Source organism: Bacillus sp. Brlt_9 (assembly GCF_051948935.1).
Classification (GTDB): domain Bacteria; phylum Bacillota; class Bacilli; order Bacillales; family Bacillaceae_G; genus Bacillus_A.
Genome location: NZ_JAYJLO010000020.1, coordinates 1 through 42,121, shown reverse-complemented (window position 1 = coordinate 42,121; position 42,121 = coordinate 1). Strand labels below are relative to the sequence as shown.

Genomic DNA, 42,121 nt, shown 5'->3' with positions numbered 1-42,121 from the left:
TCCTTGTTCGTTGTAGATTGTAAATTCTGCGTTCGGTAATTTTGTATTCCCATCCGCTACATCTACTTTCGTTATTTCTAACTCACCTTCTACCTTCTTATCTTGAACGATATGTTTAATAATTTCTCCATTCTCTTTTATTTCAAATGCGAACGTCTCTTCATTTATTACATATCCATTCGGTGCTATTGTTTCTTTATACGTGTATTTTCCGTATGGTAGTTTAAATTTCGCTACACCTTTTTCATCCGTTTTCCCTTTTACTACTTCTTTTCCTTGTTCGTTGTAGATTGTAAATTCTGCGTTCGGCAGTTTCGTATTTCCATCCGCTACATCTACTTTCGTTATTTCTAATTCACCTTTTATATTTTCATTTTTCCACTCTAATAGAGCAGTTTCACCAGTTTTCACTTCAATTTTTTTAACACTTCCATCTAACACATATCCAGCTGGCGCTTGAATTTCTTTGACGCCATATATACCGATTGGAAGATTACCTAACTCCGCAATCCCCTTATCATTAGTCGTAACATTTTGTTTAAAGTTTTCATTAGAAACTTCAAACACCGCCCCTTTTAATAATTCCTTTTTTTCTCCTAATTTCATAATCTTTAAAGAGCCTACTGATTCCCAATTTACAACTAAATCTGTACTGATTTTCTCACTATTTCTTTGTAACAATACCGTTGTATTTTGAACTTTTTCTGATCCTTTAAAAGCTATTGCTTGTAAATTTGTTAAAGTAGACTTCACTTTCATTTTAAAATTACCACTACTCGTATCTTTCGGGATTAAGATTTTGAATTTTTCGCCAATTAATAACGTACTTTTCTCTTCTCCATTTTCATTTACAATTCGAAGTCCTTTAGGAGCATTTTCAGGAAGAATTGTATAAGAGCCAGAAACCGCATTTGTTTGCACTACATAAAATCCTGTTTCTAAATAATCACCTTTTTGTGTAGCAGTTTGTGAATCTACAGGATTAACTTTAAAGAATACATCTTGTGATCCAGTTTCTTTTTTTGAATCCTCTACTAAACGCTCCATAAGATTATGTACTCGTTCATTTTTTGCCACTAAATCTTCTACCGTTAATTCATTTGCTGCAATCCATACTGCTAATTGTGTAGCATAATGCGCTTCTTCCGTTGTCGCTACACCTAATTCAGATGGACTTTTTTGAGGGTATCCATTTAATAAAACACGATATACGGCATCAGATGTTTTCCCCATTTCAGGCAAATCATCTCCATTTGGAGAACGCAAATCAGGTGTTAAACAATACGCAATACTACCCGAAGCCGTTTTAATTATTTCTGTCTTTATTTCACGATGTTTCGAATTACTATAACTCCAATCCATTTTATATGTTTCTCTGTTCATTACTTCTGCCTTTACTTGTGGCATTGCAATTCCTAATAAAATAATAAGAGCACTTAAAAAACTAAACCATTTCCCTACCATCTTTCGTTTCATTCTCTCCACCACCATATATAAATTTCTACATGAAGCAATCTTACTGTTTCATTGTACTTATAGTGAAAAAAAGAGAATAGGTGGTTTTTTTGTAGTATCTTGTCGAATTATTGAGAAAGTTTCAAAGTAATAAGCAACATTACAATTGTTTGTTCTCCTGCTACTATTGACAAATGAATGTTACATATTTAAAATTTTTAAAAATAATAAAAAGGCACTTTATAAGTGCCTTTTTTACTTACCAGAAACAAATTTCAAACGAATACATGTTACTTATCTTTTTCTTTTATCTCCATCAACAGCTCAATAATTTTCTCATTTTGCTCCACTTGTTTCTCGGAATTTTGATAGATGACACGAATCCATCCTAATACAAAAACAACTGCAACTATCGGCAATAGTGCAAGTATTATACCGAATATCGAGAAATTAAACATCATTTACCCATCACCTCGCTACATACAAATTCTCCACCTTTCTACTAAAACCTGCAAAATTTTACAAACAAAAAAGAACCTATCAAACGATAGATTCTTCCTTTGCTAACTGAGCAGAACGTCCTCTCGTAATCGAGAAAATCGCACAAAGCAGTGCTAATATAATAAAGCCGCCACCTACCCAAGCATTATATATAACAGATGATTTCTCAATAACAACTCCGCCTATTGTTGAACCGAGCGCAATTCCTAAGTGAAGTGCAGAGTTATTTAAACTTTGCTGAATACCAGCTGATTCTGGTGCAATTTCAATTAAATAATTTTGTTGTGCTGGCGAAATAGCCCAGCTCAGCATACTCCAAAGTCCCATCATAATAATGAACAGTGGGAATGAGAATGTCATCATTGGCAACATAAAAATTGCACATGCAAATACAATAATGATGGAAATAATACTTTTCTTCGATCCCCATTTATCAGCAAGCAAGCCCCCAAGGCCTCCTCCAAGTACCGCTGCAATTCCGAAAATGAAGTAAAATACACTAATCCAATTCGCTTCTACGTGCATCACATCTTTTAAAAATGGTGTTAAATATGCATATAATGTTAAATGACCCGTTAAAAATAAGAATGATGTTAACTGTGCACTGACAATTTTTTTATCTTTTAACGTAGCAATTTGCTCTCTTATCGATAACACTGATGTCGGTGGTACTTTCGTTAAGAATAATGAAATACATGCGATTGCCATCACTGTTAAGATCGAAATAAGTACAAATGGTGCACGCCATCCATATGCATTTCCGAGTACAAGGCCGAGTGGTACTCCAAGTACAAGTGAGCCACTAATCCCCATAAAAATGATTCCAATTGCACGCGCACGAAAATGCGGTTCTACAACGCTAGAAGCAAGTGTTACTGAAAGTGCAATAATAAGCGAACCACTCGCCGCACAAACAACCCTTGAGAACATTAACATCCCGTAATTCACACTAAATGCCGAAATAATATTTCCGATTAAGAAAATTGATAATGCCCCAATATACAATTTCTTTCTTTCAAACTTCCCTGTTAACGCTAATAAAACCGGACCTGATAAAGCAAATACTACTGAAAATATTGTTATAAGCTGACCAGCTGCACTAATAGATACTCCTAAATCATTGGCAACTAAATCGAGCGTTCCTCCTATAATTAGCTCAACCGTTCCGACTACAAAAGCCGCGATAGCTAAAATATACACACGAAAATTCAAGTCTTTCCCCACGCTTTCTATTTTGGTTACTACGACTATAGTAACCAAAATAGAAGTTGAACACAAGTACAATTTTTTTACAGTAAAAAAGGTAGGCGTATTATACGCCTACCCTTCAATCATGACACTTCAGTTTTATTCTTCTTATTTAAATACCAATATACCGGCAGTCCAGTAAAGACAATTCCAATTGATAAGAAACAACTTACCGGATCATTGATAATTGCACTACCAATTACAAAGAGCGAACCTAAAATCGCAACGATTGGTACGATTGGGAATAACGGTACACTGTATGCACGCTCTTTATTCTTATTACGTTTTCTTAAAATGAAGACACCAATAAACGTCATTACGTAGAAAATATAAATAATGAATACGGAAATCTCAGATAGCTTATTCGGATCACTAATAATCATTAAAATAATTCCTAAAATGATTTCAACAGTAATCGCATTTGCTGGTGTTTTAAATCTTGGACTTTCCTTTGCAATAAACTTAGCAAATGGAAGTTGTCCACGCTCTGCCATCGACATCGGGATACGTGGGAACGTTAAAATCTTTCCATTTAAACAACCGAAAATAGAAACGATAATACCGATACTAATAATTTTCCCGCCATATTCTCCAAGTAACATGCCCGCAGCTGTCGCTGTGGCATTTTCTCCAAGTTCTACAATTTGCGTTGCTGGTAATACATTTAATAACGCTAAGTTAATTAGTACGTAAGCAGCTGTTACAATTAAAATCCCAACTGTCATGGCTTTCGGTAATAACTTTGTTGGATTCTTCATTTCTCCGCCAATCGAAGCAAGTAGAATCCAGCCGTCATAAGCAAATAACGTTGCTAAAATTGCCATCCCGATACTTTGATTTTCTGATATCGGCACAACTACGTTAAAGATATCGCTATTTCCTTTCCAAAAACCTAGCATGACGATTAATACGATCGGAATCATTTTCCCGATTGTCGTAACTGTTTGGACGATACCTCCGTATTTTGTTCCCATACTATTTACAACGCCAAGGAACACAACTGTTCCAATTGCAATTGGTAAATTCCATACTTTATCTAAATAGAAGAAGTTAATCATTAAAGAACTAAAGTACAATCCTAATGTTCCAATAATAGCTGGTCCATAAACAATCGTTTGCATCCAGCCTGATAAATATCCCCAAAAACTTCCGTAAATCTCCTCTAAATACGTATACAACCCACCATTTTTCGGGATTTGCGCTCCAATTTCAGCTACTGTTAAACCACTTGCTAGCGTCAACAGACCACCAATTACCCAAGCAAGAATGGCCATATTAGAACTCCCTGAGTAATCTAATACGCTCCCTGGTTTCATAAACACACCAGATCCAATAATCGTTCCTACTACGATAGAAAGTGCTACCGTTAAACCAATTTTGTTCTTCTCATCATGATGATGCATGCTGCGTATCCTGGTTTAAAATTCTTATAAAAATCTATAAATTGTTGGCGAACCAAGTCAAATGCCAACTACCGAAAAGGAATCTCACCTTTTTCCTGTCCGTAAGGGTTGTGACCTTTTCATCCACCTATTGTGAAAGAATGACGGCAGGTTCCTGTTAGGAACGATCTGTCCTTGCATACTACCATTCATCCAAGTCAGTAGTATGCAAGAGGTTATAAGAAATAAACCAGTACCCCCCTTCTCATTTAAATTTTAAATACGAATTGTTGATTGCTCATATAAACAGTTTTATGAAGAATGCTCCACAATTTCCAATTGTGATATTCTTTCCACGTTTGAATTGTTTGTAACCATTTTTTATATACTTTTTGCGTATTCTTTTTACTTTCTTCCATGGAAGCAACAAGAATACGCAGTTTTGTTGTAATTTGGTTTTTTAATAATAATATAATCTCTTGTGGTACTTGTTCTTGCAATTCTAATCCACGTCTTGCGATCGCAAATGCGGCTGCTTCATGAACGCTAATACCGAAATTTTTACTGTATTTTAATTTTCCAATCACACTTGTATAAGCGGGGTTTACTGTTTTAACAGAAAATCCGTTACGAAGAGACATACGAATTAAACTGTTCAACATCTTTTTATACGTAAATTGATGGAAATTACGATTACTGTATTTATCAGTATCATGAGATTGTTGAAACTTTAAATCTTCTAAAACAATTCCACCTACATTGTTTTCCAATAACCATGTTTTAATTTGTTGTACGATTTGTCCAATTATCGTTGCGCGTTTGTTTGTTGAAAACGTATTCAGATTGTGTAGATAAAAAATTTTTGAACCTTTAAAATTACCTTGTTTTGTACATAAACTAACTGCAATGCGGTCCGGATTTACATCAATTCCTGCAATTACATCTGATTGTGGTGTTTCCTTGAAATCTAGTACACGACCTATTTCTGTTTCATCAAACGTAATATTTACATAAAATTCATTTTGTTTACGAATGATTTCTACACTATATTTTTGATGCTCTATAATCGGTTTTCCTTTTGGATTTACACCGATTTGCTTTCCCATAACGACATTTGTGATTTGATGATAAAAATGATATGGAATGATAATCGGAACTTTGATTCGGGGGCTTTTTGTTTTTCCATTTGTTCGTCCTAATGGATTTGCAATTTCTAACCATCCTTGCCCGCAATCATCAACTGTAATGCGCATGTTCAAATTCCCTTTTTTACTTTTATCTCCGCGAGAATATAATTGTCGTGTCCTCAAATCTTTCCATTCTTGATTGGATATCTTATTTTTCATTCTTTCATAGAAATTTTTCCGCCCACCAAAAATAATAGGAGGTAATGTTTTATTTTTAATATGTTTTGCATACGTTTCAATTCTTTGTTCTAATTTTTGTTTTCGTTTTCTTAAACCAATTAAACAAGTTTCTAATGAAACTTGTTTAGGTCTTTTTTTGCCGCGTTCATAATCATCTATTTTTTGTAACGTCTTTTCTAACTTTTTTTGATTGTTTTCTAGGTAAACAGGAAGAAGTTCTTTTTGAGAGAAAAGGATCGTTTGCGCTTGTAAAATCGCATCTTCACAAAAACGTTTACTTAACAAATATTTAGGTTGTAGTTTTTTTATCAATTCTTTCTCGTTTTCGCCCTCAATCAAACGATTAAAACTATATCGTTTTGCACTTTCGAACGTACGGATCAAAGTAATTAAATCTTCCGTTTGTTCTTTTGTAATAGAATTGATTTTACAAGTACGTGTTGTTTTCATCCTTTTCCCCCCTTTTCATCACCTGAAAATATTATAGGTTGAATTCTGTAAAATATAAAACCTGTAATTGTAAATTTTTATAGTTTTTTATAGATTCTTATTTACTGTTATTACCTCCTTCCAATTCTAGTGTGATGCAAAAATGAAATAAAAAAACACTCCTCCCTAAAAAAGGGACGAGTGTTGTATTCGTGGTTCCACCCTTGTTTCAATTCGCAAAGTGACACACTTCACCAATTTCTCAAGTCTAAATAACGGTTTTTACCGGCAAGCAATTATTAGATGTTCGTTCACTGCTGCAGTTCAGAGGTGGTAATCCATTTTTCCGTATTAGGAAGCTCACAGCCAAAGGCCTCCCTCTCTGAGAATCGTAAAAAATTGATCGTGTCCTCATCATCACTTCTTGATGTCGAATTTTATAGTTATTGTTCATTATATTGAATTGTTAGAAAAAATCAATATATTTTTTTATATAACATACGAAATATTTCTCTTCTTATATTATAACAGAAGTTACGTCACTTCTCTAATTACCTAAAAATGGTATAATCCATACAGGAGGTGCATCAATAATGATTGCTGTTTTTTGTATCATCGCTACATTTCTTTCTGTTCTATTCGCTATCATGTTCAGGCACAAGTATCCTGGTTATAGCATTTTAGCGGTAGCTATTATACCGGCTGTTTCCTTCTATGTATTAGGTAAATATCAATATACAGAAGTATTTATCGGTTTTGCAATCTTCTACTGCGTCTTTGGATACATACTAACTATGAAAAAAATTTTATTAAATCATTAAAAGGGACCGATTTCTACTTATAGAAATCGGTCCTCGCACGTACCTTCCGGTTGCCCACACGAAAGATACATAATTCGATTATTTATCTTCTTTTTTCATAAAAAACTTGTGATGCGGAATATCGACATTCAATGCCTCTAATTGTTTCTTTTCATTGTCTAAAATCGCTTTTACTTTTGTTTTTGTTGCCTCATCTAATCCCGCAAAGATGTCTTCATGCTTCTCTTTCTCTGGAAGTTTCACACCTAGTTTTGTTAATTCTTCTTTTGCTTGCTCATGCGTTAATTCGCCAGACTTTTCTTGTTTAAAGATTGACTTCGCTTTTTCTTTCGCCTGTTCATCTAAGTTAGCAAGTATATCTTTACGCTTACCTTTCTCTGGCATTTTCACGCCTAACTTTGTTAATTCCTCTTGCGCTTGTTCTCGTGTTAATTTACCGGATTTCTCTTGCTCTAAAATTGATTTCGCTTTTTCCTTCGCCTGTTCATCTAAGTTAGCAAACATGTCTCCACGCTTACCCTTTTCCGGCAACTTCACTCCTAGTTTTGTTAATTCTTCTTTTGCTTGTTCTCGTGTTAATTTACCGGATTTCTCTTGCTCTAAAATTGATTTCGCTTTTTCTTTCGTTTGATCATCTAATCCCGCAAACATATCTTTACGTTTTTCTTTTTCTGGAAGCTTAACACCTAGTTCCTCTAACTGCTTCTTTGTATCATCCATAATTGTTTTTACTTTTTGTTTTGTAGCGTCATCTAAATCTTTTTTCGCCGTTTTTGTAGACTGCTCAGCTGCTGGAGTATTCGTTGCTGCGAATGCCGGAATACCGACTCCTCCAATGATTCCGAATGATAAAGCACCTGCAATCGCTAAATACCCAACTGTTTTCTTCTTCATAGGAAATTTCCTCCTTCATATTTCTAATGCATGTACACTTTCGTATACAATGCCTATCGTAATGTTGGTTTCTTAACATTTCCTTAACGACTTAACAAAAAAACACCGCTCATCTCGAGCGGTGTTTTTCTAAGCCTTTTGTAATTGTAACTCTTCACGTTCCATTATTTTTCTTAATACGATTGTTTGCATCATTGTAAATAAGTTACCTGTTATCCAGTACAACACTAGTCCTGATGGCGCCGCAAATCCCATAAATAGAATCATTGCCGGCATCATAATTTGCTGCATCTTTAGCATTTGTACTTGTTCTCCAGGCGTACTATTCGATTGGAAAACTTTCATCTGAATAAATGTCGTTAACGCTGCAATAATCGGTAATATATGATAAGGATCTGCATGTCCTAAGTTCACCCATAAAAACGAAGATGTGCGAATCTCTTCTGTTCGGCTAATCGCATAATACAAAGCAGAGAAAATCGGCATTTGTATTAATAGTGGCCAGCAACCAGCAAGTGGATTCCAACCGCCTGATTTCATTAGTTCTGACATTTCTTTTTGATACTGCTTTTGTTTTTCTAGATCTTTACTTACATCACCGTGTTTTTTCTTTAGCTTCTGTAATTCAGGTTGCATTTTTTTCATTTTCGCTTGGCTACGATATTGCGAAACAGCTAATGGAATCATCGCTGAGCGAATAACGAGCGTTATAATAATGATAGCAATCCCGAAGCTAGCTCCCGGTATATGATGAGCAACAAATTGAATCATAAACGAGATTGGATATACAAAATAATGATCCCAAATTCCCGTACTATGTGCATCAATTGGGGCTGCATTACTGCAACCAGATAAAACAAAAACAAGTAATAATGATAAACTAACGAGCACAGCTCGGTATGATTTTAACATGTTCATTCCTCCAATGTTTCGTAATTATTTAGCGAAACATTGGTGTATACGGACCGACCTCATCATTCTCTTCACTTGATTCTTGTCTGCGTACAGAACGAATCATTCCATATTTATAAAAAATTGAAAATAGCGGTACATTCCTCGCACTATCTTCACACGTATCAACTAACGCAAAAGCCCTTTGTCTACCGCTTGATGCTTGCTGACGCACAAAGCGAGAAATGTTAGCAAGGAAGAAAACTTCTAATAAACAAAGCGCTGTCGTTACAAACGATATATATAGAATTGCATCCTGCAATAAAAATTCCATCGCTTCACATCCTTAATAAGGTCATTTTAGCACATTCGGCAAACATTCTCTATTTCCTTTTATCGTCAAAAAAAGTATTTTGCATATTTTCTCAAGAAAACAATAATTAAGAAACATTGTATTCGCTTTCTTTAGTATATTCACACACATCAATGAATAGGCTTGATTTATTAGAAATTTATAAAATTTTTGCATTATAATAAAACTATTGCCAGTTTTTGAAAAAACCTTTATTCTCTTCTTGTAATCAAAAATGAATATGGAGATGAAACATACTATGGGTCAACTAGGAGACGCCGATTACGTTCCCGACACCGCCTTTTTATCCTTCCCAGCAGCTAAAACATTTCACTTAGAATTTATCATACAGTTGGTTGTTATTTTCGTAGCCTCTATTTTGTATGCAATTTCTATGAATATGTTCTTTATCCCGCATAACATGATTAGCGGTGGATTCGCTGGTGTAGGGATGATTATCGGTTATTTAATGCACTACAATATCGGTGCACTTATCTTTTTACTAAACATTCCTCTTCTTATTTTAAGTCACTTTTACTTAGGCAAGAAGACAACCTTTTTAACAGCGTACTTTGTAGCTGTATCATCGTTAGCGATGAACATTATCCCTGTCCACCAAGTTTCAGACGATATTTTACTATCTTCTGTATTCGGTGGTGTAATCTGCGGAGCAGCTTCCGGAATCATATTCCGATTTGCTTCTTCAACAGGTGGTTTTGATGTTGTTGGATTAATTGTAGCAAAACATCGAGATATTTCGATTGGAGCAATCATCTTTGGATTCAACTTGATCTTACTTGTTGCAGCAGGATTTATTTTCGGATGGGATATTACGCTTTATACGTTAATTAGCCGGTTTGTAGTCAGCAAAGTTATCGATGCTGTGCATACGAAACATATTAAATTAACGATAATGACCGTTACAGAAAAAGGCGAGGAAATAAAAAGCGCACTATTACATCACGGCATACGCGGGGTGACAATGGTAGATGCTGTCGGCGGCTATACAAACCATAAGAAAAAAATGATTTACACTGTCGTGACTCGCTATGAGTTAGGCGAAATGAAACGTATTATCCGTCAAGTGGATAACAAAGCATTCATGAACATTACTGAAACAGTTGAAATTGTCGGCCGTTTCAAACGCATATAAAGTGAAACTTTAATCAGTGGGGGTTTTCTTCATCCCCACTGATTATTAGTTGAACCAATCGGACTTTTACGGGCAGTAAGACCCCCACCTAACTTCTTTGCTTTCGCTGAATTTTGAGGTGGGGGTCTTACTGCCCATTAAAGCGGGATAAAAAAGGTTAATACATTAAAGGCATAACATATTATATGTTATGCCTTTTGTTATTCAACTAACGCACCCTTTAGCATAATAAAATCACGAAGTTTATTACTACAAATCGGAGGATAGCATTCCATATACAAAACTATCTGTCCATTCATTTTTATTCCAATAATCTTGTATGAAATGAGCTTCCTTTCTCATACCTATTCGTTCACACAATTTTTGTGAAGCTGTATTACGTGCATCAAGATTAGCTTGTATACGATGTACATTACATTCATTAAACAATTTAAATACCAAACTACTTACTGCTTCTGTTGCCAAACCTCTCCCAGCTACTTCATTTGAAAAACTATAACCAATCTCAACAGTCTCTTTCATATTTGTGTACCATACGGATAAATCACCAACTACTTTAGTCTTGTATATAACTGCCAAACTTAATATTGATTCTTTAGTAAGTACATTGTTTTCTAGCTTCTTATTAAATCTCTCCTGCATGTCTTCATGAGTCCACTTATTATGTAATAGAAACTTACATGTATCATCATTACTATAAATAGCAAATACATCCTGTAAATCAGTCCTCTTAAAAGGTCTAATTATTAATCTTTCTGTTGTGATCTCCAAGTTAGCTCTCCTCCCTTACATTCATGCTACAAAACATTTTTTATAGTATTTAAGCCTCCTTCTTAGATCTCACCTTAATTACATATTTCATCATAATAAATTAAAATCCTCCTTCCACCAAACTGCATTGTTAATGGTATTTCCTTGCGATTTTTATTTTTTACACTTATTACAAAATCAGATAATTCTATCATTGTGACTCTAAATGTGTTATAATGAAACCAGACTCACAAAAAAAGAGTATATAGACTTGGAAGTTTCTCTTATTTTACAAGCAAAAAGAAACGAGCAGTCGGGTATATTTCAGACACCATACACGTAACGGTTTAAAAAACCGATCATCTTAGTTATTCTTCACTGATCTTTTTATAAAAAGATACGTACAACTAAAATTCACTTCAATATACTATACCTACCTTTTTGACTTCCAAATCATCTTATTACATAGGGAGATGAACATATGAATCAACATATACGATATACAATAGCTGTCCTGTTTGCTATTATCGGCGGAACAATCTGCTTCTGGACAAACACTCAGCTTGGAGAGAATATCATTTTTAATGGAATCGAAACACTTGTAAGCGCTTCAATTTTAGGCGGATACATTTTCTTCCTCTTCAATCCAGAAGAAAATGCACAAAAAACAATGTTATTAACAATGATCGGAATCGTTGGCGGATGTATTTCCTACTCAATGACTAACTATACATTACCACTTCAATTAAGCTCAGCTTTCTTCCACGGTCTATGGACTTGGTTCATTGCATTCTGCCTAGCAGATGTATTCAACCTATTACAAGACAACGAAGAAGATAGCGGTCGCCAAATTGAAAGTAACTCGTAAGCTGGAAGATATTCTTCCAGCTTTTTTATGTTGTTTTTCATACTCCGTCACCACAATAAAAAGAAGCTACCCTCACGGCAACTTCTTTCCTACATACCTCCGCTCGGAATCCGAAACGAAACATGTGCCCCACCTCGCACCTCGCTATTTTCTATCTGTATTTTACCGCCGTGCTTCTCAACAATTGTCTTAGCAATATATAAACCGAGTCCAAAGTGCTCCTTGCTTCCTGAGCGTGACTGATCTCCTTGATAAAAACGTTGTAATACTTTTTTTAAATCTCCTTCTTGGAAACCAGGCCCTGAATCATATACATGAAACTCTATTGTGTCATGCCAAGTACACACTTTAACGAGCACCTTCCCTGACACCGAGGTAAACCGAACTGCATTCATTACGATATTATCCATTACTTGACTGATCCGCTCTTGGTCAAATATTAAGCTTTGTACATCCTTATTATTTTCAAAGGTGACGTCCCACTCAATTTCTTTTTTCCTGGCTATGCATTCATATTCCTCTAGTTTTTTTAGAAAAAATAGGTTTATATGCACTTTATTTAAACGTAATTGAAATGCAAAGCTTTCTAACTCATTTACTGTTTGGAACTCCTCAAGAAGTTTTGTCATTCTGTTTGTGTTTCGTTCAATCGTTTGTAAATAACGATGTAACAAATCTTCATTTTTCCATAAGCCACTTTGCAAACCTTCTGTATGACCTTGCACAATCGTTAATGGCGTCTTCAAATCATGAGAAATAGCTCTAATATATTCTCTTCTTTCTTCTTCTAACTCCCATTGTCGTGACAAACTAGTAGCTAATGCTGCGCGCATATTTTCAAACGAACCGACTAATTCACCAATCTCATTTTGCGCATTGTATTCTAAATGAAAGTTTAGATCCTGCTCTTGGATTCGTTTTGAAGCCTCTGATAGCTCAGCAAGTGGTTTCTTTATTCTTTTTCCCATTCGGTTTGAGACAATGTAGGATAAAATCGTAATGTATATAAAGGGTGAAACTAAAAATAAGATTACAAAAAAGGAATCGACTGCCGAAGCAGTAGATATTGCCAAATGATAATTAAACCCTATCGATCCTTGTAAATCTCCATTTTTATCTACTAAAGGTAGATATGTCGTAACTTCATTATCATCATCTTCTCCATAAATATTCGTATTAATAACACTCCAAATTGGTCTCTCATTTGTTATTAATTTCTTGTTATATGTGCCATAAGAAATATCTCCTTGCCTATTAACAATTTGATATTTAATCCCTTCTTTAGGGACAATTTTCTCTAGTTCATTCCTCTCTTTCTCATTTAACAATAATGCGCCTTTACCTTTTACGTATTCTTTTATCATAGGAATTTTCTGCTCATAATAATTTGCAGGAAATACTTTACCATTCTTAGTTAACCAATACCAACCAATACCAGCTGTTAACACCGTCAGTATTAAACTACTAATTAAAACTATTAAGAAGCCAATTACTAGCTGTTGTTTAATCCGTAACCTTTGCATCAATTTTGTACACTCCACTTATACCCAATTCCCCACACCGTTTGAATATATGTATACTCTCTATCATATACACTAAGCTTTGTTCTAATTTTCTTTATATGCTCAACTATAGTAGAGACATCACTTTCACTATCATATCCCCAAATCTTTTCAAACAGCTGCTCTTTCGTCAAAACTTGGCCGGCATGGAGTGCTAACATTTTCACTACTTCATACTCCTTTTTTGTAAAGTGAATTTTTTCTTTTCCAGCCATTATTTCATAGTTTTGTAAGTCTATTAATATACTTCCATAGCGTAGAAATTCCTTTTGATCCATCATGCTTAAATTTGTCGTACGACGCAAATTAGCAATAATTCTCGCTTTCAACTCTTTTAAACTAAACGGCTTACTAATATAATCGTCTCCACCAATCAATAAACCTTCTATACGAGAGCGTTCACTACCATCGGCACTTAAAAATAAGATGGGACATGCATAAGACTCTCTCATCTTCTCGCACACTTTAAATCCATTCATATCTGGCAACATAACATCTAAAATAATAAGGTCCACGCTACTATCTAATTTTTTCAAAGCCTCTTCACCATTTAGTGCACTTCTTACTTCATACCCCTCCATGACAAGACTATCTTCAATAAATGTAAGAATATCCGGTTCATCGTCTACAACTAATATTTTGTCCGCCACGGTAAGTCCCTCCTAATTAAATACATCTTTTTTACACCAACTAAACATCGCCGCTATTGCACATCCTCCTAGAATTGTACCATTTATTAGGTAAAACGTTACTTTCCCCTCACTTAATATTCTTAGAATTGATTCGCTTCCAATTACAAAATAACTTACTTCTTCATTCACATATAAACTTGCTACTAGTAAACCGACTATCACAAAATATGTAATAATAGAATTTTGAAACCAAAGGCTTACAAAGCTACTCAACATAATTAAAGCACTTGCGATAAACCATAATATTAAATAATATTTTACAGTATATAAAATAGAGGCACCCGTCCCATAAATGACTTGTTTATCCAAAAAGAATGTCTCCTCTGCGTGCCTAATAAAAAATGTTCCGTATATATTACTCTCTATAAATGCTACTAATAAAAATAAACTTACGATACTCATTTGAGTAGCCCATTTTGCCAATAATAATTCCCCTCTACTTACCGGGCGGATCATGACAAGACGATATGCGCCAGATGAAATTTCGCTATTAAAACTATCAATAAATAAGATTGGAAAAATTAATAAGAATAGCGTAAAATACCATTCTCTTGTAACTGCAACAGGAAAGTTCAAATTACTTAAGATTGCTTCTGTCCCTTTTGTATCGTAAATAGCAACTCCAAAAGTATGAACCCATACACTGTGCAAAATAAGTAACAGTCCAAAAATAACAATTAATACTTTCGTCTTCTTTCTATCAAACATCCGTTCAAATTCGCTTATAAGTATTTGTCTCATTCTTCACACCTCACACAAAATTATCTTTTTTTCCTATCCAATAAACTGTTACAACATTACAAACAGCAATGTATACAATTAAAATTACAGATCCAAAAAGAATCAGCCGTGAACTACCAGATAAAGCTATAGCAATTCCCTCATGTTGCAATTTAATTAAAGACGAATAATTAATATAAAGAAAAGTCGGTGATTTCCCTATCACTAACGCCATCGCTGGATATCCAAAAGAAAATATAATAAATCCCATACCAAGAAGTGTTGCACTTGTTATCGATTTACTTATAACCGAAAGCATAATTAATATGCTAGCCATCGCTATTAAAGTAAGATAAGCAATCCCATAATAAGAAATACAGTATAAGAAAACGCCAAGTGCATTCGTTTTTTCCGTATGATAAAACAAAAGAATATTCGGTTCATGCTCAAAGAAAATATAACCAATACAATAACTACAAATAAAATAGGCACCTATAAATAGCAAACTTACTGCTAATATCGTAATTATTTTCGCAATAAGAATTTCGGAATACATGTATGACCTTTGGATTACCATCCGAATTTGACCACTGTGATACTCTTGAGCAAACACAAGGACAATCAAAACGAGTAAAACAAGATTACATATACTCATAAGCATTTCTGATAATGCAAGCACTGGGAATGAATTTGCATATGTATAATCAACTGCTATCCTTTCTACTTCTTGATTATGTTTCAAATAGTACTTCGCAGCCCCAAGTAACATCACAGGTATCATCAAAAAACAAAGCCATGTTACTTTCTTAGCCCAAATCCGCTCCCATTCCGAGCGTACTAACATCATCATGAGCTCATCATCTCCACGAAAATATCTTCTAATTCTTTATTTCTTCCTTGTAACTCTTCCATCGTCCCCCGCCATATTAGTGATCCTTCACGAATCATGACCCATGAATCACACATAAGTTCCAATTCACGAATTAAATGACTAGAAATGAAAAAAGTTATTCCCTTTTCACGCTGTAAATCGAGTACAATTTTACGAAGTTGCTTAATTCCAACTGGATCTAATCCATTAGACGGTTCATCCAAAATGATAAAATCTGGATCCCCAAGAAGCGCCTGCGCAATCCCTAAACGCTGCTTCATCCCTAACGAATACGTACCAACTTTATCGTCAGCACGATTTTCTAAACCGACGACTTCTAATACTTGCTGCACCTTTTTTTCAAGAACTTCTCCACCATTACGTAGCGTAATCCTACCTAAATTCCGTAAATTTTTTCGCCCTGACATATAAGGGAAGAAAATTGGCGCTTCTACAATTGCACCCACATGCTGAAGAGCTTCTTTCCGATTTTTTTGTACGCTACTGCCATTAATTAAGATTTCACCTTCATTTGGTCGAATTAATCCCATAATCGTTCGAATAAGAGTCGTCTTCCCTGAACCATTTGGCCCAACAAAACCACAAATTTCATTTTTATAAACAGAAAAAGACATGTGACTTAACAACGTTCTTCCCTTCACCCTTTTCGTCACATCTCTTACTTCTAAAACCGCTTTTTTCATCCTTACCGCCTCCTTACTACAAGAATAAAAGGTAAAAATAAACAATTTATAAACAAATAAAAAGAAGCTACCTCCACGGCAACTTCTTTTCCACATACCCCAATTGATATTCCTCGAAATATATCAACGATTTTTTTCATTATATTAACACTTCGACACTCAAAGCGCTCAACATACCCTATCCCCCAAGCAATTTACTGCCGAACTCTACGATTAAAAAGATAATTAATAGTATCGCGAGTATCTTTAATGCTACATATGCCACTTTAAAAACAACATAAATGAGCAAGACTATCAAAATAATCGATAAAATTTCCATATTTACTTCCTCCAAGCTTTGCTCTTCTTATCTCATTTTACTCGCCCCACACTTTTTATGGAACGGCATAAAACGACATAGAAAAAAGAGGATACCTCACCCATCGTAAGATACCCTCTCTTTCAGCTGCTCAAACCATTCTCTCTCTAATTGTAAATATCCCATTTCACTATTCTCAGCGCTCTTCAATTCTTTATCCGCTTTCCTCATATAAACGTTGGAAGCTTCCATATCGCCCTCTACATATTTCACAATTGCTTGTGTACGATAATACCCATATAAGTCTACTTTTGTAATGGCCTTCCCATGTTCCTTCGCTTCTTGCAGAGAAAAACTATCCATTTGATAAAGAGCTTTATATAAAAGATGCCAACTATGAAAACTACTAACGAAATATTTATTTTCTTTTGTTACAGGTAGTTGAACAATTGGTTCTATATATGGTATCGCTCTTTCCATTCCTTCTTGATCGGCTCTGGCATAAAAAACGAGCATAAGTCCGCTCATTATATCTCTTATACTTTTATTTTCTTTTATTTTATCTTCGCTAAATTCTACTAATCTCTCATTCCAATCTTTCGGCCGCTTATAACTAAATAACTCACTCGATACTTGAATGTTATATAAATGCTGCTTCGCCTTTTCATCATCTTTAATCAAAATAAGAAATTGCATACCATCACTCATAAGCGTACCTTTTATCGGCACAATTGTAACCACAAAAATGATAAAATTAAAAACGGAAAAATATAAAATATATTGATAATAACTCACCATGTATATGTAACCGAAAGTAATACCAAATAGTAAACTTGTAATCGGTCCACCTAAAGTCATCCACGCCCATTTTTTTGAAAGGTTCGGTGTCTCTATAGAAGGAGGCACTAACATCGCCACGCCTCCAAAGTACATCCACAATTTATTTTCTCGAATGCGTACTTTCCCCTTCTCTTTTTGAAAAGTAATCGGCCCTACTGTCATGAATTTAAAATTCAAACCACCTATTAAACCAAATACTACATGTCCTAGCTCATGAATAGCTAGCACTAATAAAAAGATTCCAAATAATGCCCATATATCCAACATTACTTCTAATTTCTCAGTTCGGATTACTCCGTATAAAATGGACAAAACTAACGCCACCGTCATAGAACCAGCTGGCCTTCTTAAAATATCCACCTTTTTCTCCCCTTAATAAATCATTTTTCTCTGCATTTCGTACATGAATTTTCCAAGATGCAATATCCAAATAATTGAGATTAAACCAATTAATACAAAATCGATATCACTAGCCGCTGTATATATAACGGCAGCCCACCATACATATGCCAATATTGTATTCGTAAATTCATACGCTTTATATCCAGCCTCATGCACAATGTGCTTTAATCCTTCATCTGCGTTTTTCGTCCACATTTTCATAGATTCCATATATGTTACCCCTTGTTCAGGATATAGCTTATTATAACGATTTTTTGTTATGAGCCCGCTAATCACTACAGTGGTTAAACAAACAATAGAAGCTACTAAATTCCACACTGCAAATGAAACATTTGTATCCTGTAACAGTGCACGTCTACATGCAATAACCGCATATACAAACCATGCCTGCGTAACTATATCACCTACACGTAAATATATACTTATAATGCCTAATTTTCTGCCTTGTACGCTCTCTTCCTCATCGCGTGCCTCCGCTAACATACGTGTATTCTTCCAAGTGTAATACATCATTAAGATTCCAAAAATAGTACATACACCTATAAATGTATTAGATGATAATTTTCTCGGTTCATCCGAGAGTAAATTTAAAGCTACATACGTTGTTAAAAAGCCACCCATCATGCTTAATGATATTTTCCCCACAAAATCAAATTGTTTTTTTCGTTTACTCTTCATCGTCCTCTTCCCCCTCCACTAACATAAATATTTCCTCCACCGGTACATTGAAAATGTGTGCGATTTTTAACGACAATACAATAGATGGTGCATAATCCCCGCGTTCAATTAAACTAATTGTTTGCCGTGATGATTCAATCGCTTTCCCTAAATCCCCTTGTGATAAACGATGCTTTGCTCGCAATTCCCTCACTCGATTTTGAAGCTTCATGTCTTCCCTCTTTTTCATTTATTTAATTAAAATTGTAAATAATATCCTTATTTTTGTCAATTATAATTGTCATTACGACTATGATAATTGACAAAAATAAGGATGTATTATGACGGAAATAACCTATATAATGAATGTGAAATATGAAACAAAGGAAGTGACATATGAATAAAACATCTACCTTTTCCTACATTCTTACTAAGCTTACAGCTACTTTATTATTACTTATTAGCACACTTCTCTTAATAACTAGTCAACCAACACTATATAGTTTCTTAACTGGATTACGAGAACTACTATATGTTCCCTTCGTTCCTATTCTTGCGGCATATGCAATTTTTTGTTCTATTTGCATCGATAATTTGAGCTTACACACTTATACACGACTAAAGACATTATGCCTTTATATTTTTTGCGGTTATTTATTTTTTCTTCCACTCCTACTATTTAAAGAAGCTGATCTAATAGAGTTTTTGTTTCTCGGATCAATTGGAGCAATATGTTCTCTTTTTTTCTATTTATGTACAGTTATAGCAACAAAACTTAAGTGGATACAATATGTCATGCCAGGCATTATGCTTATTATATTTATCACAATCAACTTTATCGATTTAGAAAAGATTGGAACATCAAAAGAACAATGGGTCGAAACAAAAACAGAAAACTCTTTTGAAGCATCTTTTCAACATTTTAGTGGTGAACATAAATTCCCCATTGAACTAAAACGAGGAGATATATTAGAATTCACCATTGAATCACGCACTGAAAATCCAGATGGCTACATAGGGGACATCAAAATGGCTAGTGAATTTCAAGAGGAAGAAAATTATTTAGCTTCAGTCGGCCCTGATACGTATCATTTCGCAGCAATTAAGACCGGAACTTATTACATTATAGTTAGCGGAAACCAATTAAAAGGAAAATTAAAAATAAACTGGAACATAAAATAAAAAAGGCAGTGCGTCCGCACTGCCTTACTAAATTTTGACATAGAATGGATTCCATATTAACTTGCGTTTTGTAATAATACTCGTTTTAACTGTTTGCGGAAACGAACTCCTAATGTAATTGCTACAATTGCAATCACCCCAAAAATGATTTTACCGATGTGACCTTCTAGCACTCCAAAAATATCATGCAAGTTGCCACCTAACCAGTAACCACCGATTAAGAAGAAGGATACCCAAAATAGAGCACCTGAGTAAATTGTAATTGCAAAACGACGGAATGGTAAGTTAATAATTCCTGCAAAGTATCCTGTAAAGTGGCGTACACCAGGAATAAAGAAACCGATAAAAATTAGGAAGTATCCATACTTATCAAACCACATTCTTGTTAAGTCGATTTTTCTTTGTGTTAAAAATACGTATTTCCCATACTTTTGAATAAAGGGCATACCTAATTTATTTCCTAAAAAGTATTGAATTGTCATTCCTACACTTGTCCCAATAAAGGATAGGATAATTAAAATCGGTAAACTTAAATCACCCTTATGTGCTAAAAATCCCGCATATGCTAACGTTGGCTCTCCTGGAAACGGGAGTGCAATATATTCTAACAGCAAACCAACAAGTACAACATAGTACCCGTATTGCTGAAATAATTCATGAATCCATTCCATGTCATCTCTCCTTTCAATCACGTGCAACTTCTTACTAATATTGTATAAAAAAATTGTCGAAATAACTATCACAATAGCTTACATTTTTATTACATTTTTGTAAGGCTCTCACTAAACTTTTACGTTCTTTATTCCCCTTCATTTTCAGACAACTTAACAAGTATATACCGTGAGAAATCAGTGCCTTAATATGCATTTTTTAACACTTTAAAATCGTTATATTTTGTTCTCAATAAAAAACCACTACAAACTCATACTAACTTCATATTAGCTTCATATACGTATTGTAAGATTATATCGGAATTTGTTGAAAAATTTAACCAATATATGACTAAGCATTAAATTGAATAAATATAAGTCGTTTTTCGAAATTGAATAAAGGGTGAATAAGAAATGGAAGCTTATAAAATGCACGATTTTATTAATACAAATGTTGAATCTCATCAAAATGAAACCGTTTTTAATTTACACATGTGTGAAACAAATGAATTTGACGTAAGTTTAACAAAATCTACAACACTGTCTTTTATCGTTTCAAAAAAGAACATTAAGATCGTTACGAAAAAATGGATTAATTCAAATCAAGAAAGCATGATTGGCAAAAGCTACATCATTCCAACGAAAGCTTTTCACTACTTCTTACCCATTATTTCTGAAACTGAAGATGAACTAAATATTCAAGTTCAAAGTTTTGGACTACATGGTGAGCTTTTACTAAATGAAAGATTATTTATTGATAAAAACAACAAACATACTGCTAAAATTACTAGCTTTTTTGAAACATTAGATGAAAATGTAAATAAAGTATTACGAGGATTACAAATTCATTGTATGTAAGACTATTACAATAGTAAAAAGGAGAATATAATGAAAAAACTATTATTAAGTGCACTGTTATCATTAGGATTTTTAAGCATCCCGTTCACAGCTGCGGAGGCAGCTACAACGAAAGATCAACTGATTGTAAACACGCAGTTAAATAAAATGGATTATTATCAAAATGGAAAATTTATAAAGAGTTTTACTGTCGCTACTGGGAAAGCAGCCACACCTACACCTAAAGGTACGTTTCAAATCGTAAATAAAATTAAAAATCGTCCTTATTATACAGGCAAAATTAAAGGTGGCGACCCACGTAATCCACTTGGTGACCGTTGGCTCGGATTAAATATGGCTGGAACTTACGGAACAACTTATGCGATTCATGGTACGAACAATAATCAGGCAATCGGCAAATGGACAACACTAGGTTGTATTCGTATGTATAACAATGATATACACTGGTTATTTGAGCGGATTCCTCAGCAGGCTACTGTCACTGTAAAATAACCTAACAATACGATTTACGTGTAGCCAAGAATTTTATGTCTTGGCTTATTTTATTTCTTCATTTACAGTAGCTAAACAACTGTATTTACATATATAATAGGAATAGATTGTGTTAAGCAACATCCAAACATTGATAAACATGGATATTAAAATTATACAGTTATAATATTTTATAAATTTTATAATACATACTATAATAGAATTACTGTAATTCTTAAATATTCAGTTTCACTAAACAACTCCCCTTGCTACTTTCATGATTATTTTATGGCGGGGGCTTATTATATGTATAAACAATCTGAGTCATCGAAAAAATGATGAATTCGAATATTGCAGTTAAAAGCGTTATTTAGGAGGTGTTACTATGACGCATATACTGGTGATTGAAGACAACCCAGATATACAAGAGCTAATTCGTGAATTTCTAATGGCACAAAACTTTACTGTTGATGTCGTTGGTGCTGGAACAGAAGGTATACTTCTTTTCCAAAAAAATTCATACGATCTTGTCCTCCTTGATGTGATGTTACCAGATATAGATGGCTATAGTATTTGTAAAATTATGCGAGGACAATCTGATGTACCAATCATTATGTTAACAGGCTTACATAATGAAGAAAGTGAAATTAAAGGATTTGAATTAGGTATTGATGACTATATTACGAAACCGTTCCATTACACCGTATTTATTAAACGTGTAGAAGCTGTATTAAGAAGGGCAGCAACGAAGGAAGCCGAAGCTGCAACTATACTGCAATTCCATGAATTGATGTTAAATTCTACAGCATATGCCGCTTATGTTCATGGTAATCAAATTGAATTGACAACAAAAGAATTTGAAATTATTTATACTTTACTGCAAAATCGAGGAAAAGTATTATCAAGAAGTGATTTGTTGAATAAGGTATGGGGCTATGAACATTATGGTGATGTAAGAGTTATAGATACACATATTAAAAACTTACGAAAAAAATTAGGGATTCCTTATATTAAAACGGTGAAAGGCATTGGCTACAAAATCGAATCGTAGCAAAGACAACATCACCAAAAATATTTTCATCAAAACCTTATTATTTTGTATTCTTTTATCACTTTGTCTTTATCAAGTTATTTACTTCTTAGCTTCAAACTACGATAAAGAACGTTTTGCGAAAGAAAATGGAACGCAATCTACAGAACAAGCGGATTCAAATAAACAAAACGACCAAAGTAAAACGAATCAAAATAAAGCTGTATTACAGAGAGACATTTCTAATTTCCAATCTTCGGTTATAGATTATAAATCACTCTCTACAGCTATCAATCACCTTTTGCAGCCTAGCCAAACTGCAAAAGCAAAAGAACATACTCAAAATATTTCGGGGAAAAATAGCACTTCTGCTCCACTTACAGAAACGGAAAAGCAAGTCGCTACTAATGATGCCTTACATAAACAAAATGCAGCAAGTAAAGCAAATGATGCACAAGATAATCCAAAATTAACAGATGTACTGCAGCAATTAGCTCCACATATTGGCGCGACAATGCTTGCATTATCTCTGCTCGGATCTTTAATTTATGCAAAACTAATTGCTAAACCTTTTCAATATATGAGTGATGCTTTAAAAGATATTATGAATCTTGATTTCTCAGATAAAAAGCTACTCAACAAAAATACAGATCAAACAGATTTTAATTTACAAGTAGCTGCTTCACAAGTACCAAATATAGTGAAGAATTTACATGCAAGCAATCAAGATTTAAGAAATGAACTCAAAAAGGAACAACAATTAGAACAATCTCGTAAAGAATTTATGTCTATGGTTTCCCATGAATTAAAAACACCAATCGCAGCCGTTATGGGACAACTCGATGGCATGATTCACGGCATTGGAGCTTATAAAGATAGAGATAAATATTTAAAACGTTCCTATGAAATGATGCAAGACATTAACATATTAACGGAAAAAATGTCGGAATTATCCAAAATACAAAACCCTCAATTTAAACCTGATTTAAAAGTTATCTCATTAACTAATATTATTGAGGACGTTATGAAGAAAGTAGATTATTTCGTATCTGTAAAACAATTAAATGTTCAATCTAACATTAAACAAGATGTACAGGTTTTAGCTGATCCTAAATTTATTCAAACTGCCATTTTTAACATTATTTCAAATGCAATTCATTATACAATTGACCATCAACATGTATATATAAAGCTTTACGAAAAGCCAAACGGTTACGCATTAGAAGTATTAAATACAGGTTCACAAATAGATGAAGATAAACTTGCCCATTTATTTGAACCATTCTATCGCGCAAACCCTGACAAACATGGCTTAGTACAAGGTAGTGGTCTTGGGTTATACATTGTAAAACAAATACTAGATAAGCATCAATTTCCTTATGGTATACAAAACACACCTCAAGGTGTAAAATGTTCTATTGTATTCCCAAAAGCAATGTAAAAACATACTACAATTTCATACCCCAAATTCATACTTCGTATGAATGGCGGAATTTTGTAGAGTATATGACTCTGTTTCGTTCGCCCGTTATCCTTATTTGGATAGCGGGCGTTTTTTATTATGTAAAAGGAGGATTTTCATGGAGAAATTTAAGTATTCATTACTCGTTTTATTCGGAGCTTGTAGCTACGGCGTACTTTCAACTATTTTCAAACTCGGATTCATTGATGGGTTTTCAGCACATGAACTATTAGGGGGACAATATGTCTTCGGATGGATCGGGCTTCTCCTGCTCGTTCTTTTCGCTTCACGTCATAAAGTAACAAAAAAGCAATTCTTTTCCTTACTAACAGTCGGTACAACAATGAGTATGACTGGTATTTTCTACGCTATTTCTGTAGAAGAACTACCAGCATCTATCGCTGTCGTCCTACTTTTCCAGTTTACATGGATTGGTGTAGTCATTGAAGCTATTGCAAATCGAACATTTCCAAGCCGTGAGAAAATTATATCTATCATTATTTTATTTACTGGTACATTGTTTGCAGGCGGTGTCTTTGAAGGTCTCGGACAAAGCTTTTCCACGAAAGGTATTATCTTTGGTCTATTAGCAGCTGTCTCTTTTTCATTCTATGTGTTTGCAAGTGGGCGTGTCGCTACAGAAGTTCCGCCTTATACGAAAAGCTTCCTTATGACAACAAGCGCTACTCTTATCGTATGCCTATTCTTCCCCCCAACCTTCTTAATAGACGGTGCCTTGCAAGCCGGTCTTTGGAAATACGCTTTCTTCCTCGGATTGTTTGGTGTTGTCGTGCCTGTCATTTGTTTTTCAATTGGTGTACCGAAAGTAGGAACAGGACTTAGTACAATACTAGGAGCAGCTGAATTACCAACGGCCATTATCGCTTCTATTACACTTGTACATGAAGTCGTAACGTTCATGCAGTGGATTGGGATACTCTTTATACTACTTGGGATTTTTACCCCTCAGCTACTTACAGCTAGGAAAGAAAGGAAAAGTAATAGCATGCATAGTGCTTAAAATATCAACTTGCTTATAAATGGAAATAAAGTTACAATGTGGTATAATTTCAAATCTATTCGGAGGTATAAATGACTATTTTAAGCGTAGCTTTTTTTGCCATTATGTGTATCTTCTTCCTAATAAGATATATGAAAGAAAAGAAATTTTACGATTTGCTCCTCATTCCCATTTGCATATATGCTGGGGCAGTCAAAACCCCTTTAGTGGAGTACTTAAACTTGAATACTACATTCGATATTGCAGCTATTATTCTCGTAATCCTTGCTGTACTTTTATTCTTAAAGGATAAGAAAGTGAATCCTACTGCATAACAAAAAGACCTTTCATTTATTTGAAAGGTCTTTTTCTCTATCTCACTTTATCGCTCCATACAGCTTCTCTACCTCATGCTCAATTTGCTTTACATCGATTCGTTCAAATAATGGCTGCACGCTATCGATTCTATTCGGCAACGTGTTTTGAGGTTCCCAATTTCGTTTCACAATCGATAATGTTTTTCTAACTCTTTCACTTGAAAATGGTAAAAACGGTTCAAGGAGATTTGCAAAATTAGCAATAAGATATACACAGTTATAAATCGTTTCTTCGCATGAAACTGGATCATCTTCTCTTTGTTTCCAAGGCTGCCTCTCATCAAAGTATTTATTCCCAAAACGTACTGCATCGAATATTGTTTCTAGCGCTACCTTAAATTTAGTTTGCTCAATCGCTTCTCCTACACTTTGATATAATCCTTCTACTTTATCTTTCAGCTCTCTATCAATACTTCCTTTCGGCATGATACCATCATAATATTTTTCAACAAACTTTAATGTCCGGTTCACAAAGTTTCCGTATGCACCTAACAATTCACTATTATGACTGTAAATAAATTCACGCCATGAAAAATCAGTATCACGATTTTCTGGTGCGTTGACTGTTAAAAAGTAACGAATGGAATCTGGATTGTAGCGTTCTAATATATCAGGCACCCATACTGCCCAGTTTTTACTTGTAGATAACTTTCTTTTTTCAACTGTTAAATATTCATTCGAAACGATATGACGAGGAATTGCTCCTTCTCCTATTCCAAGTAATACCGCTGGCCAAATGATGGAATGAAACGGAATATTATCCTTTCCGTGTACATAATATGTTTTCGCTTCTTTATCCCAAAACTCTTGATCATCTTTTCCTGTTTCTTTAGCCCAATGTTTACTCGCTGAATAATATCCTGTCACAGCTTCAATCCATACGTAAATTTTCTTATCTTCATACCCTTCTACTGGAATTGGTACCCCTATTGGTAAATCACGTGACACAGCCCTATCTAGTAATCCTTCCTTTACATATCTCTCTGTTAGTTGAATCGCATTGTCGCGCCATGTTCCAGTTTGTTTTGCAGTTTCTGCAGCCGCTTTAATTTGCTCCTGAAATGTATGCAATGCGAAATAGAAATGCTCTGTTTCTTGTACGGATGGTGTATTACCACATAACTTACATTTCTTTTCTAATAAATCGAGTGGATCTAAAATAGCTGAACACGCATCACATTGATCTCCTCTTGCTGCTTCATGGCAATGTGGACAAATTCCTTCTACATAACGATCAGGTAAAAACTGCGTACACGTTTCACAATACGCTTGTTCCACTATTTTTTTATAAATATAACCTTCTTCTAATAAACGTAAAAAAACTTTTTGAACAGTTTCATGATGGTGCTCACTATCAGTACGTGTATAACAATCATAAGTAAAACCAAGGCTACGAAAACATCGCTCAAATTCTTCATGATACTTATCAGCAATTTCCTTAGCCTTCACCCCTTCTTGTTTTGCCCTAATTGCAATTGGTGTTCCATTACAATCACTTCCCGACACATACAACACATTCTCACCTTTTGCTCGGTAATAACGCGCTAATATATCTCCAGGTAACAAACTCGCAATATGCCCAAGATGTAACGAACCATTTGCATACGGCCAAGCGCCTCCAATAAAAATACTCATCTTACATTCCTCCTTTTAAATATAAAAAAGCCCCGCCCTTATCTTAAAAAAGATAAGGGCGGGGCTGTATAAACAGTCGCGGTACCACCTTATTTCGCCAATTACTCACATAATTAGCCTTAACAAGTACGGAGCTATATGCTCTTATACTGTGATTTTGATAACGAGTACCAACTCTCGTCGCCGCCTACTATTATCATTTGATAAGTTCAGGACGAAGCTCAAAGGCCATTGTTCAAATGAATATTCTTGCTTCTTCTCAGCTACCGAAGCTCTCTGGAAAGAATGTGTTCATCCTACTTTTCCTTTTCAACGCTTTTATATATAACACGTATTTTACGACTTAATTGCAGAAAAATCAAACTTTAATTCAAAAAGAAAAGGAAATCCCCTTCTCACGCAGAATAACTATACGTTCACAAAAGGAGTGATTCGATTGAATCAAAAACAACTAAGTAAACGTAATGAAAAAAGCTGGAATGCAGCTGCGTATGAAGCTTGGACGAATCGCCACGGGGCGCCATCAGATTATGCGAAAAAGCTTATGGCAGACCCCGTGCGCGAGGTAGATTACTACTTACCTTACATCCAATCTCCAAAAGGAAAACGTATTATTAATTTACTTGGTTCAAAAGGCAATAAAGCTGTTGCTCTCGCTCTTTTAGGAGCTGACGTAACAGTTGTTGATATTTCAGCAAGTAATGCCAATTATGCAAATGAACTTGCGGAAGCGGCGGGTGTTTCTATCAAGTATGTCGTTTCTGACGTACTAAATGTGCAGCTCTCCGAATCATTTGATATCGTATTGCTAGAACTTGGTGTACTCCATTACTTTTTAGATTTAAAACCACTCTTTCAAAAAATTTCTACCTTACTTAAGCGAGATGGAACGCTTATCCTTCGTGACTATCATCCTGTTTACACGAAATTATTAGGAGTAGACCACCCATCATTTCGGGCCAATGGAAATTACTTCGATGAAGAATTAATTGAAGATGAAGTTGCTTATAGCATCCTTCTTACAGAAGCGCAGAAAGAATCGTTACCTAAAACAACTATCCGTCGCTGGACATTAGGAGAAATCATTACAACACTTGCGGAAGAACATTTTAAAATTGAAAAACTAGTTGAAGAACACGGGTCTCATCAAAGGTGGGTCTTCCCTCCTACTGCACCAGAAGGAATGGAAGAACGTGTGCCTGGTTTATATACATTAATTGCGACAGCATGCAAAAAAGGATCCCTTCACGGATAGGATCCTTTTTGCATGCTCACGCATATAAGTTGAGGTTGGAGATTACCATAATTCTGTAGAATAGGACACAAGATATTTCAACATTTCGTCTCTGACTTACGTCGTCAAAAAGGGGTATGACCAACATAACGAAGAGTAATGTTCTTAGTTGATACTGATAATCGTTATCAACTAATTAGAAGTATACATGATGTTATTTCAAATTACAATAGCATTTCTCATTTTTATTTATGAATTTTTTGATATACAAATGTATACATTTTAAGAACATTTACTCATATGAATCTGCCACCTTCCATTATCTGCTATAATTTTCATTGAACAGATTAATAACTTCATAATAATGGTTTTATTAATTTCGTTCTCAATATTTATAAATTATAATAAATAGTTTTTAAAGGTAGGGGTAACGATGAAATATGTTAGTATTCGAAAAAAACTACTGTTCACACTCTTAAGCATTTCTTCTTTATTTAGCATTGCTCTTATTGTTATTCTTTCATTCGCTATGAACCAAGCCAGCGAAATTGAAACGTTAAAAAATGATGTATCAAAACGAGCAACAATTTTAAAAGAACGCGGTGATTGGTTCCAAGCACAAGTTGCTGGTTTACAAGAATACTTACTATCACATGATCAAAAAGGATTGGATAAATTCAACCGAGAAGGAAAAAAACTAGCTGATACTAGAGAAAAAGTAACAAGTGATAAAAAACTCCCAGAAGGAATGAAAGAAGCAATTTTAATGGGAGGAAAGTGGCGAAGCGTCATAGATAATGAAGTCCTCCCTCTCGCCCGCGAAGGAAAATGGGACGAAGCATCCAAAATCGCTTTAGCTCAAACTGATTATGTAAACGACCTTTTAAGTCGCTTTACTAAATATGCAAATGAAGAAAATGATAAACGTGACGCATTAATTGCTGACGTAGAGTCTTCTTCATCTCTTATTCAATATATTATTTTCTTCTCCCTCATTACATGTACAGTAACGTCCATTTTATTAGCATGGTGGTTCTCTGGTAAACTTGTTAAACCGATACGACAAATTGATGAGAAATTAAAAGAATTAGCTTCTCAAGATGGCGATTTAACCGCTAGATTGCACGTAACGAGTAAAGATGAAATCGGTGATATCGCCAATTCCTTTAATCAAATGCTCGCTAATTTACAACGTATTATAAAACAAGTGCAACAAACATCCACAAGTGTAAAAGAAGTGTCTGAAAATGTGTTTACCGAAACAACTGCTTCTATGGAAAACACCGCAAAAACCGAAGAGACTATGAATGCTCTTGAGCATAATATTCGTTCACAAGTCTCCAGCATCGAAGAAAGTTCAACTGCAATGGATGATATGACAACGAGTGTTCAGCGTATTGCAGAATCTGCCTCTTCTGTTGCTAGCCTAGCTGTTACAACTGCTGAAAAAGCAGATAGTGGGAATCAAGTCATTGAGAAATCTATTACACAAATGCATACCATTAACGAAGCTGTTAACGCTACATCACAGGTAGTAGAACGACTCATTACACATACGAATCATATTGATACTGCACTTCAATCCATTTCTAATATCGCGGAACAAACAAATTTACTTGCTTTAAATGCTTCAATTGAAGCAGCTCGTGCTGGTGAACATGGAAAAGGATTCGCCGTTGTTGCCGATGAAGTACGCAAACTTGCTGAACAATCTCAGCTAGCAGCAACTGACATTAACCATTTACTTCATCAAATTCAAGCTGACACAAAAATAGCAAATGAAATGATGACACAAGGCCAGTCAGAAGCTTCTGCAGGAATTACAGTCATTCGTACCGCTGGATCTTCATTCTCAGAAATTGTTAACCACATTAACAAAGTCTCTACACAAATGCAAGAAATGTCTGCAACTGCTGAAGAAATGGCCGCAAGTTCAGAAGAAATGAATGCAGCTTTAAATAACATCGCTTCTATTTCAAATGAAGTTGCCGCCGAAACATCACAAACAGCAACTTCAGCCGGTGACCAAGTAAATAAAATGAGTGTCGTTGCTAAAAAAGCGTCTGAAATGAAAACGACCGTACAAGAACTTGAAGTTCTCGTTTCTCATTTCAAAACAAATGCTTAAAGTGAAAAAAAGAGAGATTTACAGTCTCTCTTTTTTCACCTTAAAATATCTCTTTCTATCTCTCATTACGTCTGCTATAATTCCTAAAGGAAAGAAGAAAGCTTTATTCCAAATGGAGTAAAGCTTTCTTTCAATTTTTTACATTAATTAATTCTAATACTATGATTTCACAAAGGAGGCTTTTATCATATGAGTTTTATTAGCATTCGAAAAAAACTAATGTTCATGATGGGAACGATTTGCGCTTTATTTGGCATCGCCTTAGCTTTTATTTTATTTTTTACCATGGATCAATCTCGTCAAGCTGAAGCATTACAAAAAGAAATTTCTCCCCTTGCAACACAATTAAAAGAGCGTGGGGATGCTTATCAAGTACAGCTCTCTGCTTTAAGAGGGTATTTATTACAACATGATCAAGTTGAATTTGATAAGTTTAATTCGATGAGTAAAGAGCTTGAGAATACAAAAGATAAGCTTCTTTCTAATCCAAATGTTTCTGAGTCCATGAAAAATACAATGGAATCAGGATCAACTTGGAGAAAATTTATTGAAGAAAAAGTTTTCCCTCTTGCAAAAGAACAAAAGTGGGAAGAGGCCCTGCAAGTAGCTTATGCAGAAAATGGTACCGTTTATAAAGTAATTGGTGACTTCACAAATTATAGTAATGAACAAGCTAAATTACGTGATCAATCTATCGAAAAAATTGATCAATCTTCACTACAAATCGAATATGTTGTCTTCTTATCACTTGTTATTTGTATTATCGTAGCTATTATTCTTGCATGGTGGTTCTCTGGTAAACTTGTAAAACCAATTCAACAAATTGATAGTAAACTAAAGGAATTATCATCTCAAGAAGGTGATTTAACAGCCCGTCTACAAGTAAATAGTAATGATGAAATTGGTACAATCGCAACATCATTTAATAAAATGTTAGAAAACCTACAACATATCATTAATCGTGTTCAAAAAACATCTGTAGAAGTACAAAGCGCTTCTGAAAATATGCTAGAAAAGACGAATATATCACGCGAGGCAACAATAAAAGTTCAAAGCTCGATGTCCAACTTAAATGAAAGTATTCAATCGCAAGCCTCTAGCATGGAAGAAAGCTCAACTGCAATGGACGATATGGCAGTAAGTGTTCAGCGCATTGCTGAATCTGCTTCATCTGTAACTGAACTTGCTGTAGCTACATCTGAACAAGCTAACGACGGAAGTTCGGTTATTCAAAAATCCGTTTCACAAATGACAACGATACATGACGCTGTAAATGCTACGTCAGAAGTGGTCGAACGTCTAATCACCCACACGAAATATATTGATACAGCTGTACAATCTATTTCTAATATCGCGGAACAAACAAACTTACTTGCTTTAAATGCATCTATCGAAGCAGCTCGTGCTGGCGAACAAGGAAAAGGTTTCGCTGTCGTAGCTGACGAAGTTCGAAAACTTGCTGAACAATCTAAAACTGCTGCAACAGATATTAACCAATTACTACATCAAATTCAACAAGACACTGAAACTGCGAGCTCTATGATGTCACAAGGTCGTTCTGAGGCATTTGAAGGCATTCATGTCATTCGTGAAGCTGGTAATTCTTTCACAACGATTGTGGAGCAAGTAAATAAAGTATCTACTCAAATGCAAGACATCTCAGCAACTGCTGAAGAAATGGCTGCAAGTGCTGAAGAAATGAACGCTTCACTGAATAACATCGCTTCTATTTCGACTGAAGTATCTAGTGAAACAGCAGCAACAGCACAATCTGCTGAGCAAAAAGTCATTACGATGAATGAGATGACACAAACAGCTAAACAAATGAAACAAACAGTTGAAGAATTAGATCAACTCGTATCTCATTTCAAAACTGAATAGCCTTTAAAAAATATCCCTCTTCCAAAAGGGATATTTTTTTGAGCTCATTTCCTGCACATTATACACATTTCCGTTATAATGAGAATCGATATCATTAAAATGCAGGGGGTGCTACTTATGTCACAAGAAGCATTTGAAAATAAATTATATGCGAATTTAGAAGCTGTTATTGATCCAGAACTAGGTGTTGATATCATTAATCTTGGATTAGTTTATGACGTTACAGCAGATGAAAATAATAATGCTGTCATTACGATGACGATGACTTCTATCGGTTGTCCAATGGCTGGGCAAATTGTATCAGACGTAAAAAAAGTATTATCAACGAACGTACCTGAAGTCAATGAAATAGAAGTAAATGTCGTTTGGAATCCGCCCTGGTCTAAAGAACGTATGTCACGTATGGCGAAAATCGCATTAGGTATTCGCGACTAAATAAAGTGGAACTTGAATCAGTGGGGGGTTCCTCATCCCCACTGCCCATAAAAGCGGGATAAAGAAAGACCTGACATCCTAGTCAGGTCTTTTTCTCTTATTATTTTACGCCTACTGCATCATAAGCTTTCGTTACAGCTTGTACAGCTTTAGAGTTTTTACCATATAAATCTTCAGCTGACTGAAGTGCTGCTTGACGCATCATCTTAAAGTCAGAGTTTGCAGTTAAATATTTCGTAAGAGCACGGTAATAAATTTTTTCTGTCGCTTCACGGCCTACTCCAGTTACTTTCACGCCGTAATGCTCTCCACCATCAGACACTAAATATGCAGCTTTATTGTTAATACTACTGTTAATATGAACGCCGCCATTATCAGCTGTTCCAGTGTAGCGTTTATTGTAATGATCTGGGTAACCTTCACCTGGTTTTAATGGATTTGGAATAGATGCTGGATCTTTCAGAGAACGAAGTGCATCACCAGGTTTTCCAGGTGTATAAATGTCAGCACCTAAATCCCAGCTCTTCTTCTCAACCATGACACCCATAATATCAGATAAAGATTCATTTAACGCACCTGACTCATTTTTATAAACAAGATTTGCTGTATGTTCAGTTACAGCATGCGTTAATTCGTGACCGATAACATCAAGTCCCGCAGATAACGGAATGAATGTCTTTCCATCTCCATCACCGTACATCATTTGAATACCGTTCCAAGCTGCGTTATTCCAGCTTTCACCTACGTGAACAGAGGAAATAAGCTTCGCACCTTTATCATCGAAAGAGTTACGATTAAATGTCTTTTTGTAGTAATCATATACTTTCCCTGCATTTACATGCGCATCAACCGCTGCTTTATCATCAAAGAACTTATTCTTACTTTCTAATTCCAAACCTGTATACCCAGTCCACTGTGATAATAGATTAAATAAATTTTCATTCATATTATCCGCATCAAACGTATGAACACCTTGTCCACGCGTACCATCGAATAAATTAAAAGCCCCAGTTTTCGTATCTTGAGCAATTTCAAATGATTGTCTATTTCCTAATACACCGTAACCGAATCCTGTAATGTGATCTACAGCATTATATTTCTCAATCACATTTCCATTTGTCGCATCAACAAAATAATGCCAATAACCTGGAGCTGGCTTTGAAATCGATGCTTTCACTAAGTATGCAAGATAGTAATTCCCATCTTTTTCATATACATATAAATCTTTTTTCACACCGTCATAATTCTTTACTGCTCCGATTTCTTTCTCAATATCTGTCTTTGCAATTGTTTCTGCTTGCTCTGCGCTAATATTTGCAAACGCAGGAATATTTTTATCCTCTAAATTCGGAATAACTTGTCCGAAGAATGCTTTTACATTATTCTCTTTATCTAGTGTAACAGTTTGATCTGAACCATACACCGGAATGTTGTTATGTTTTTCAACTAGCTTCACGTGTGTTGTGCCAGATTCAGCATCTTTTTCCTCCCCAACGACATTGAAGTGTTTATCAATATTTCCTGCTAATTTAAACATATCTTTCTTACTCTCTAAATATTGAAAGACCGTCTCTTTTTTATCTAGCCCTTCCGGTGCTTTCCATTCTTCACCTATGTATGCAGGTGTTTTAAACTCTTGATGATATTGAATTTTTTGTTCTTCCGCTTTCGTTGTCGTTGCTCCGAATGTTCCAAATCCCCCGGCGATAACAGTTAACGCTAATGCTGATGAAATGACTTGCTTTTTCACTATAACATTCCCCATTCCCATAAAGATTTTTGACACTTTTATACAATTCTTGTTTTTCAAGTTGATACCTTTACCGAAAATTTGAGAAAGTTTTTTCTGACAATTCCGCTCAAAAAAAGAGGACATCTATCAGATGTCCTCTTTTTCTTTTAATCTTTTATTGTCTTTTCAATTCGATTGCTAAATAATGAGATTGCTCTTTCGCTTCAATATGAATATCTTCTTCCACCGCTTCTGCTGCATCACGCATAACAAGATTTTCACCATTGATTACACTACTTCCTTCAATTTGAACAAGATACAATTGACGGCCTTCTTTCACAGGAAAATGAATTTCTTTTCCTGCATCTAACGATAAAGAATATAAATTCGCATCTTGGTGAATTTGAATTGGTGCCCCACCTTCTAATGGAGATACCATATGAAACCATTCATTTTCACGTTTGCTCCAATCAAATTTAAACTCACCATAGTTTGGTTTATGGTCCGCACGGTCTGGTAAAATCCAAATTTGTAATAAACGTAGTGTTTCATTTCCTAAATTATGCTCACTATGAAATACACCTGTGCCAGCACTCATATATTGAACATGTCCTCGCTCAATTGTTCCGCGATTTCCCATGCTATCCTCATGTGTTAAAGCACCATCTACAACGTACGAAATGATTTCCATATCGCGGTGCGGATGCATATCAAAACCAGTTTGCGGTGCTACTAGGTCATCGTTAATTACACGTAATGCACCGAAGTTCATGTTATTAGGATTATAATAATTCGCAAATGAAAAATGAAAATGTGTATTTAGCCAACCGTGATTTGCTCTTCCCATATTTTTATGATCAACTTTTCTAAACATACCCTTCACCTCATATTATCTCGAATTCAAGATTTATTTTAAAATTTTTTTACTGTAACTTTTTTAGTAATTGTAATAATTGATGTTGTTCTTCTACATTTAAATTTTGAAACTGCTCCGCTTGGAATGTTTCTTGCGGCGGAACGATTTCTTCATATAAAATTTTTCCCTTTTCAGTTAACGAAATATATTTTGTAGTACCTTCTTGTTCACGACGAATCCACTCCAGCTGCTCCATTTTATTTAAAAGCTGTGTAATATTTCCCTTCGTAACAAATAGTTTATTTCCAAGCTCTTGCTGCGTTAAACGACCATGTCCTCCAACTTGAGCTAGTACATCAAACTGAGCGGCAGATACATTCCATTGTTTCAAATGCTGATTCGTCTCACGAATACTTTTATTATAAAAACGTGATAAACGAAACCATAATAATAATCCAAGCCTATCTTCGGTTTTCATTCTATCACCTCGCTCGTTTTATACCATTAGTTTAGAACTAAACTTCTTAAAAGTCAATCACTTACTTTTAGTAAACAACAAAGAAAGCACAGTGCCATTTCTCCACTATGCTTTACATTAACTTTCTATTTTTATATTCATCTAACTTCCTCTCCGCGAACTTCCTCGCATCTTTCTCAATCCATCTATCTTCGTACAATTCATTTCCAACATACAATACTTCTCTCTTATGCTGCATCGCATGGCGAAATTCATGCAGTAGTGTTTTGAGCACTTGCTCATACTCTTCCCACATACAAACAAAAATTAATTGTTTTTCTTTATGATAAAAACCACCTACTGGGAATAAGAATTCCTCTTCTTCTTCTCCTAATGATAGAAGCACATGATTCGCATCACACGTATCACAAAAAATAACTGGTGTTTTACATACTTCAATAAGTGAAAACAAATCGTCTCTAAGCCTTTTGACATCCCAAGGAAGCTCCGAATCCAACACATACCAATTCTCCACCTGTTGATATACATTTTGAAACTGGAGTCCCATTTTTCTATATTCCCCTTTCCAAACTCCCTTTTCCTATATGTATGCCACAATATGTAAAATATTAAACCTACTCTTTCCTCTTTCGAAAAATGACAATAAAAAAAGAATCTATGTCAGCATAGATTCTTTTTACGTAATCACTTTTTTTTCATCACTTTTTTTAATACAAAGTAACCAATCGCACAAACAATGGCAGCCAGTGCAAAGTATTTCACATATGGCCCAGCTACTTTATTAATACTTTCCCACTCTGATCCTAACTTAAATCCTAAATATACAAATACAATTGACCACGGAATAACAGCTAGTGTTGTTAACGTAATAAACTTTGCATGTGACATTTTCGCAATTCCCGCTGGTATCGAAATAGCATGACGCACAACTGGAATAAAACGAGCTGTAAAAATAACGCCAGTTCCGTAACGATTAAACCACGCTTCAGCATAATCGATATGTTTCTTTTGAATCAAAATATATTTTCCATATCGCTCAAGAACAGGTCTTCCTCCGTATCGGCCAATCCAATAAATAAATAGTTGTGCGATTACACCACCAATTGTACCGAACGCGACAGCGCCCCAAAATGTAATGCTTCCTGTTGATACTAAATAACCTGCATAAGATAATACGATTTCACTCGGAATAACCTCTAGCATTAATCCAAGCATAATTCCCCAATAACCAAGTCCTTCTAGAAAAACTAAAACGGAATGAATCAACTCTCCTAACATCATGTACCTCTCTTTACTGTTTTCATTGCAAAAAATAAAAGTACAAGCAGGAAATATCTTGTACTTTTATTTTTTTAATTTAGTTAGCCTTCTTATCCCACTTAAAGACTTTATTTAAAAATTTATATACATTCTTTGACTCTTTCGTCAAAAGTGGACCTAAGATCGATAGTATAAGCACGTATAGTGCTGAGAATGGCTTTAGTACTGACATTAAACCACCGGCGATACCGATATTGGCCATGATAATGGAGAATTCTCCTCTTGAAACGATTGTTAATCCAATATTTGTTGACGCTTTATGAGATAATCCAGCTTGTCGTCCTGCAATCATCCCCGCTACAAAGTTTCCGATGATTGTAAGAAGGACAGCACCTAACGTTAACCATATCGCCCCGCCCAATGAGAACGGATCAATACTTAATCCAAAACTGAAGAAGAAAATAGCTCCGAAAAAGTCTCTAAATGGAACAACGAGATGTTCAATTCTGTCACTATGCTCTGTCTCAGAGAAAACTAATCCTAAAAGAAGTGCTCCAATTGCTTCGGCAACGTGAATTGTTTCCGAGAATCCTGCAATAAAGAATAACGAAGCAAATACTACAATAATGAAAATTTCATCTGAACTAATATTGAGCAATTTATTTAATAAAGGCGTCGCCTTTCTAGCTACAATAAAGAATAGAAGCATGTACCCTAAAGCAATTCCAATTGAAGTAAGAGCACCTAGGAAGGAAGCATGATCTCCTAGAACTAAACCAGATACAACTGATAAATATACAGCAAGGAATATATCTTCGAACATAATAATCCCTAAAATTAATTCGGTTTCATTATTACCAGTTCTTCTTAAATCCACTAACACTTTAGCAACGATAGCGCTAGAAGAAATCGTAATAATACCCGCAATAATTAAGATTTCTAGTAAAGGGAATCCCATTATAAATCCGTATAATAACCCAAGTGAAAAGTTAATTAAAATATAAATCGTTCCGCCAATCGCAATAGAACGTCCAGATTTAATTAGTTTTTTCATCGAAAATTCTAATCCTAGATAGAAGAGAAGGAACAGAACCCCAATCCGTCCAAGGAAGGAAATGACACTTGCACTTTCAATAAACTTGAAATCGATAACACCTATTGTCGGCGCATGTGGTCCCACTAACATTCCAAGAACAATTAGAAACGGGATTACTGAGAATTTAAACTTTCCAGCAATTACTGCCGCAATTGCAACTAATACTAACGCTGTACCAACTTCAAAAATTAACGTATCCATCTAGTCAGTCCCCCTATTCGAAAGTAACTCATTAATAATTTTTTTTATTTCTTCTCTCTCACCAGAAACTACAAGCATATCGCCTTCTTCAATTGCTGTTTCTGGCCCTGGATTAAATAGCTTTTTCATGTTCTTTTTCATAACTGCAATGATCGTTACGCTATATGTTTTTCTTATTTCCAGATCACCAATTGTTTTCCCGATTGCTGGAGCTGCATTCTCCACTTTGAACCATTCAATCGCTAAACCTTCAAAGACCATCTCAACATTTTCTAATGCTCTAGGCTTATACACCATTCCGCCTAATATTGCTGCAATTTGTCTTGCCTCTGAGTCACGTAATGAAATACTTGAGATACTTTCTTCATGGTCTGAATCAAAATGATACATTTCTCTACGCCCGTCATCATGAATGACAATCACCATCTTTTCGTTACCTTTCGTAACGATTTGAAACTTATAGCCAATACCCGGAAGTTCACTTTCTCTAATATTCATATTTAGCTCCTCCACAACATTTTTTATTTGAATTTTCTGTTTTTCTGTCTTTTATTCATCCAATCAACTTTAGAAATTCTAACCATTCAGGATACATGTGAGTTGGAAATCTTTTATTGTAATAATAAGTGGCTCCTAAAAAGATACTTACAGATGTAATGATAAAAAATATATTACTTCTCATTTTCAAACTCTTAAGGCTTACTTTCAATAAAGTTTCTTCTTTCAAATTATCCCCTCTTTCTCGCTTTACATTTAGTTTTTTAAAATGTAAATAATTCTAAAAATATTACGATGTAACATAATCATAACACAAAATACGTTTATGTAACATGATTTTTTAGAAAAATTGATTCTCATATATTTTTTGCATATAATTTTCTTATTACGAAAAAAAGGAAGTGTATTATATGGTTGATATCTTTAGCAGATTCCTTGAGGTAACGAATAATATTTTATGGTCATATATTCTTATTGCAATGCTAATCGGCTTCGGTCTTTATTTCTCTTTCAAATTAAAATTTGTCCAAATTACTCATTTTGGTGAGATGGTCGGTTTAATTAGTAAGGGGTTTAATCGCAAAGAAAAAAAGAAAGATAGCATCTCTCCATTCCAAGCATTTTGCTTAAGTGCAGCAGCACGTATCGGCATCGGAAACTTAGCTGGTGTAGCATTAGCCATTTCAATGGGTGGACCTGGCGCAATATTTTGGATGTGGTTTATCGCTATCCTTGGAGCAGCTACTAGTTTCGTAGAATGTACGCTCGCGCAAATTTATAAAGTAAAAGATGGAAGCAGGTTCCGTGGTGGACCAGCATATTACATGGAAAAAGGCTTAAACAAACGCTGGATGGGTGTTTGGTTCTCACTACTTATTACAGTCGCGTACGGATTAATTTTCAACTCTGTACAAGCAAATACAGTAACAATTGCATTTGAAAATGCTTTTGGACTAGAGCGAACGATCGTAGGAGCTCTATTAGCTTTATTAGTTGCAGTTATTATTTTTGGTGGTATTAAGAGCATTTCACGTATTACAGAAATGATCGTTCCTCCAATGGCAATTGTTTATATTGGTGTGGCAATTTTCGTCGTTATTAACAACTTCACTATGTTACCAAGCATTTTTACAGAAATATTTAACAGTGCATTCGGTTTAGACCAAGCTATCGCTGGTGGTATTGGAGCAGCAATCAAGTTCGGAATTCAGCGCGGTTTATTCGCGACAGAAGCAGGTATGGGTAGCTCCCCTAACGCAGCAGCAACTTCAGATGTATCTCACCCTGTAAAACAAGGACTTGTTCAAGCATTAGGTGTTTTCGTAGATACATTCTTAGTATGTACATCAACAGCGTTTATCGTATTATGTTCTGGACTTTACAAAGGATCGAATTTAGAAGGTATTGAATTAACACAACAAGCATTAAGCTCACAAATCGGACCGTGGGCAAGCACTTTCTTAGCGATTATTATTTTCCTATTCGCTTTCAGTTCCTTACTAGGAAACTACTATTATGGTGAAACGAACATCGCATTCATTAAAGAAAGCAAAACATGGTTAATGATTTATCGCGTTGCAGTTGTCGGAATGGTATTCTTCGGATCAATCGCTGCCCTTAAAACAGTTTGGAGCTTAGCTGATTTATTCATGGGACTAATGGTATTCACAAACTTAATTGCCATCTCATTCCTTAGCAAATTCGCCTACGCAGCATTAGTAGACTATTTGAAGCAAAAGAAACAAGGCAAAGATCCTGTTTTCGTTGCAAGTTCTATCCCTGGCTTACAGAATACAGAGTGCTGGGATGGACAGGACGTAGAAGAAAAACAGAAGGCTGTTTAATAATTAAAAGCGGAAGCGGCTCGTTCAGAATCGCAGGACATTGGAGCTCTCGACCTTGAAGCGCTTTTTGCTTCGAGCGAGAGAGCGAAATGACCGGAGATTCTAGCCGCTGGAGCTGGATAACAGCTAAAAGCGGAGGTGACTTGCTCAGAACAGGAAGGCGCGAAATGACCGACTGTTCTAGTCACCGGAGCTGGATATCATTTAAAGCAGAAGCGGCTTGTTTAGAACAAAAGCTATATATCAAGACAAATCCCTATTACTCCAAAGTAATAGGGATTTTTATTTACAACAGTTCATAATTTGTTCAAATTAATTCCAGCAAAAGGGTTGATTTATACGAATTACTAGATTATAATAATTATAAATTAGTAATTTATATAACATAATAACTCAAAAGGAGATTGATCATAATGAACAAACAAGTAATCGAAGTATTAAACAAACAAGTAGCAGACTGGAGCGTTTTATTCACAAAATTACACAACTTCCATTGGTACGTAAAAGGACCTCAATTCTTCACATTACATGAGAAATTCGAAGAACTTTACACAGAATCAGCTACTCACATCGACGAAATTGCAGAACGTATTTTAGCAATCGGTGGTAAACCAGTAGCAACAATGAAAGAATACCTAGAAATCTCTACTATTCAAGAAGCAGCATACGGAGAAACTGCAGAAGGGATGGTCGAAGCAATCATGAAAGACTACGAAATGATGCTAGACGAACTGAAAAAAGGCATGGAAATCGCTCAAAACTCTGACGATGAAATGACATCTGACCTACTATTAGGCATCTACACAGAACTAGAAAAACACGCTTGGATGCTACGTGCTTTCTTGAATCAATAATAGATTTTAAAGCGGAAGCGGCTCGTTCAGAACAGGAGGGTGTTGGAACTCCTGATTACGAGGCGCTTTTTGCCTCGAATGAAGGAGTGAAACAACCGACTG

General features: G+C 35.0%; 43 protein-coding genes and 2 other annotated features. Of the genes, 16 read left to right on the top strand and 27 right to left on the bottom strand.

Annotated elements, in window-relative coordinates:
• The 5 genes from VF726_RS30835 to VF726_RS30815 form a co-directional block, all read right to left on the bottom strand.
• The coding region (locus tag VF726_RS30835) for a SpaA isopeptide-forming pilin-related protein (protein WP_440174014.1) at positions 1-1,476 on the bottom strand (1,476 nt) is incomplete at its 3' end.
• 269 nt (positions 1,477-1,745) lie between these two features.
• Positions 1,746-1,916 (bottom strand): hypothetical protein, encoded by a 171-nt coding sequence (locus tag VF726_RS30830; protein ID WP_212955828.1) that lies wholly within the window; start codon positions 1,914-1,916, stop codon positions 1,746-1,748.
• A gap of 79 nt (positions 1,917-1,995) precedes the next feature.
• The gene (locus VF726_RS30825; protein ID WP_440174011.1) at positions 1,996-3,180 is read right to left on the bottom strand and encodes an MFS transporter; all 1,185 of its coding nucleotides are present in this window, start codon (positions 3,178-3,180) and stop codon (positions 1,996-1,998) included.
• A gap of 107 nt (positions 3,181-3,287) precedes the next feature.
• Positions 3,288-4,607 (bottom strand): APC family permease, encoded by a 1,320-nt coding sequence (locus tag VF726_RS30820; protein ID WP_440174009.1) that lies wholly within the window; start codon positions 4,605-4,607, stop codon positions 3,288-3,290.
• A 248-nt stretch (positions 4,608-4,855) separates the two neighbouring features.
• On the bottom strand, positions 4,856-6,403 hold the full coding sequence (locus VF726_RS30815) for an IS200/IS605 family accessory protein TnpB-related protein (protein WP_440174008.1): 1,548 nt from the start codon (positions 6,401-6,403) through the stop codon (positions 4,856-4,858).
• 169 nt (positions 6,404-6,572) lie between these two features.
• Positions 6,573-6,809, bottom strand: a binding site (T-box leader).
• A 166-nt stretch (positions 6,810-6,975) separates the two neighbouring features.
• Here VF726_RS30815 and VF726_RS30810 point away from each other — a divergent pair.
• Positions 6,976-7,203, top strand: coding sequence for a hypothetical protein (locus VF726_RS30810; RefSeq protein WP_440174006.1), 228 nt, complete (start codon positions 6,976-6,978; stop codon positions 7,201-7,203).
• Between the two features lie 78 nt (positions 7,204-7,281).
• On the opposite strand, the gene VF726_RS30805 is transcribed toward VF726_RS30810, so the two are convergent.
• The 3 genes from VF726_RS30805 to VF726_RS30795 all read right to left on the bottom strand — a co-directional run bounded on the left by VF726_RS30805 (position 7,282) and on the right by VF726_RS30795 (position 9,322).
• On the bottom strand, positions 7,282-8,097 hold the full coding sequence (locus tag VF726_RS30805) for a hypothetical protein (protein ID WP_440174005.1): 816 nt from the start codon (positions 8,095-8,097) through the stop codon (positions 7,282-7,284).
• A 129-nt stretch (positions 8,098-8,226) separates the two neighbouring features.
• Positions 8,227-9,009, bottom strand: a complete 783-nt coding sequence (yidC, locus tag VF726_RS30800) for a membrane protein insertase YidC (RefSeq protein ID WP_440174003.1) — start codon at positions 9,007-9,009, stop codon at positions 8,227-8,229.
• Between the two features lie 28 nt (positions 9,010-9,037).
• Entirely contained in the window at positions 9,038-9,322 is a 285-nt protein-coding gene (locus VF726_RS30795; RefSeq protein ID WP_144615228.1) for a hypothetical protein, read from the bottom strand.
• A 277-nt stretch (positions 9,323-9,599) separates the two neighbouring features.
• Between VF726_RS30795 and VF726_RS30790 the strand changes: the two genes are divergently transcribed.
• Positions 9,600-10,493: a YitT family protein gene (locus VF726_RS30790; protein WP_000530035.1), complete on the top strand. Its 894-nt coding sequence runs from the start codon at positions 9,600-9,602 to the stop codon at positions 10,491-10,493.
• Between the two features lie 249 nt (positions 10,494-10,742).
• Here the strand turns inward: VF726_RS30790 and VF726_RS30785 are convergent, their stop codons facing one another.
• The gene (locus tag VF726_RS30785) at positions 10,743-11,264 is read right to left on the bottom strand and encodes a GNAT family N-acetyltransferase (protein ID WP_440174001.1); all 522 of its coding nucleotides are present in this window, start codon (positions 11,262-11,264) and stop codon (positions 10,743-10,745) included.
• A 460-nt stretch (positions 11,265-11,724) separates the two neighbouring features.
• On the opposite strand from VF726_RS30785, the gene VF726_RS30780 reads away from it, so the two are divergent.
• Positions 11,725-12,111, top strand: a complete 387-nt coding sequence (locus VF726_RS30780; RefSeq protein ID WP_440173999.1) for a DUF3938 domain-containing protein — start codon at positions 11,725-11,727, stop codon at positions 12,109-12,111.
• Positions 12,112-12,200: 89 nt separating this feature from the next.
• Here the strand turns inward: VF726_RS30780 and VF726_RS30775 are convergent, their stop codons facing one another.
• The 9 genes from VF726_RS30775 to VF726_RS30735 form a co-directional block, all read right to left on the bottom strand.
• On the bottom strand, positions 12,201-13,634 hold the full coding sequence (locus VF726_RS30775; RefSeq protein ID WP_440174017.1) for an ATP-binding protein: 1,434 nt from the start codon (positions 13,632-13,634) through the stop codon (positions 12,201-12,203).
• On the bottom strand, positions 13,634-14,323 hold the full coding sequence (locus VF726_RS30770) for a response regulator transcription factor (protein WP_440173997.1): 690 nt from the start codon (positions 14,321-14,323) through the stop codon (positions 13,634-13,636). Before VF726_RS30770 ends, VF726_RS30775 begins: the two co-directional genes overlap by 1 nt.
• Before the next feature lie 12 nt (positions 14,324-14,335).
• Positions 14,336-15,106, bottom strand: a complete 771-nt coding sequence (locus VF726_RS30765) for an ABC transporter permease (RefSeq protein ID WP_440173996.1) — start codon at positions 15,104-15,106, stop codon at positions 14,336-14,338.
• Between the two features lie 10 nt (positions 15,107-15,116).
• Positions 15,117-15,935, bottom strand: a complete 819-nt coding sequence (locus tag VF726_RS30760; RefSeq protein WP_440026208.1) for an ABC transporter permease subunit — start codon at positions 15,933-15,935, stop codon at positions 15,117-15,119.
• Positions 15,932-16,660 (bottom strand): ABC transporter ATP-binding protein, encoded by a 729-nt coding sequence (locus tag VF726_RS30755; RefSeq protein WP_440173994.1) that lies wholly within the window; start codon positions 16,658-16,660, stop codon positions 15,932-15,934. The genes VF726_RS30760 and VF726_RS30755 overlap by 4 nt, the downstream gene beginning before the upstream one ends.
• A 178-nt stretch (positions 16,661-16,838) precedes the next feature.
• Positions 16,839-16,979 carry a DUF3985 family protein gene (locus VF726_RS30750; protein WP_000404758.1) on the bottom strand — a complete coding sequence of 47 codons (141 nt, stop codon included), beginning with the start codon at positions 16,977-16,979 and terminating at the stop codon, positions 16,839-16,841.
• A 96-nt stretch (positions 16,980-17,075) separates the two neighbouring features.
• The gene (locus tag VF726_RS30745; RefSeq protein ID WP_440174016.1) at positions 17,076-18,128 is read right to left on the bottom strand and encodes a site-2 protease family protein; all 1,053 of its coding nucleotides are present in this window, start codon (positions 18,126-18,128) and stop codon (positions 17,076-17,078) included.
• A 42-nt stretch (positions 18,129-18,170) separates the two neighbouring features.
• A complete protein-coding gene (locus VF726_RS30740; protein ID WP_212955822.1) occupies positions 18,171-18,878 on the bottom strand; it encodes a DUF3169 family protein in 708 nt (235 codons plus the stop codon).
• Positions 18,868-19,089, bottom strand: coding sequence for a helix-turn-helix transcriptional regulator (locus tag VF726_RS30735; protein WP_440173993.1), 222 nt, complete (start codon positions 19,087-19,089; stop codon positions 18,868-18,870). The genes VF726_RS30740 and VF726_RS30735 overlap by 11 nt, the downstream gene beginning before the upstream one ends.
• A gap of 164 nt (positions 19,090-19,253) precedes the next feature.
• On the opposite strand from VF726_RS30735, the gene VF726_RS30730 reads away from it, so the two are divergent.
• On the top strand, positions 19,254-20,039 hold the full coding sequence (locus VF726_RS30730) for a PPC domain-containing protein (RefSeq protein ID WP_048528257.1): 786 nt from the start codon (positions 19,254-19,256) through the stop codon (positions 20,037-20,039).
• Positions 20,040-20,095: 56 nt separating this feature from the next.
• Here the strand turns inward: VF726_RS30730 and VF726_RS30725 are convergent, their stop codons facing one another.
• Positions 20,096-20,710 (bottom strand): DedA family protein, encoded by a 615-nt coding sequence (locus VF726_RS30725; RefSeq protein ID WP_440173990.1) that lies wholly within the window; start codon positions 20,708-20,710, stop codon positions 20,096-20,098.
• Between the two features lie 393 nt (positions 20,711-21,103).
• Between VF726_RS30725 and VF726_RS30720 the strand changes: the two genes are divergently transcribed.
• The 6 genes from VF726_RS30720 (at position 21,104) to VF726_RS30695 (ending at position 25,845) form a co-directional block, all read left to right on the top strand.
• Positions 21,104-21,547, top strand: coding sequence for a DUF3978 family protein (locus tag VF726_RS30720; protein ID WP_440173987.1), 444 nt, complete (start codon positions 21,104-21,106; stop codon positions 21,545-21,547).
• A 30-nt stretch (positions 21,548-21,577) separates the two neighbouring features.
• Positions 21,578-22,039, top strand: a complete 462-nt coding sequence (locus VF726_RS30715; protein ID WP_440173986.1) for a L,D-transpeptidase — start codon at positions 21,578-21,580, stop codon at positions 22,037-22,039.
• A 364-nt stretch (positions 22,040-22,403) separates the two neighbouring features.
• Positions 22,404-23,069, top strand: a complete 666-nt coding sequence (locus VF726_RS30710) for a response regulator transcription factor (protein ID WP_000148833.1) — start codon at positions 22,404-22,406, stop codon at positions 23,067-23,069.
• A complete protein-coding gene (locus VF726_RS30705) occupies positions 23,047-24,489 on the top strand; it encodes a sensor histidine kinase (RefSeq protein WP_440173984.1) in 1,443 nt (480 codons plus the stop codon). The genes VF726_RS30710 and VF726_RS30705 overlap by 23 nt, the downstream gene beginning before the upstream one ends.
• Before the next feature lie 139 nt (positions 24,490-24,628).
• Positions 24,629-25,531 (top strand): EamA family transporter, encoded by a 903-nt coding sequence (locus VF726_RS30700; protein WP_440173983.1) that lies wholly within the window; start codon positions 24,629-24,631, stop codon positions 25,529-25,531.
• Positions 25,532-25,602: 71 nt separating this feature from the next.
• Entirely contained in the window at positions 25,603-25,845 is a 243-nt protein-coding gene (locus VF726_RS30695; protein ID WP_440173982.1) for a hypothetical protein, read from the top strand.
• Positions 25,846-25,887: 42 nt separating this feature from the next.
• Here VF726_RS30695 and metG read toward each other — a convergent pair whose 3' ends face one another.
• Positions 25,888-27,522: a methionine--tRNA ligase gene (metG, locus tag VF726_RS30690; protein ID WP_440173981.1), complete on the bottom strand. Its 1,635-nt coding sequence runs from the start codon at positions 27,520-27,522 to the stop codon at positions 25,888-25,890.
• Between the two features lie 51 nt (positions 27,523-27,573).
• Positions 27,574-27,844: a binding site (T-box leader), on the bottom strand.
• Between the two features lie 114 nt (positions 27,845-27,958).
• Here metG and VF726_RS30685 point away from each other — a divergent pair.
• The 4 genes from VF726_RS30685 to VF726_RS30670 all read left to right on the top strand — a co-directional run bounded on the left by VF726_RS30685 (position 27,959) and on the right by VF726_RS30670 (position 33,200).
• Entirely contained in the window at positions 27,959-28,777 is an 819-nt protein-coding gene (locus tag VF726_RS30685) for a class I SAM-dependent methyltransferase (protein WP_440173980.1), read from the top strand.
• Between the two features lie 412 nt (positions 28,778-29,189).
• The gene (locus VF726_RS30680; RefSeq protein WP_440173979.1) at positions 29,190-30,884 is read left to right on the top strand and encodes a methyl-accepting chemotaxis protein; all 1,695 of its coding nucleotides are present in this window, start codon (positions 29,190-29,192) and stop codon (positions 30,882-30,884) included.
• Positions 30,885-31,073: 189 nt separating this feature from the next.
• Positions 31,074-32,765: a methyl-accepting chemotaxis protein gene (locus VF726_RS30675; RefSeq protein WP_440173978.1), complete on the top strand. Its 1,692-nt coding sequence runs from the start codon at positions 31,074-31,076 to the stop codon at positions 32,763-32,765.
• A 117-nt stretch (positions 32,766-32,882) separates the two neighbouring features.
• Complete coding sequence (locus VF726_RS30670; protein WP_000076425.1) at positions 32,883-33,200, top strand: metal-sulfur cluster assembly factor; 318 nt, start codon at positions 32,883-32,885, stop codon at positions 33,198-33,200.
• 100 nt (positions 33,201-33,300) lie between these two features.
• On the opposite strand, the gene nprB is transcribed toward VF726_RS30670, so the two are convergent.
• The 7 genes from nprB to VF726_RS30635 all read right to left on the bottom strand — a co-directional run bounded on the left by nprB (position 33,301) and on the right by VF726_RS30635 (position 39,321).
• Positions 33,301-34,950, bottom strand: a complete 1,650-nt coding sequence (gene nprB, locus VF726_RS30665; protein ID WP_440173976.1) for a neutral protease NprB — start codon at positions 34,948-34,950, stop codon at positions 33,301-33,303.
• A 157-nt stretch (positions 34,951-35,107) separates the two neighbouring features.
• Positions 35,108-35,806, bottom strand: coding sequence for a pirin family protein (locus VF726_RS30660; RefSeq protein ID WP_212804399.1), 699 nt, complete (start codon positions 35,804-35,806; stop codon positions 35,108-35,110).
• 49 nt (positions 35,807-35,855) lie between these two features.
• On the bottom strand, positions 35,856-36,266 hold the full coding sequence (locus VF726_RS30655; protein WP_440173974.1) for a MarR family winged helix-turn-helix transcriptional regulator: 411 nt from the start codon (positions 36,264-36,266) through the stop codon (positions 35,856-35,858).
• 112 nt (positions 36,267-36,378) lie between these two features.
• Positions 36,379-36,813, bottom strand: coding sequence for a DUF3920 family protein (locus VF726_RS30650; RefSeq protein ID WP_440173972.1), 435 nt, complete (start codon positions 36,811-36,813; stop codon positions 36,379-36,381).
• A 137-nt stretch (positions 36,814-36,950) separates the two neighbouring features.
• Positions 36,951-37,544 carry a DedA family protein gene (locus VF726_RS30645; protein WP_141533580.1) on the bottom strand — a complete coding sequence of 198 codons (594 nt, stop codon included), beginning with the start codon at positions 37,542-37,544 and terminating at the stop codon, positions 36,951-36,953.
• Between the two features lie 79 nt (positions 37,545-37,623).
• Positions 37,624-38,823: a cation:proton antiporter gene (locus VF726_RS30640; protein ID WP_440173971.1), complete on the bottom strand. Its 1,200-nt coding sequence runs from the start codon at positions 38,821-38,823 to the stop codon at positions 37,624-37,626.
• A complete protein-coding gene (locus tag VF726_RS30635) occupies positions 38,824-39,321 on the bottom strand; it encodes a cation:proton antiporter regulatory subunit (protein ID WP_048528229.1) in 498 nt (165 codons plus the stop codon).
• Positions 39,322-39,731: 410 nt separating this feature from the next.
• Here VF726_RS30635 and VF726_RS30630 point away from each other — a divergent pair, with 410 nt between their 5' ends.
• Positions 39,732-41,165 (top strand): alanine/glycine:cation symporter family protein, encoded by a 1,434-nt coding sequence (locus VF726_RS30630; RefSeq protein WP_440173969.1) that lies wholly within the window; start codon positions 39,732-39,734, stop codon positions 41,163-41,165.
• 413 nt (positions 41,166-41,578) lie between these two features.
• Entirely contained in the window at positions 41,579-42,019 is a 441-nt protein-coding gene (locus VF726_RS30625) for a Dps family protein (protein WP_440173967.1), read from the top strand.
• The last annotated feature ends 102 nt before the right edge of the window (positions 42,020-42,121 follow it).

Excerpts from the sequence above, each read along its gene's own strand:
- VF726_RS30725 (WP_440173990.1), bottom strand. The coding sequence starts at position 20,710 with ATGGAATGGATTCATGAATTATTTCAGCAATACGGGTACTATGTTGTA.
- VF726_RS30640 (WP_440173971.1), bottom strand. The coding sequence starts at position 38,823 with ATGGATACGTTAATTTTTGAAGTTGGTACAGCGTTAGTATTAGTTGCA.
- VF726_RS30680 (WP_440173979.1), top strand. The coding sequence starts at position 29,190 with ATGAAATATGTTAGTATTCGAAAAAAACTACTGTTCACACTCTTAAGC.
- VF726_RS30625 (WP_440173967.1), top strand. The coding sequence starts at position 41,579 with ATGAACAAACAAGTAATCGAAGTATTAAACAAACAAGTAGCAGACTGG.
- VF726_RS30805 (WP_440174005.1), bottom strand. The coding sequence starts at position 8,097 with ATGAAGAAGAAAACAGTTGGGTATTTAGCGATTGCAGGTGCTTTATCA.
- VF726_RS30750 (WP_000404758.1), bottom strand. The coding sequence starts at position 16,979 with ATGGAAATTTTATCGATTATTTTGATAGTCTTGCTCATTTATGTTGTT.
- VF726_RS30655 (WP_440173974.1), bottom strand. The coding sequence starts at position 36,266 with ATGAAAACCGAAGATAGGCTTGGATTATTATTATGGTTTCGTTTATCA.
- VF726_RS30795 (WP_144615228.1), bottom strand. The coding sequence starts at position 9,322 with ATGGAATTTTTATTGCAGGATGCAATTCTATATATATCGTTTGTAACG.
- metG (WP_440173981.1), bottom strand. The coding sequence starts at position 27,522 with ATGAGTATTTTTATTGGAGGCGCTTGGCCGTATGCAAATGGTTCGTTA.
- VF726_RS30780 (WP_440173999.1), top strand. The coding sequence starts at position 11,725 with ATGAATCAACATATACGATATACAATAGCTGTCCTGTTTGCTATTATC.
- VF726_RS30830 (WP_212955828.1), bottom strand. The coding sequence starts at position 1,916 with ATGATGTTTAATTTCTCGATATTCGGTATAATACTTGCACTATTGCCG.
- VF726_RS30700 (WP_440173983.1), top strand. The coding sequence starts at position 24,629 with ATGGAGAAATTTAAGTATTCATTACTCGTTTTATTCGGAGCTTGTAGC.
- VF726_RS30815 (WP_440174008.1), bottom strand. The coding sequence starts at position 6,403 with ATGAAAACAACACGTACTTGTAAAATCAATTCTATTACAAAAGAACAA.
- VF726_RS30650 (WP_440173972.1), bottom strand. The coding sequence starts at position 36,813 with ATGGGACTCCAGTTTCAAAATGTATATCAACAGGTGGAGAATTGGTAT.
- VF726_RS30675 (WP_440173978.1), top strand. The coding sequence starts at position 31,074 with ATGAGTTTTATTAGCATTCGAAAAAAACTAATGTTCATGATGGGAACG.
- VF726_RS30820 (WP_440174009.1), bottom strand. The coding sequence starts at position 4,607 with ATGCATCATCATGATGAGAAGAACAAAATTGGTTTAACGGTAGCACTT.
- yidC (WP_440174003.1), bottom strand. The coding sequence starts at position 9,009 with ATGTTAAAATCATACCGAGCTGTGCTCGTTAGTTTATCATTATTACTT.
- VF726_RS30790 (WP_000530035.1), top strand. The coding sequence starts at position 9,600 with ATGGGTCAACTAGGAGACGCCGATTACGTTCCCGACACCGCCTTTTTA.
- VF726_RS30735 (WP_440173993.1), bottom strand. The coding sequence starts at position 19,089 with ATGAAGCTTCAAAATCGAGTGAGGGAATTGCGAGCAAAGCATCGTTTA.
- VF726_RS30710 (WP_000148833.1), top strand. The coding sequence starts at position 22,404 with ATGACGCATATACTGGTGATTGAAGACAACCCAGATATACAAGAGCTA.
- VF726_RS30720 (WP_440173987.1), top strand. The coding sequence starts at position 21,104 with ATGGAAGCTTATAAAATGCACGATTTTATTAATACAAATGTTGAATCT.
- VF726_RS30660 (WP_212804399.1), bottom strand. The coding sequence starts at position 35,806 with ATGTTTAGAAAAGTTGATCATAAAAATATGGGAAGAGCAAATCACGGT.
- VF726_RS30755 (WP_440173994.1), bottom strand. The coding sequence starts at position 16,660 with ATGAAAAAAGCGGTTTTAGAAGTAAGAGATGTGACGAAAAGGGTGAAG.
- VF726_RS30765 (WP_440173996.1), bottom strand. The coding sequence starts at position 15,106 with ATGAGACAAATACTTATAAGCGAATTTGAACGGATGTTTGATAGAAAG.
- VF726_RS30695 (WP_440173982.1), top strand. The coding sequence starts at position 25,603 with ATGACTATTTTAAGCGTAGCTTTTTTTGCCATTATGTGTATCTTCTTC.
- VF726_RS30715 (WP_440173986.1), top strand. The coding sequence starts at position 21,578 with ATGAAAAAACTATTATTAAGTGCACTGTTATCATTAGGATTTTTAAGC.
- VF726_RS30745 (WP_440174016.1), bottom strand. The coding sequence starts at position 18,128 with ATGACGGTGGCGTTAGTTTTGTCCATTTTATACGGAGTAATCCGAACT.
- VF726_RS30740 (WP_212955822.1), bottom strand. The coding sequence starts at position 18,878 with ATGAAGAGTAAACGAAAAAAACAATTTGATTTTGTGGGGAAAATATCA.
- VF726_RS30760 (WP_440026208.1), bottom strand. The coding sequence starts at position 15,935 with ATGATGATGTTAGTACGCTCGGAATGGGAGCGGATTTGGGCTAAGAAA.
- VF726_RS30645 (WP_141533580.1), bottom strand. The coding sequence starts at position 37,544 with ATGTTAGGAGAGTTGATTCATTCCGTTTTAGTTTTTCTAGAAGGACTT.
- VF726_RS30730 (WP_048528257.1), top strand. The coding sequence starts at position 19,254 with ATGAATAAAACATCTACCTTTTCCTACATTCTTACTAAGCTTACAGCT.
- VF726_RS30810 (WP_440174006.1), top strand. The coding sequence starts at position 6,976 with ATGATTGCTGTTTTTTGTATCATCGCTACATTTCTTTCTGTTCTATTC.
- VF726_RS30775 (WP_440174017.1), bottom strand. The coding sequence starts at position 13,634 with ATGCAAAGGTTACGGATTAAACAACAGCTAGTAATTGGCTTCTTAATA.
- VF726_RS30635 (WP_048528229.1), bottom strand. The coding sequence starts at position 39,321 with ATGAATATTAGAGAAAGTGAACTTCCGGGTATTGGCTATAAGTTTCAA.
- VF726_RS30630 (WP_440173969.1), top strand. The coding sequence starts at position 39,732 with ATGGTTGATATCTTTAGCAGATTCCTTGAGGTAACGAATAATATTTTA.
- VF726_RS30670 (WP_000076425.1), top strand. The coding sequence starts at position 32,883 with ATGTCACAAGAAGCATTTGAAAATAAATTATATGCGAATTTAGAAGCT.